The sequence below is a fragment of the Bacillus atrophaeus genome, assembly GCF_001584335.1.
Classification (GTDB): Bacteria; Bacillota; Bacilli; order Bacillales; family Bacillaceae; genus Bacillus; species Bacillus atrophaeus.
In genome coordinates, this window is record NZ_LSBB01000003.1 from 57,672 (window position 1) to 115,342 (window position 57,671).

58 protein-coding genes, 3 pseudogenes and 1 riboswitch (2 of these 62 cut by a window edge) are annotated in these 57,671 nt (G+C 44.5%); of the genes and pseudogenes, 47 read left to right on the forward strand and 14 right to left on the reverse strand.

The window, feature by feature from the left end; all coding sequences use genetic code 11:
• Together AXI57_RS06260 and AXI57_RS06265 are read left to right on the forward strand one after the other, a co-directional pair.
• A protein-coding gene (locus tag AXI57_RS06260) for a PTS mannitol transporter subunit IIA (RefSeq protein WP_004430324.1) crosses the window boundary here: on the forward strand, positions 1–406 show its 3' portion. The gene continues 26 nt to the left of window position 1, outside the view; only the last 406 of its 432 coding nucleotides appear in the window; its start codon lies off the left edge, out of view; it ends in the stop codon at positions 404–406.
• 1 nt (position 407) lies between these two features.
• Positions 408–1,529, forward strand: coding sequence for a mannitol-1-phosphate 5-dehydrogenase (locus AXI57_RS06265; protein WP_061669580.1), 1,122 nt, complete (start codon positions 408–410; stop codon positions 1,527–1,529).
• A gap of 39 nt (positions 1,530–1,568) precedes the next feature.
• On the opposite strand, the gene AXI57_RS06270 is transcribed toward AXI57_RS06265, so the two are convergent.
• Positions 1,569–2,144, reverse strand: a complete 576-nt coding sequence (locus AXI57_RS06270; RefSeq protein WP_061669581.1) for a dienelactone hydrolase family protein — start codon at positions 2,142–2,144, stop codon at positions 1,569–1,571.
• Positions 2,145–2,232: 88 nt separating this feature from the next.
• Between AXI57_RS06270 and AXI57_RS06275 the strand changes: the two genes are divergently transcribed.
• On the forward strand, positions 2,233–2,628 hold the full coding sequence (locus AXI57_RS06275) for a 3-hydroxyacyl-ACP dehydratase FabZ family protein (RefSeq protein WP_061669582.1): 396 nt from the start codon (positions 2,233–2,235) through the stop codon (positions 2,626–2,628).
• A complete protein-coding gene (locus tag AXI57_RS06280) occupies positions 2,576–3,082 on the forward strand; it encodes an NUDIX domain-containing protein (protein ID WP_238380166.1) in 507 nt (168 codons plus the stop codon). The genes AXI57_RS06275 and AXI57_RS06280 overlap by 53 nt, the downstream gene beginning before the upstream one ends.
• A 9-nt stretch (positions 3,083–3,091) precedes the next feature.
• On the opposite strand, the gene AXI57_RS21295 is transcribed toward AXI57_RS06280, so the two are convergent.
• The gene (locus AXI57_RS21295) at positions 3,092–3,256 is read right to left on the reverse strand and encodes a hypothetical protein (protein ID WP_004430331.1); all 165 of its coding nucleotides are present in this window, start codon (positions 3,254–3,256) and stop codon (positions 3,092–3,094) included.
• A gap of 133 nt (positions 3,257–3,389) precedes the next feature.
• Between AXI57_RS21295 and AXI57_RS06285 the strand changes: the two genes are divergently transcribed.
• The 9 genes from AXI57_RS06285 (at position 3,390) to AXI57_RS06325 (ending at position 10,895) form a co-directional block, all read left to right on the forward strand.
• Positions 3,390–4,139: a phosphoglycolate phosphatase gene (locus AXI57_RS06285; RefSeq protein WP_004430332.1), complete on the forward strand. Its 750-nt coding sequence runs from the start codon at positions 3,390–3,392 to the stop codon at positions 4,137–4,139.
• Between the two features lie 255 nt (positions 4,140–4,394).
• A complete protein-coding gene (locus AXI57_RS06290) occupies positions 4,395–5,162 on the forward strand; it encodes a LamB/YcsF family protein (protein WP_061669583.1) in 768 nt (255 codons plus the stop codon).
• A gap of 21 nt (positions 5,163–5,183) precedes the next feature.
• Positions 5,184–6,398 carry an NRAMP family divalent metal transporter gene (locus AXI57_RS06295; protein WP_013390758.1) on the forward strand — a complete coding sequence of 405 codons (1,215 nt, stop codon included), beginning with the start codon at positions 5,184–5,186 and terminating at the stop codon, positions 6,396–6,398.
• Between the two features lie 4 nt (positions 6,399–6,402).
• Positions 6,403–7,197 (forward strand): putative hydro-lyase, encoded by a 795-nt coding sequence (locus tag AXI57_RS06300; RefSeq protein WP_061669584.1) that lies wholly within the window; start codon positions 6,403–6,405, stop codon positions 7,195–7,197.
• A gap of 65 nt (positions 7,198–7,262) precedes the next feature.
• Positions 7,263–7,967: a 5-oxoprolinase subunit PxpB gene (gene pxpB / locus AXI57_RS06305; RefSeq protein ID WP_061669683.1), complete on the forward strand. Its 705-nt coding sequence runs from the start codon at positions 7,263–7,265 to the stop codon at positions 7,965–7,967.
• 2 nt (positions 7,968–7,969) lie between these two features.
• On the forward strand, positions 7,970–8,977 hold the full coding sequence (locus AXI57_RS06310) for a 5-oxoprolinase subunit C family protein (RefSeq protein ID WP_141292198.1): 1,008 nt from the start codon (positions 7,970–7,972) through the stop codon (positions 8,975–8,977).
• A 16-nt stretch (positions 8,978–8,993) separates the two neighbouring features.
• A complete protein-coding gene (locus AXI57_RS06315; protein ID WP_004430351.1) occupies positions 8,994–9,761 on the forward strand; it encodes an IclR family transcriptional regulator in 768 nt (255 codons plus the stop codon).
• 60 nt (positions 9,762–9,821) lie between these two features.
• Positions 9,822–10,460, forward strand: a complete 639-nt coding sequence (lipC, locus tag AXI57_RS06320) for a spore germination lipase LipC (protein WP_004430358.1) — start codon at positions 9,822–9,824, stop codon at positions 10,458–10,460.
• A gap of 189 nt (positions 10,461–10,649) precedes the next feature.
• The gene (locus tag AXI57_RS06325) at positions 10,650–10,895 is read left to right on the forward strand and encodes a YczI family protein (protein WP_004430360.1); all 246 of its coding nucleotides are present in this window, start codon (positions 10,650–10,652) and stop codon (positions 10,893–10,895) included.
• A gap of 5 nt (positions 10,896–10,900) precedes the next feature.
• On the opposite strand, the gene AXI57_RS06330 is transcribed toward AXI57_RS06325, so the two are convergent.
• Entirely contained in the window at positions 10,901–11,188 is a 288-nt protein-coding gene (locus AXI57_RS06330) for an antibiotic biosynthesis monooxygenase family protein (protein ID WP_004430361.1), read from the reverse strand.
• Positions 11,189–11,338: 150 nt separating this feature from the next.
• On the opposite strand from AXI57_RS06330, the gene AXI57_RS06335 reads away from it, so the two are divergent.
• The 4 genes from AXI57_RS06335 to AXI57_RS06350 all read left to right on the forward strand — a co-directional run bounded on the left by AXI57_RS06335 (position 11,339) and on the right by AXI57_RS06350 (position 18,385).
• Entirely contained in the window at positions 11,339–13,330 is a 1,992-nt protein-coding gene (locus tag AXI57_RS06335) for a penicillin-binding transpeptidase domain-containing protein (protein WP_141292195.1), read from the forward strand.
• A gap of 110 nt (positions 13,331–13,440) precedes the next feature.
• Positions 13,441–14,343 (forward strand): aldo/keto reductase, encoded by a 903-nt coding sequence (locus AXI57_RS06340; protein WP_061572347.1) that lies wholly within the window; start codon positions 13,441–13,443, stop codon positions 14,341–14,343.
• Between the two features lie 205 nt (positions 14,344–14,548).
• The gene (locus tag AXI57_RS06345; RefSeq protein ID WP_061669587.1) at positions 14,549–16,636 is read left to right on the forward strand and encodes a BglG family transcription antiterminator; all 2,088 of its coding nucleotides are present in this window, start codon (positions 14,549–14,551) and stop codon (positions 16,634–16,636) included.
• A 237-nt stretch (positions 16,637–16,873) separates the two neighbouring features.
• Entirely contained in the window at positions 16,874–18,385 is a 1,512-nt protein-coding gene (locus AXI57_RS06350) for a class I adenylate-forming enzyme family protein (RefSeq protein ID WP_061669588.1), read from the forward strand.
• A 19-nt stretch (positions 18,386–18,404) separates the two neighbouring features.
• On the opposite strand, the gene AXI57_RS06355 is transcribed toward AXI57_RS06350, so the two are convergent.
• Complete coding sequence (locus AXI57_RS06355) at positions 18,405–19,001, reverse strand: class I SAM-dependent methyltransferase (protein ID WP_061669589.1); 597 nt, start codon at positions 18,999–19,001, stop codon at positions 18,405–18,407.
• Positions 19,002–19,156: 155 nt separating this feature from the next.
• On the opposite strand from AXI57_RS06355, the gene AXI57_RS06360 reads away from it, so the two are divergent.
• The 5 genes from AXI57_RS06360 to AXI57_RS06380 all read left to right on the forward strand — a co-directional run bounded on the left by AXI57_RS06360 (position 19,157) and on the right by AXI57_RS06380 (position 23,398).
• Complete coding sequence (locus AXI57_RS06360) at positions 19,157–20,017, forward strand: SDR family oxidoreductase (protein WP_061669590.1); 861 nt, start codon at positions 19,157–19,159, stop codon at positions 20,015–20,017.
• Between the two features lie 15 nt (positions 20,018–20,032).
• A complete protein-coding gene (gene lyxE / locus AXI57_RS06365; protein WP_061669591.1) occupies positions 20,033–20,536 on the forward strand; it encodes a D-lyxose ketol-isomerase in 504 nt (167 codons plus the stop codon).
• A 130-nt stretch (positions 20,537–20,666) separates the two neighbouring features.
• Entirely contained in the window at positions 20,667–21,095 is a 429-nt protein-coding gene (locus AXI57_RS06370; protein ID WP_004430373.1) for a pyridoxamine 5'-phosphate oxidase family protein, read from the forward strand.
• A 513-nt stretch (positions 21,096–21,608) separates the two neighbouring features.
• Positions 21,609–22,523 carry a phytanoyl-CoA dioxygenase family protein gene (locus tag AXI57_RS06375; protein ID WP_061669592.1) on the forward strand — a complete coding sequence of 305 codons (915 nt, stop codon included), beginning with the start codon at positions 21,609–21,611 and terminating at the stop codon, positions 22,521–22,523.
• A gap of 65 nt (positions 22,524–22,588) precedes the next feature.
• Positions 22,589–23,398 carry a lipid II flippase Amj family protein gene (locus AXI57_RS06380; protein ID WP_004430375.1) on the forward strand — a complete coding sequence of 270 codons (810 nt, stop codon included), beginning with the start codon at positions 22,589–22,591 and terminating at the stop codon, positions 23,396–23,398.
• 74 nt (positions 23,399–23,472) lie between these two features.
• On the opposite strand, the pseudogene AXI57_RS21925 reads toward AXI57_RS06380, so the two are convergent.
• From AXI57_RS21925 to AXI57_RS06395, 4 genes and pseudogenes are all read right to left on the reverse strand, one after another.
• Positions 23,473–23,592 (reverse strand): annotated as a pseudogene (locus AXI57_RS21925) (hypothetical protein); the annotation flags it as partial.
• Between the two features lie 199 nt (positions 23,593–23,791).
• Entirely contained in the window at positions 23,792–24,082 is a 291-nt protein-coding gene (locus tag AXI57_RS06385) for a DUF3817 domain-containing protein (protein ID WP_004430377.1), read from the reverse strand.
• A gap of 101 nt (positions 24,083–24,183) precedes the next feature.
• Positions 24,184–24,663, reverse strand: coding sequence for a DUF6773 family protein (locus tag AXI57_RS06390; protein WP_061669593.1), 480 nt, complete (start codon positions 24,661–24,663; stop codon positions 24,184–24,186).
• A gap of 17 nt (positions 24,664–24,680) precedes the next feature.
• Positions 24,681–24,863 carry a helix-turn-helix transcriptional regulator gene (locus tag AXI57_RS06395; RefSeq protein WP_061669594.1) on the reverse strand — a complete coding sequence of 61 codons (183 nt, stop codon included), beginning with the start codon at positions 24,861–24,863 and terminating at the stop codon, positions 24,681–24,683.
• A 146-nt stretch (positions 24,864–25,009) separates the two neighbouring features.
• Between AXI57_RS06395 and AXI57_RS06400 the strand changes: the two genes are divergently transcribed.
• The 13 genes and pseudogenes from AXI57_RS06400 to AXI57_RS21700 all read left to right on the forward strand — a co-directional run bounded on the left by AXI57_RS06400 (position 25,010) and on the right by AXI57_RS21700 (position 41,795).
• On the forward strand, positions 25,010–25,444 hold the full coding sequence (locus AXI57_RS06400) for a transcriptional regulator LrpC (protein WP_061669595.1): 435 nt from the start codon (positions 25,010–25,012) through the stop codon (positions 25,442–25,444).
• Between the two features lie 63 nt (positions 25,445–25,507).
• A complete protein-coding gene (locus AXI57_RS06405) occupies positions 25,508–27,694 on the forward strand; it encodes a DNA topoisomerase III (protein ID WP_004430385.1) in 2,187 nt (728 codons plus the stop codon).
• A gap of 241 nt (positions 27,695–27,935) precedes the next feature.
• On the forward strand, positions 27,936–29,021 hold the full coding sequence (locus AXI57_RS06410) for a hypothetical protein (RefSeq protein ID WP_061669596.1): 1,086 nt from the start codon (positions 27,936–27,938) through the stop codon (positions 29,019–29,021).
• A complete protein-coding gene (locus tag AXI57_RS06415) occupies positions 29,002–29,853 on the forward strand; it encodes a diguanylate cyclase domain-containing protein (protein WP_004430391.1) in 852 nt (283 codons plus the stop codon). The genes AXI57_RS06410 and AXI57_RS06415 overlap by 20 nt, the downstream gene beginning before the upstream one ends.
• Before the next feature lie 10 nt (positions 29,854–29,863).
• The gene (locus tag AXI57_RS06420; RefSeq protein ID WP_141292199.1) at positions 29,864–31,567 is read left to right on the forward strand and encodes a DUF2334 domain-containing protein; all 1,704 of its coding nucleotides are present in this window, start codon (positions 29,864–29,866) and stop codon (positions 31,565–31,567) included.
• Positions 31,560–32,822 carry a glycosyltransferase family 2 protein gene (locus AXI57_RS06425; protein WP_061669598.1) on the forward strand — a complete coding sequence of 421 codons (1,263 nt, stop codon included), beginning with the start codon at positions 31,560–31,562 and terminating at the stop codon, positions 32,820–32,822. The genes AXI57_RS06420 and AXI57_RS06425 overlap by 8 nt, the downstream gene beginning before the upstream one ends.
• A gap of 5 nt (positions 32,823–32,827) precedes the next feature.
• Positions 32,828–34,942 carry a cellulose biosynthesis cyclic di-GMP-binding regulatory protein BcsB gene (locus AXI57_RS06430; RefSeq protein ID WP_061669599.1) on the forward strand — a complete coding sequence of 705 codons (2,115 nt, stop codon included), beginning with the start codon at positions 32,828–32,830 and terminating at the stop codon, positions 34,940–34,942.
• Between the two features lie 185 nt (positions 34,943–35,127).
• Positions 35,128–35,273, forward strand: a riboswitch (cyclic di-AMP (ydaO/yuaA leader).
• 164 nt (positions 35,274–35,437) lie between these two features.
• On the forward strand, positions 35,438–37,258 hold the full coding sequence (locus AXI57_RS06435) for an APC family permease (protein ID WP_061669600.1): 1,821 nt from the start codon (positions 35,438–35,440) through the stop codon (positions 37,256–37,258).
• Between the two features lie 98 nt (positions 37,259–37,356).
• Positions 37,357–37,781 (forward strand): annotated as a pseudogene (locus AXI57_RS06440) (NUDIX hydrolase).
• A 44-nt stretch (positions 37,782–37,825) separates the two neighbouring features.
• Positions 37,826–39,547, forward strand: a complete 1,722-nt coding sequence (locus tag AXI57_RS06445) for a pyruvate oxidase (protein WP_061669601.1) — start codon at positions 37,826–37,828, stop codon at positions 39,545–39,547.
• A gap of 269 nt (positions 39,548–39,816) precedes the next feature.
• Positions 39,817–40,182 (forward strand): hypothetical protein, encoded by a 366-nt coding sequence (locus AXI57_RS06450; RefSeq protein ID WP_061669602.1) that lies wholly within the window; start codon positions 39,817–39,819, stop codon positions 40,180–40,182.
• 45 nt (positions 40,183–40,227) lie between these two features.
• Positions 40,228–40,824, forward strand: coding sequence for a DUF5819 family protein (locus AXI57_RS06455; protein ID WP_061669603.1), 597 nt, complete (start codon positions 40,228–40,230; stop codon positions 40,822–40,824).
• Positions 40,825–40,832: 8 nt separating this feature from the next.
• Positions 40,833–41,795 (forward strand): hypothetical protein, encoded by a 963-nt coding sequence (locus AXI57_RS21700; protein WP_061669604.1) that lies wholly within the window; start codon positions 40,833–40,835, stop codon positions 41,793–41,795.
• A 554-nt stretch (positions 41,796–42,349) separates the two neighbouring features.
• Here the strand turns inward: AXI57_RS21700 and AXI57_RS06470 are convergent.
• The 4 genes from AXI57_RS06470 to AXI57_RS06485 form a co-directional block, all read right to left on the reverse strand.
• The gene (locus AXI57_RS06470) at positions 42,350–42,622 is read right to left on the reverse strand and encodes a hypothetical protein (RefSeq protein WP_061669606.1); all 273 of its coding nucleotides are present in this window, start codon (positions 42,620–42,622) and stop codon (positions 42,350–42,352) included.
• Between the two features lie 106 nt (positions 42,623–42,728).
• Complete coding sequence (locus tag AXI57_RS06475; RefSeq protein ID WP_061669607.1) at positions 42,729–44,006, reverse strand: Nramp family divalent metal transporter; 1,278 nt, start codon at positions 44,004–44,006, stop codon at positions 42,729–42,731.
• Positions 44,007–44,246: 240 nt separating this feature from the next.
• On the reverse strand, positions 44,247–44,504 hold the full coding sequence (locus tag AXI57_RS06480) for a GlsB/YeaQ/YmgE family stress response membrane protein (RefSeq protein ID WP_004430429.1): 258 nt from the start codon (positions 44,502–44,504) through the stop codon (positions 44,247–44,249).
• A 99-nt stretch (positions 44,505–44,603) separates the two neighbouring features.
• Entirely contained in the window at positions 44,604–45,056 is a 453-nt protein-coding gene (locus AXI57_RS06485; protein ID WP_061669608.1) for a DUF2188 domain-containing protein, read from the reverse strand.
• 69 nt (positions 45,057–45,125) lie between these two features.
• Here AXI57_RS06485 and AXI57_RS06490 point away from each other — a divergent pair, with 69 nt between their 5' ends.
• From AXI57_RS06490 to AXI57_RS06505, 4 genes and pseudogenes are all read left to right on the forward strand, one after another.
• Positions 45,126–45,980: an EcsC family protein gene (locus AXI57_RS06490; RefSeq protein WP_061669609.1), complete on the forward strand. Its 855-nt coding sequence runs from the start codon at positions 45,126–45,128 to the stop codon at positions 45,978–45,980.
• Positions 45,981–46,236: 256 nt separating this feature from the next.
• Positions 46,237–46,611 (forward strand): glucose starvation-inducible protein GsiB, encoded by a 375-nt coding sequence (gsiB, locus tag AXI57_RS06495; RefSeq protein WP_061669610.1) that lies wholly within the window; start codon positions 46,237–46,239, stop codon positions 46,609–46,611.
• 165 nt (positions 46,612–46,776) lie between these two features.
• Positions 46,777–47,122: pseudogene (locus tag AXI57_RS06500) on the forward strand (cupin domain-containing protein).
• Entirely contained in the window at positions 47,112–47,474 is a 363-nt protein-coding gene (locus AXI57_RS06505) for a YdbC family protein (RefSeq protein WP_061669611.1), read from the forward strand. Before AXI57_RS06500 ends, AXI57_RS06505 begins: the two are co-directional and overlap by 11 nt.
• A gap of 27 nt (positions 47,475–47,501) precedes the next feature.
• Here the strand turns inward: AXI57_RS06505 and AXI57_RS06510 are convergent, their stop codons facing one another.
• Positions 47,502–48,323: a manganese catalase gene (locus tag AXI57_RS06510; protein ID WP_003328111.1), complete on the reverse strand. Its 822-nt coding sequence runs from the start codon at positions 48,321–48,323 to the stop codon at positions 47,502–47,504.
• A gap of 94 nt (positions 48,324–48,417) precedes the next feature.
• The gene (locus AXI57_RS06515; RefSeq protein WP_061669612.1) at positions 48,418–49,482 is read right to left on the reverse strand and encodes a TRAP transporter substrate-binding protein; all 1,065 of its coding nucleotides are present in this window, start codon (positions 49,480–49,482) and stop codon (positions 48,418–48,420) included.
• An 84-nt stretch (positions 49,483–49,566) separates the two neighbouring features.
• Between AXI57_RS06515 and AXI57_RS06520 the strand changes: the two genes are divergently transcribed.
• From AXI57_RS06520 to AXI57_RS06555, 8 genes are all read left to right on the forward strand, one after another.
• Positions 49,567–51,174 (forward strand): ATP-binding protein, encoded by a 1,608-nt coding sequence (locus tag AXI57_RS06520; protein WP_061669613.1) that lies wholly within the window; start codon positions 49,567–49,569, stop codon positions 51,172–51,174.
• Positions 51,164–51,847, forward strand: coding sequence for a response regulator (locus tag AXI57_RS06525; protein ID WP_003328115.1), 684 nt, complete (start codon positions 51,164–51,166; stop codon positions 51,845–51,847). Before AXI57_RS06520 ends, AXI57_RS06525 begins: the two co-directional genes overlap by 11 nt.
• A gap of 112 nt (positions 51,848–51,959) precedes the next feature.
• Positions 51,960–53,243 carry a C4-dicarboxylate transporter DctP gene (gene dctP / locus AXI57_RS06530; RefSeq protein ID WP_034718132.1) on the forward strand — a complete coding sequence of 428 codons (1,284 nt, stop codon included), beginning with the start codon at positions 51,960–51,962 and terminating at the stop codon, positions 53,241–53,243.
• A 279-nt stretch (positions 53,244–53,522) separates the two neighbouring features.
• Complete coding sequence (locus AXI57_RS06535) at positions 53,523–54,548, forward strand: AI-2E family transporter (protein WP_003328117.1); 1,026 nt, start codon at positions 53,523–53,525, stop codon at positions 54,546–54,548.
• A 155-nt stretch (positions 54,549–54,703) separates the two neighbouring features.
• On the forward strand, positions 54,704–55,630 hold the full coding sequence (locus AXI57_RS06540; RefSeq protein WP_010789643.1) for an ABC transporter ATP-binding protein: 927 nt from the start codon (positions 54,704–54,706) through the stop codon (positions 55,628–55,630).
• A complete protein-coding gene (locus AXI57_RS06545) occupies positions 55,623–56,390 on the forward strand; it encodes an ABC transporter permease (protein WP_061669614.1) in 768 nt (255 codons plus the stop codon). The genes AXI57_RS06540 and AXI57_RS06545 overlap by 8 nt, the downstream gene beginning before the upstream one ends.
• Positions 56,391–56,487: 97 nt before the next feature.
• Positions 56,488–56,823, forward strand: coding sequence for a hypothetical protein (locus AXI57_RS06550; protein ID WP_003328120.1), 336 nt, complete (start codon positions 56,488–56,490; stop codon positions 56,821–56,823).
• A 127-nt stretch (positions 56,824–56,950) separates the two neighbouring features.
• Positions 56,951–57,671, forward strand: partial view of an acyl-CoA dehydrogenase family protein gene (locus tag AXI57_RS06555; protein ID WP_061669615.1) — the 5' portion only. It continues 428 nt past the right edge of the window; the window shows 721 of its 1,149 coding nt (coding positions 1–721); its start codon is at positions 56,951–56,953; the stop codon falls past the right edge of the window.

The window sequence follows — 57,671 nt, forward strand, 5'->3', positions numbered from 1 at the left end:
TAAATTGAATCAGACAGTGAAGTCAAAAGAAGAAGCGATTCGCCTGGCGGGTCAGACGCTGATTGAAAATGGCTATGTGACAGATGACTATATTGCCAAAATGTTTGAACGGGAAGAAACATCATCAACGTTTATGGGGAACTTCATTGCCATTCCGCACGGCACGGAGGATGCGAAGGGAGAGGTCCTTCACTCAGGTATCTCCATCATTCACATTCCGGACGGAGTGGAGTACGGTGAGGGCAACACAGCCAAAGTGGTGTTCGGCATCGCCGGAAAAAATAACGAGCACCTTGATATTTTGTCAAACATTGCGATCATTTGTTCAGAAGAAGAAAATATTGAACGGTTAATAAACGCGAAAAGTGAAGAGGAACTGATCGCCATTTTCAACGAGGTGAACTAATATGATTGCCTTACATTTCGGTGCCGGAAATATTGGCCGCGGCTTTATCGGCGCATTGCTTCATCATTCCGGTTATGAAGTGGTGTTTGCAGATGTGAACGCTGAGATGGTTGATGCCCTCAATGAAAAGCGGAAATATACAGTGGAGCTTGCCGAAGCGGGACATTCGTCTGAGGTAATCGGGCCGGTCAGCGCGATCAACAGCGGCAGCCAGCCGGAGGAGCTGTATCGTTTGATCAACGATGCAACGCTTATCACAACAGCGGTCGGGCCTCATGTTTTGAAGCTGATTGCCCCCGCTATCGCCGAAGGATTGAGACGAAGAAGCTCAGCCAATCCATTAAATATCATCGCTTGTGAAAATATGATCGGCGGAAGCAGCTTTTTGAAAAAAGAAATCTATACCCATTTGACGGAAGCGGAGCAGGAAGCTGTCAGCCGCTCTGTCGGTTTCCCTGATTCCGCTGTAGACCGGATTGTGCCGATTCAGCATCATGAAGATCCGCTGAAAGTATCAGTTGAACCGTTTTTTGAATGGGTGATAGATGAATCAGGCTTTAAAGGGAAAACACCGGTGATTGAGGGAGCGCTATTTGTTGATGATTTAACCCCTTTCATTGAAAGAAAGCTGTTTACTGTCAATACAGGCCATGCGGTCACAGCCTATGTCGGCTATCAGCGCGGATTAAAAACGGTGAAAGAAGCCATTGACCATCCGGAAATCCGCCGTGTTGTTCATGCGGCGCTTTTAGAAACAGGCGAGTATCTAGTGAAAACGTACGGCTTTAAGCAAGCGGATCATGAGCAATATATTAAGAAAATCATCGGCCGCTTTGAAAATGAATTTATTTCCGATGATCTCACCCGGGTGGCAAGATCACCGCTCAGAAAGCTCGGAGCGAATGATAGACTGGTAGGCCCTGCCAAAAAAATAAAAGAGCCTAACGCATTGGCGGAAGGTATTGCCGCCGCGCTTCGATTTGACTTCAGCGGCGACCCGGAAGCTGTTGAACTGCAAGCGCTGATCGCTGAAAAAGGCTACAGCGGCGCACTTCAAGAGGTTTGCGGCATTCAGACTGATGAACAGCTGCATGCGATCGTCTTAAAGAAATTAAATCAATAATCGTCCGCGCCAAGAAAGGCGCGGGCTTTTTTTTGCCTTCTATAAGTCTGCTATAATAGAAAGAGAATTTAAAAAAACAGCTCTGTCAAAATAGGCTGAGTCAGGATTCGCAAACCCGTGGGGCGCATCGAATTGATAAAGGCTAATAAACCGGTTTTCTTTCTTTTTTATGCGAGTGATCACATCTGAAACGTCAAACGACGGTTCATACGCAGGGAAAAACAATAACACCGGACATGCTGGATGAATGTCAAGGTGATCACGGATTCGAGAGCCGTAATAACAAACGGCGCCGCTCAGCTCAGGCATGCTGCTGCATTTCCACGCAATGGTTGCCCCCGTGCTGAACCCTATGACATATATAATCCTACCGGCGTTTTTGTTACGCACAATCAACTTTCTGATGATTTTTTCCCCGGCTGTCAGACGATTATGCATTGAGAACTGCTCGTATGCCGCCTTTTCCTCTTTTAATGAATAAACCTCTTGATCTCCGAGAAGATTTGGCGTCACGACATCATAACCCGCCATTTTGATGAGCCGGGCCATCTTTTTTATATGCGAATTCACCCCGTATATTTCATGAATGAGAATGACGAGCGGCTTCTGCAACATGAAGATCTCCTTCCCGTTTTGTTTTCCATTATATCCTATCAGACGGCAGTCAGCTGAGGTATAATGAATCAAAAAGGATTGAAACTCAATGAATCAATTATCATTACCTCACCGCTACCCATTTTTATTCATTGACGGCGTAATGGAAAGCGAGCCAGGAAAACATGCCGCCGCTTATAAGCTCATTAGTGAAAACGACTGGTTTATCACAGATACACAAAGAGAAATGCCGTTTTCTCTCGTGATTGAAGCACTTGCCCAAACAGCAGCCTTCACGGGCATTACGGATGAGAACCGTCTGGGCTTGCTGTCATCGGTGAAAAAAGCGGAAAAAAACGGAGCAGCGATGCCTGGGGACCGTCTTGACCTGTTCTTTGAAGTCACCCGCAACAAACGGGGGTTTGTTTTTGGCCATGCCAAAGCGTCTGTAAATGGAACCTCCGTTGCAGAGGCGGAAATCGGCATTTATATCGAACAATCATGAAGGTATTCGGTTTAAAAAAGAAGAAGCGGTATACGAACCGAGAACAGGTGTGTATGCCGTCATCTTCCATCCTTCTTTGGATCAAGTCGGGCTCATCCGGACAGACTGCGGCAAATTGTTTTTGCCGGGAGGCGGCATTGAAGGTCAGGAAACACATGAACAATGTCTCGTGCGGGAGGCGAGAGAAGAAATGGGCTCCGCCATCTCGGTCGGTGCCTATATAGGAAGCGCCAAGAGATATTTTTATTCAACAAAAGAGCATAAGGATTCTTTAAGCATCGGACACTTTTATATATGTAAAAAGGGTGAAAAGATGTGCGAGCCGACGGAGGAAGACCATCATTATGAATGGGTGCCCTCAGAAGACGCAATCGGCGGGCTGTTTCATGAACACCAAAGCTGGGCTGTACGGGAAGCCGCTCTAAAGAAAAAAACCCTTCACAATAAACCGTGAGGGGTTGCGTTATTTTTTGTCATAGTCTTGTTCGCTTTGTGAGTCTTCTCTTTGATCGCGTTTGTGTTTTTCGTCATTCGCATTTTCCTTTAATTCTTCAAGCGGGATCGGATCGGTCAAGTCGTTATGTTCAGGATTCTCATTTTTATGGTTTTGCTGTTTTCTTTCTTTCATTTTTATCACCTCTCCAATTGTTTTCCTCTTATTTCTTATGACCAAACATGTGAAATCGCTTTTTTGTCCCGTTGGGTATAATGTATTAGAATAGACAAGAGACCGACTAAAATAGATAAAGTGAGGTACATATATGCCAATACAAAGAGAAGAAGTGGATATAAAATTAATCGCCATTGATATGGATGGCACCCTGCTGAATGATGAGCAGCTGATATCAGAAGGAAATCGCCAAGCGATACGCGAAGCGGAGGACAAAGGCGTTTACGTGGTAATCAGCACGGGGCGGACGCTGATGACATGCCGGGAGCTGGCAGAATCACTGAAGCTGTCATCCTATTTAATTACAGCAAACGGAAGCGAGATTTGGGATTCTGAGTTTAACTTGGTAGAGCGCCAGCTGCTTCATACGGATCACATTCAAATGATGTGGGATTTAAAAAATAAGCATAATACAAATTTCTGGGCTTCCACTGTGGATAAAGTGTGGAGAGGTGAATTTCCTGAATCCATCACTGACCATGAATGGCTCAAGTTCGGCTTCGATATAGAAGATGACGATATTAGAAACGAAGTGCTCACAGAGCTGAAGAAAAACAAAGAACTTGAAATCACGAATTCAAGTCCGACAAACATTGAAGTCAATGCACTCGGCATTAACAAAGCGGCCGCACTTGCGAAGGTGTCGGAGAAGCTTGGTTTCACGATGGAAAATGTCATGGCGATGGGCGACAGCCTGAATGATATCGCGATGATTGAAAAAGCGGGAGTCGGCATCGCTATGGGCAATGCGCAAGATATCGTAAAAGAAACCGCTGACTGGGTCACAGATACAAACATAGAAGACGGTGTCGCTAAAGCAATACGGCACTGGGTATTATAAGGATAAAGTGAAAGCTCCCTCGTTGTGAGGGAGCTTTTGTTATTTTAAAATATGTAAACGCTATCTTCAGGTGCTGGCGGCTTTTTCAGGACTTGCGTGTAATCTAATCGAGCAGTTTCTGGGTAAATGGTAGGTTTTCTGACAAAAGTATTTCGCAATCTGACAAAATTGATATAATCAAATAAAGTTCAAAAATTCGGAATAATGGTTCCGAATAATGGAACACTATAAATGAAGCGAATCAGGAGGGGTCTTATGTTTCAGATTGATTTGAATTGTGATTTAGGAGAAAGCTTCGGAGCCTATAGAATCGGGCTTGATGAAGATATTTTGGCATTTGTCACATCTGCGAACATTGCTTGCGGTTTTCATGCTGGGGATCCCGGTGTGATGCGCAAAACAGTTGCGCTTGCGGCTGACAACGGAGTGAAGATCGGCGCGCATCCCGGACTGCCGGATTTACAAGGCTTCGGCCGAAGAAATATCGCGATTACGCCTGAGGAAGCGTATGACCTTGTGATCTATCAGATCGGCGCGCTGTCGGGATTTTTGAAAGCCGAGGGGCTTGAGATGCAGCATGTGAAGCCGCACGGGGCACTTTATAATATGGCTGCAGGCAGCGAGGAGCTGTCACATGCAATTGCCAAAGCCGTGTATAACGTTAACCCGGAACTTATTCTTTTTGGGCTTGCCGGAAGCGAGCTGATCAAAACCGGAGAAAAAATCGGGCTTAAGACGGCTCAAGAAGTCTTTGCCGACCGAACCTATCAAGCAGACGGTACATTGACGCCGCGCTCGCAGCCGGATGCATTAATCCAAGATGATGCCGCGGCTGTCGGACAGGTGATCAAAATGGTGAAAGAAGGAGCCGTAAAATCCCAGCAAGGCCGGGATGTGCCGTTGAAGGCTGATACGGTATGCATTCACGGAGACGGCGCCCATGCGCTGACCTTTGCGAAAAATATCAGAAAAGAACTGAAACAGGCTGGAATTCAAGTAACCCCTATTTCAACCCAAGAGTAATCCGAAAAGGAGGAACAAAAGATGGAGCAGCAGAAAAAAGCAGCAGGAAAGAAGTCAGGCAGCTGGTCATTGCTCATGGGGGCGGCATTCTTAATGGCAACGTCCGCCATCGGCCCGGGTTTTCTGACACAAACGGCCACCTTTACCAATACATTGGCGGCAAGCTTCGGCTTTGTCATTTTAATCTCTATTATTTTGGACATTTTTGCCCAAACAAATGTATGGCGGATTATTGCGGTTTCCGGAAAACGCGGACAGGAAATCGCGAATATGGTATTACCGGGCTTAGGTTATGTGATCGCGTTCCTCGTCGTTATTGGGGGTCTTGCGTTTAATATCGGAAACATAGGCGGCGCGGGGCTCGGACTGCAGGTTTTATTCGGCATCACGCCTGAAATGGGCGCTTTGATCAGCGCAGTCATCGCCATTTTAATATTTGTTATTAAAGAAGCCGGTAAAGCAATGGACCGCTTTACGCAAATTGCAGGATTCGTCATGATTTTGTTGACGGTTTATGTTGCGGTGACAACTTCTCCGCCGGTCGGACAGGCTGTTGCTAAAACCTTTGTCCCGGAAGATATCAGCATTTTCGCTATCGTGACATTAGTCGGCGGAACCGTCGGCGGTTATATTACATTTGCCGGAGGCCACCGTTTGCTTGATGCCGGAATTAAAGGGAAGGAATCTATTCCCCAAGTGACAAAAAGCTCTGTTGTGGGAATTTTAATTACGTCTATTATGCGGATTGCCCTTTTCCTTGCGGTGCTTGGCGTCGTTTCCAGAGGCCTGCACATTGATGAAAGCAACCCTGCGGCATCTGTGTTTCAGCTTGCGGCTGGAAATGTCGGGTACAAAATATTCGGTTTGATTATGTGGAGTGCCGCTATCACCTCTGTGATCGGAGCCGCTTATACATCCGTTTCGTTTTTCAAAACCTTTTCACCGAAAATCGAGAAAAACTCACGGGGAATCATCATCGGTTTTATCGTGATATCGACATTAAGTTTTGTCACCATTGGCCAGCCCGCTAAAATCCTCGTGCTTGTCGGCTCTTTAAATGGATTGATTCTGCCGATCGCATTGGGAACCCTTCTTGTGGCTGCGTATAAGAAAAAGATCGTAGGCGATTATAAACATCCGCTCTGGCTGACGTGCGCAGGAATATTTGTTGTAGTCATTATGGCGATTATGGGGATTTACACATTGTTTACACAAATGCCTACTTTATGGAGCTGATAAAATGGAGTGTTCGTGGAACGAAATGGCGCCGAAGAATGTCCGTGCTTTGATACGGGAGGGGAAAATCAGCGGACCGACCGCCGGAATGTCCGCGGGCTATGCGCAGGCCAACCTCGTCATTTTAAAAAAAGAGCTTGCTTTTGACTTTCTATTATTTTGCCAGCGCAATCAAAAGCCGTGCCCGGTGCTGGATGTAACGGAAGCGGGCTCTCCCGTTCCGGCAATTATCGCCCCGCAGGCTGATATCAGAACTGATTTGCCTAAATACCGAATCTATCAACACGGTGTTTTGGCTGAGGAAGTGACGGATATTACACCATATTGGGAAGACAATTTTGTCGGGTTTTTAATCGGGTGCAGCTTTTCCTTTGAACAGGCGCTCATTAATAACGGAATAGGTGTCAGACATATTGAAGAAGGGACAAATGTTCCGATGTACAAAACCAATATAGATTGTGTTCCGGCGGGCCCGTTTCGTGGACAGATGGTTGTCAGTATGAGGCCTGTGCCGGAATGGCAGGCTGTCCGCGCAGCTCAAGTCACTTCACGATTCCCGGCTGTGCATGGCGGTCCGATTCAAATCGGCAATCCGCAAGCCATCGGCATTCATGACCTGAACAGGCCCGATTTCGGAGATGCGGTTACAGTTCGGGAAGGCGAGGTTCCGGTTTTTTGGGCATGCGGAGTGACGCCGCAAGCCGTCGCAATGCAGGTTAAACCTGAGATGATGATTACACATGCGCCCGGGCACATGCTGATAACTGATATTCGTGACGAAACGCTCGGCGTGCTGTGACACACAACAATGAACTAAACGAGGTGATCTAATTGAACCGACAGACGGCCAAAACGATAGTCAACATGCATCCGCACGGCGATTCTGCAATTGTGATTCAGTTCGGCGAAGATATTAATGAACAGGTAAACGGCCTTGTCCACGCGGCCGCTGCTTGTATTGAGGAACAGCCGTTTCCGGGATTCATTGAATGTATTCCGGCTTTTACGAGTGTGACGGTCTTTTATGATATATATGAAGTGTATCAGCACATGTCTCAAGGAGTAAGCTCTCCTTATGAACAAGTGAAGGCCTATGTGGCAGCGCGTCTAAACCGCCTGTCAGCAGGAGAAAGAAGCAGCCGCAGGGTTGTCGAGATACCCGTTTGCTATGGCGGCGAATTCGGACCTGATTTAGAAGAGGTTGCTCAGATGAATGAGCTGACATGTGAAGAAGTGATTTCCATACATACAGAAGGAGAATACATGGTTTATATGCTGGGCTTTGCGCCGGGCTTTCCGTTTTTAGGAGGCATGTCGGAACGCATCGCAGCTCCCCGGAAATCGTCGCCAAGACCGTCGATTCCCGCAGGCTCAGTAGGGATTGCCGGACGTCAGACAGGCGTTTATCCCATCTCTACTCCCGGCGGGTGGCAGCTGATCGGCAAAACGCCGCTTGCTCTTTTTCGTCCTGAAGAAAATCCGCCGAGTCTGCTGAGAGCAGGCGATACAGTCAAATTTGTACGAATATCGGAGGCTGAATACAGCGGCTATAAGGAGGGAGCCAATTGAGTATGAAAGTATTAAAACCCGGGCTGCTCACAACGGTCCAGGATACAGGCAGAACCGGCTATCAAAAATATGGCGTGCTGGCAAGCGGGGCTATGGACACCGTCTCGCTTCGCATCGCCAATATGCTGATCGGAAACAGCGAGACAGAAGCCGGGCTGGAGATCACCTTAATGGGCCCCGGCCCGTCGCTTTATTTTTCACAACCGGCGTTGATCGCCGTGACTGGAGCGGACTTTACTCTGCGCATTAATGAAGAAGAGGCTCCGCTGTGGAAGCCGGTATTCGTCCGGGAAAACAGCACAGTCACTTTCGGTCCTTGCAAGCTTGGCTGCCGTGCTTATTTGGCAGCTGCAGGAGGATTTGATGTTCCGGCTGTTATGGAAAGCAAAAGTACATACGTCAGAGCCGGAATCGGAGGATTTCACGGGAGAGCGCTGCAAAAGGAAGACGAACTTCCGATCGGAGAGATGACCGCGCTTTCAAAAAAAATCGCTGCTAAATTAAGCGCAGAACCGGATCAGAATGGTTTTTCAGCGCCGAATTGGAGCGTCAGCAAGTACAGATTTCTTCCGCTGAAGAAAAATCCCGTTATTCGAGTTGTGGAAGGAAAGCAATTTGCCGATTTTTCAGATGAAGCGAAAGACCGATTTTACGAAGAACCGTTTCGTGTAACACCGCAGTCCGACCGGATGGGCTACAGGCTCAAAGGAGAGCCGCTTAAACTAAAGCAGCCGCTCGAAATGGTTTCAGAAGCGGTATCCTTCGGCACGGTGCAGGTCCCGCCTGACGGAAATCCGATTATTCTTCTTGCGGACAGACAAACGACAGGGGGATATCCGAGAATCGCGCACATCATTGCAGCTGATCTTCCCGCTGCCTCTCAGATCATGCCGGGAGAGCAGATTCATTTTCAGGCTGTTCCCCTTCAGGAGGCGGAAGCGCTTGTCATCAAGAGAGAAAAGCACATGAAAGAATTACAGACGAGAATCAAGATGGAATGGCTCACTTAAAAAAGGGGATGGAATGATGCAGAACAAAAACAAAACGGTCGTAAAATCTATGGCGCTGCTCAATCTGTTTTTAACTGAACCGAAGCTCACGCTAAGCGAGCTGATTTCTCTATCAGGAATGCCGAAAACCTCTGTCCACCGAATGGTCAGCTCTTTGGAGGAAATGGGACTTCTCACTCGCGACCGCAATGGCGCCTATACATTGGGTCTTGTATTCCTGGAGTTTGGCCAGCTTGTGTCGGAACGTCTGGATATCAGACAAATCGCAAAACCGGTGATGGAAGAGCTTTGTCAAGAAGTGGACGAAGCCGTACATCTGATTATGAGGGACGGAAATGAAGCGATCTATGTCGAAAAAATCGAAGGTACACAGACCGTCCGCCTGTATACAGCCATCGGCCGCCGCTCTCCTCTGTATGCCGGTGCCTGCGCCCGAAGCATATTGTCCTTTCTGCCGCAGGAAGAAATTGAAACATATATCAGACAGACTGAGTTTGTCCCGATCGGCTCAGGAACCATTACAGACCCGGCAGAGCTGCTTCAAACCATCAGTTCGTCTTTAGAAAACGGCTATACCGTCAGCTATTCCGAACTTGAAAACTATACAGCGGCGATCGGCGCCCCGATATTCAGCCATAAAGGGCAAGTGGCGGCCGGCATCAGCATTGCGGGTTTTGAAGCAAGATTTACAAAAGAACGGCTGCCTTATTTAACCGAAAAGGTCAAAGGAGCTGCTTTACAGATTTCTGAAAAAATGGGGTATAAACTGCCGCACACACAGTAGCCAAATTTCCCTCCGCTGCGTACATTAGGATATCAACAATAACGTAGTGGAGGAAAGAATATGAGGATTGAATATACGGCGCTCGGCGATTCTTTGACCGTAGGGAGAGGATCGGGGCTGTTTTCCAGCGGATTCGTCCAGCGCTTCCGGCATATCATGCAAGCTGACTTAGAGGCAGAAGTCTCCGTATCGGTCTTCGCGAAATCCGGGCTTGAAACAGAAGAAATCCTGCACCTGCTGTCGCTGCCACATGTTCAAAAGCGGATACAAACCGCTGATATGATCACTATTACAGGATGCGGAAACGATCTCTTTGAGTCTGTCCGGGCGTTTCAAGAAAACCCGGACGAAACCATTTTTCGCCGCGCATCCGAGCACTGCCACGAAAATTTCGAAAAAATGATCACCCAGATTGCCCGCATCAAGTGGAAAAATGCGCCCCCTTATGCTATACGAGTCTTCAATTTATACAACCCTTTTCCGGACATCCCAATAGCGGATAAATGGATTACTTCCTATAATTCACACCTCAGCCAATTAGCTTCAGCGCCCCATGTGAAAATCGCTGATGTATACAGCGCTTTTAAAGGAAAGGAGAAAGAATACCTATCCTTTGACGGCGTCCACCCCAACAGTCAAGGCTATCAAGTCATGGCTGATACGCTGCAAAAGATCGGCTATGGAGAAATAGCTCATTGATATCAAAAGGCGCTCTTGTCCAGAGCGCTTTTTTAGGCGGCGGACAGAGCGTCTGTCCAAACATTAAAAGAAACTTAAAATTTACCATTCTCTGTTCTATAGACAAAAAAAGTGCGCTAGAATAATGGAGGACAAAGTCAGATATAGGTATTGCGCTCAATATTTCATTTATGAGAAAGGATGGTACTTTTGATTCGCATCATAAAAATGTCTCTTGCATTTATTATCGTTGTGCTTGCTATTTATGCATTTAATTATGCTGAACATACCTCTGTCATTCAGTCGGTTATGCTGGTATTTCTGGGGGCGGTGATGTTCATTCAAGGGGTTGAAGAACGGAAAAGGGAAAACGACAGCTCTGGAAGATTTAACTTCTACACCGCCGGTTTTGTATGGTCCGTCTCTCTTATCGGGTTTACGCTGAATGTCATTTGACTCTATTAAACATCTTGAAAATGCTCGACCACAGGAAACGGAGAATAAAAGCGATGCAGCAAGGCTTTCCATTCTTGATATTCAGCAGACCCGCGAAAGCCTTTTGTGTGATCCTCAAGTGTTTCCCATTCTACGAGCAGCAGATATTTATGAGTTTCTTCCATACATTTTGATAAAGAATGTGTCATATAACCCTTCATCCCGGATATAATCGGGACCGCCCGGCGGAACGCCTCTTCAAATTCATCCTCAAGCCCTTCTTTTACATACAGCATGGCTGCTTCTCTAATCATGTGATCGCTCCCTTTCTTATAGACAAAGTGTACCAGATACTTCCGCCGAAAAAAGGCTTATATTCTGTTTTTTAGATCTTTCTAGAAAAAAATCCTTGCACGGTTCCTTCATTTTAGGAGAAAATAACAATTGGAAGGCAGGGGGAAAACGTGTTGAAAAAGTGTATTTTATTACTATTATTTATAGGGCTTATCGGCTGTTCAAAAGTAGATTCGGCCGATGACAGAATGGAAGAGTTCGTTAAAGAATGGAACGGCCAACATTTTGAACAAATGTATCAAAGCCTGTCGAAAGATGCCAAAAAAGAGATATCAAAAAAAGACTTTGTGACTAGGTACAAAACCGTCTATGAACAGGCCGGTGTAAAAAACTTAAAAGTCACTGCAGGCAAACAGGATGAAGAAGATACGAAAAATAAGGACATGCAGCATATTCCATATAAAGTCAGCATGGAAACAAAAGCAGGAAAAGTAGCCTTTGAAAATACAGCGGTGCTCAAAAAAGAGAAAACGGACGACGGGGAATCTTGGAATATAGATTGGGACCCATCCTTTATCTTTAAGCAGCTGGCAGACGAAAAAACCGTGCAAATCGCCAGTGAAGAGCCAAAACGGGGACAAATTTACGATAAAAACGGCAAAGGCTTAGCCATCAATACAGAAGTGCCGGAAATCGGCATTATTCCAGGCCAGCTCGGTGACAAAAAAGCCAAGGTGCTGAAAAAGCTGTCTGAAAAACTGGAGATTTCTGAAGACGATATTGAGAAAAAGCTTTCACAAAACTGGGTGAAAGATGACTCCTACGTACCGCTTCAAAAGATAAGACCGGATGAAAAGGATTTAATATCAGAGCTGACATCGCTTGACGGTGTGACGAAAACGAGCGTACGCTCCCGCTATTATCCTTACGGCGAAAAAACGGCTCATCTTACAGGATATATCAAGGCGATAACAGCCGAAGAATTAAAGAAAAAGAAAGACGGCGAATACAGCGATACCTCCAAGATCGGAATCGCAGGCCTTGAAAATGTATATGAAGACAAGCTGAGAGGAACAACCGGCTGGAAAATATACGTGCCTGAAACAGGTGATGTCATCGCCGAAAAGAAAGCGAAAAACGGTGAGGATCTGAACCTTACAATTGATATGAAAACCCAAACGAAATTGTATGACGATTTGAAGGATGACAGCGGAGCGGCAGTCGCGCTTCAGCCGCAAACAGGAGAGACACTTGCTCTTGTCAGCGCTCCTTCCTACGATCCCAACGGATTTATTTTCGGGTGGAACGATAAAGAGTGGAAAAAATTAAACTCAAATAAACACCTGCCTTTCTCGGCCAAGTTTAAGAAAACATACGCACCCGGTTCTACAATTAAACCGATTACAGCCGCTATCGGACTGAAAAGCGGGACACTTGACGCCGCAGAAAAGAAAAAAATCACGGGAAAAGAATGGCAGAAGGATTCGAGCTGGGGCGGCTATTCCGTTACAAGGGTGTCAGAGCGCCTTGACGAAGTCAATCTGGAGAACGCGTTAATCACATCAGATAACATTTATTTTGCACAAAACGCGCTTGATATGGGTGCGGATACCTTTACAAAAGGTCTGAAAACTTTCGGATTTGCGGAAGATGTCCCATATGAATTTCCGGTTGAAACGTCATCCATTGCCAATGACAAGCTTGATTCCGACATTTTATTGGCGGATTCAGGTTACGGCCAAGGGCAGATGCAAATGTCTCCGCTTCACTTAGCGGCGGCTTATACGCCATTTGCAGCCGACGGCAATTTAGTGAAGCCGAGACTCGTAAAAAAAGGTTCAAAAACAGCTGACATCTGGCATAAACAGGTTGTTTCTAAAGCGGGCGCGGAAGAAATCACAAAAGGATTAAAAGGCGTTGTGGAAGACGAGCGCGGCTCAGCTTATCAGCCGATTGTGAAAGGGATAACCGTAGCCGGAAAAACAGGAACAGCCGAGCTGAAAAAATCTAAAGATGAAGACGGCGCAGAAAACGGCTGGTTTGTCGGATACGATTACAAGAACAAAGACTTGCTGGTGGCAATGATGATTGAAGACGTCAAGAAACGCGGCGGCAGCCATTATGTCGTCGAAAAGGCGAAAAATCAATTTCAGTCTAAATAAAAAACCATTTTCGTGAGGCGAAAGGAAAAAGGGCGGAAAAAGCCGAATAAAAAAGCATGAAGCACTTTCTATAAGCTTCTAAAGTCAGCTCAAAGAAAAGAGGGAGTTATATGCAGCGCGTACAGTTGGCGGAAGATCTTCAATTTTCCCGAGTGATACACGGGCTTTGGCGCCTCAATGAATGGAATTATTCAGACAGGGAGCTGCTTCAGTTCATCGAGTGGTGTACGGAACACGGCATCACCACGTTTGATCATGCTGATATTTATGGGGGGTACACATGCGAAAAGCTGTTTGGCAGAGCCCTCGCCCTTTCGCCTTCCATAAGAGAAAAAATAGAGCTGGTCACGAAGTGCGGGATTGTCATTGAATCACCGGAACGGCCGAGCCACAGATCGCATCATTATAATACAACCAAGTCCCACATCCTGGCATCCGCTGAGCAATCCTTGCTGAATCTGAACACAGACTATATTGACGTCCTGCTGATTCACAGACCGGACCCGCTCATGGACCCTGAGGGAGTGGCTGAAGCATTTCAGGCTCTGAAATGCTCAGGCAAGGTCAAGTACTTCGGAGTCTCTAACTTTAAAGATCATCAATACCGGATGCTTGAATCCTATTTGCCTGAGCCGCTTGTCACCAATCAAATTGAACTGTCCGCTTATGAATTGGAAAATATTCATGATGGCACTCTGGATTTTTGCCAAGAGAAGCGCATCGCTCCGATGGCTTGGTCACCGCTTGCGGGAGGCAAAGTCTTTTCCGGAGAAATGGACAAAGATTATCGAATACGCGCGGCGCTTGAAGCCGTCCAGTCAGAAATCGGCGCCGCTTCAATGGATGAAGTCATGTATGCTTGGCTGTTTACGCACCCTGCGGGCATTATGCCGATTGTCGGAAGCGGCAAGCGCGAACGGCTTTCTGCTGCGATAGATGCGCTAAAACACAAGCTAAGCCACGAACAATGGTTTCGGATTTACACAAGTGTGCAAGGGTATGATATTCCATAACGGAAAAGCATCAGCCATTATGGCTGATGCTTTTTTGTACACTGTTTTTCAATCCTGTCACACAGTCCAGTGCCAAATTGCCATTTAGTAGTTGTTGAATATATATTGAAAGCGTTTTATATTATAAGGAAAACCTCTTCAATTGCTCCTGTATACTCCCCTTTCATAACAAATACCGCATCACGAAAGTCTGGAGGCACTTTTCATGTATATGACTGCTAGAGAACAAAAGCTTATGAAACATCTTTTATCGCAAAGCCGGTATGTGACGGTTAATGAGATGGCTGAGGCGATGCAAGTCAGCACAAGGACCATTCACAGGGAATTAAAATCTATCAAGCCCATCATGCAGCGATATAACCTGACTCTCGACAAACAGCCCGGCAAGGGTTTAAAGATGGTCGGGAGTATGGAAGACAAACAAAAGCTCTTGACCGACTTGTCCCATGAACAGCATGAGTACAGCGCCGATGAACGGAAGCTTCTGATTCTCTGTTCGCTATTAGAGTCTCAGGAGCCGATTAAGCTGTATACCTTAGCAAAGGACTTACAGGTGACCAATGCGACCGTCAGCTATGATTTGGATGAGCTGGAGGAATGGATTTCGCCCTTCGGATTAACGCTGATCCGCAAAAGGGGATATGGCATTCAGCTTATGGGGCCTGAGGACGCAAAACGGAAAATCGTCGGAAACCTGATCGTCAACCGTTTAGATATTCAGATGTTTTTAGAAACTGTTGAATTAAATATTAAGGGCAAAACGGACACATCAGAAAAAATGTTCGGCGTCGTCAGCAAAGGAGAGCTTTTGAAAATGGAACGGGTTCTGTTCCGGCTGAAAGAAAAAACCGCATACGCTCTCTCTGACAGTTCGTATATCGCCCTTGTCGTTCATCTAACCTTTGCGATGGAGCGCATCCAGCTTGGCGAAACCATCAGTATGGAGGCTGAAGAGCTTCATACATTGAAAAATACGAAGGAATACAGCTCAGCCCTTGAGATTGCCGGTGAGCTAGAAAAGGCATTCGGCGTCACCATTCCCGAAGCGGAAGTCGGCTATATTACCATCCATTTGCGAAGCGCGAATCGTAAATATGAAACTGAATACAAAGCGCAGGAGATCGAACTGGAAATCGCGCTGCAAACGAAACGGCTGATCGCTTTTATTTCTGGGAAAATCAGGATGGATCTCACTGGAAACCGCTCCTTATACGAAGGACTCATTGCCCATCTGGAGCCGGCGATGAACAGGATAAAGGAAGGCATGGGCATCTACAATCCGATGAAGGAACAGATCAAACGCGACTACTTTCTCCTTTACATGGCGATCGAAGAAGGGATGGAAAAAAGTTTTCCGGACATGACTTTTTCTGATGATGAGATTGCTTATCTCGTGCTTCATTTCGGTTCCGCGCTGGAGATTAAGAAAGAAGAAGCAAAGATCAAAGCGCTGATCGTCTGTTCAAGCGGCATCGGTTCTTCGAAGATGCTCGCGTCAAGGCTGAAAAAAGAACTGCCCGAAATCCAATCATTCGACATGTCCTCGCTGATCGAGCTGAAGGACCGGGATATCGGGGCGTATGATATGATCGTCTCCACAGTGCCGATTCCTTATGAAAACATAGATTACATTGTGGTGAGCCCGCTGCTGAATGAAGAAGACGCCAATCAGGTCAAGCAGTACATTAAGCGAAAGATCCCGCTGATTCTGGAGAAAAAACGCAGACCGGATAATGGCCGATGTAAAGAAACGGACATCCCCGATACCCTGAAAACAGCGGAGAAAATGGGCCGATACTTGGACTCGATTCAACATGTCCTGAAGAATTTCACCGTCAATAACATAGACACGAAGCCCGATGATGAACCGCTGCCGCACCAGATGTTCCGTCTGCTGGAGGCGGAAGGCTTGATTCATGACGCCAAAAAGGCCGCTGTCTGCCTGCTGGAGCGGGAAAAGCAGGGGGGATTGGGCATCCCTGAAACAGGGATGGCGCTTTACCATCTCAAAAATGAAGAAATCGTCCTGCCTTTTTTCAAAATTTATGATCTCAGCAAGCCGTATGAAGTCAAAGGCATGGACGGAAAGCCCCTCAGCATGAGCCGTGTGCTTGTCATGATGGCGCCCGCTGATCTGCCGGCTGAGGGGTCGGAAATATTAAGCGCTATCAGTTCCGCTATTATCGAAAGCAAAGCGAGCATGAAAGCATTTCAGAATGAAGGAGAACAGGCGCTTTATCAGCGTTTGAACATGCTGTTCCATGCATGGATGAAAGAGAATTTATATCAGTGAAAAAGAAGCACACGCCGGAAAAACGGCGTGTGTTTTTGTATGTCATAAAGTGATGTATGCGAAAGATTCCTATTGCAGAAAATAACTGAAACTGGGACTATTTTATCATTCTCAAATAAAATCATTCCAAAACGAAATTGTTTTACAAGTTATCTTTTTTGGTTTAAAATGGATTCGGAAAAGGAAGATAATCTAACGAGACAATTGAATTTTGAACATCATATAGGAGATGAAAATATGAAGACACTACAGCATCTGATTCTGCATGACATGCCGAACAGTGAAGAGATAGAAGCTGTGAAAACCGGAGAGGATACACAGACATACGCCGTTTACCGCAAAAGAATTAACCAGCTTGCGAACACCCTGCTGCAAAAGGGCATCAAAAAAGGCGATCGGGTCGCAGTGCTTTGTAAAAACGGCAATGCTGCATCAACCGTTATGTTTGCCGCGCTTGAAATTGGCGCAGCGGTGGTCCCTGTCAGCTGGCAGCTGAAGCCATATGAGCTTAAAGGAATATTAAAAGCCTGTGAGCCAAAAGCCTTATTTTACGGCAGTGATTTTGAGGACACCATGAAAGAAGTGCTTCCGGAGATTTCATCACTGCATACAACAATCGTAACCGGGACCGCTTCGGAAACAACATCTGAATTTGAAGATCTTTTTGCAGGTCCCGGCCATTTGCCAGAAGCAGAAACGGTATCTGAAGATGATACGGCACTGCTTATGTTCACTTCAGGAACCACTGGCAACCCAAAAAGATGTATGCTGACGCACGGCGGAATTTACAATTATGTAACTGAAACCATTAAAAGCGGAGGCCGCATGAAAGATCTTCGTTTTCTTGCTTGCCATCCGATTTATCACACAAGTGCGATCATCTGTTTAATGCAGGGCACGATAACAGGCGCAACAATCATTTTTACAAATGATCAGGATCCCGCTCATATTCTTAACCTGATAGAGGAAGAAAAGATTCAGTGCGTGATGGCTCTCCCTGTTTTTTATACCTACCTTCTGGAGGAATGGGAAGCCCGCAAGACTGATCTATCCTCTGTCTTATACTTTATGACTGGCGGAACAAAGGTGCCGAGCAGCCTGATTCGCCGATATCATGAAATCGGAGTGCCTCTAGTACAAGGCTACGGCAGCACCGAGGCATGGGGTATCAGCACATGGAGCCCTGAAATGGGCTGGGACAAAGCCGCTTCAGCAGGAAAACCGATGTCCGTTGTTGATGTGAAAATCGAGGATCCTGAAACGGGAGAAGAGCTGCCTCAAGGATCTATCGGAGAAGTTGTCGTGCATAGTCCTTTTTTGTTTAAAGGCTACGAAGAAAACCCGGAAGCCACACAAAAAGTGCTGCAAAACGGCTGGTTCCGCACAGGTGATTCAGGTTATATAGATGAGGATGGATTCATCTTTATTACCGGACGCTATAAGGACGTCATTATTTACGGCGGCGATAACATCTATCCTGACCAGATTGAAGAGGTTGTTCAGCAAGTGCCTGGCATTCTTGAGGCCGCTGTTGTCGGCGTGCCTGACCCGCTCTACGGAGAAAAACCGAAAGCGTTTATTGTCACAAACGGCACTCAAGATCTGACGGAAGAAGATGTTACCCGCTTCTGTACAGAAAGACTGTCCGCTTACAAAATTCCGGAGATTGAATTTGTAGACGAACTTCCGAAAAACAATCTCGGCAAAGTGAAGAAAGATATCTTGCGCAATCAAGCCACTCACTCATAAGAAAGAAAACCCGGCTCTATTAGATGCCGGGTTTTTTTGCGGTTACGCAAACTGACAGTTCTGGTGTGATGTATTTAAATTGAATCTCTATGTCTTCAAAACCGGCCGCGTATAAATCGGCATATATCTGTTTGGCGAATGCTTTTGTTTTCTCCGGACTTGCGTCTGCTTCTCTGGGCTGCAACGAAATGGCCGTCTTGCCGCCGGGTTTTAAGGCTTGATATATATGGTTCACGCCTTTTTGCCGATCATTCCAGATGGTGTAGTTGTTAACCGAAAGCACCTTATCATAATAAGCGGAAGGGAGAGGGACTGTTTCAATGCCGCCTTTCATCAGCCGCACCGACTTCTGTTTGACCTTGCGCTCCGCCTGTTTTTTCATGACCCCCGAAGCATCAATCCCATCAATTTTTACCGTGGGCTCACGCTTCAGCATCTGCTTCAGGCTGTATCCGGGCCCGTAACCTACTTCAAGGACAACGTCATGACGTTTTAAGGTCAGCTGATCAATCGTCCATTTATTTAATGTTTTATTTTCAGCGGCCATGATGTATCCGGCAATTACGCCAATCAAACCTTTTGGCCGGCTGAACTTCTTTGAAATGGCATTAATCATCTTGTCACCGCCTTTTTGTATTATTAATCCCTCCAAACGTTTCATGTGAAACATTTTTCTGAAAAAGCATTTCCAAACTGCTCTTTTATGTTTAGACAAAGAATGCAGGAGGTAGACAGAAAAATAGCACATGAAAAAAGAGGAGGAGAAAACACATGGGAAACTATCCAAACGAATTACCGGCGCAATCACAAAATCGGCAGCCTGGAATTGAAAGCGAGATGAATCCAAGTCCCGTATATGAGTACGAAAATTATAAAGGGGCGGACAAATTAAAAGGAAAAGTCGCGCTAATTACAGGGGGCGACAGCGGAATCGGCCGCGCCGTATCTGTAGCCTATGCTAAAGAAGGCGCTGATATTGCGATCGTCTATCTTGATGAACACGGAGATGCGGAAGATACAAAAAAACGTGTAGAACAAGAAGGCGTAAAATGCCTGCTGATCCCGGGAGATGTAGGGGAAGAGGAGTTCTGTAATGAAGCTGTGGAAAAAACGGTGAATGAACTTGGGCGCCTTGACATCCTTGTAAATAACGCTGGAGAACAGCATCCGAAGCAAAACATTAAGGATATATCAAGCGAACAGCTGCACAGAACATTCAAAACCAATTTTTATTCACAATTTTATTTGACTAAAAAAGCAATCGACTACCTTAAACCGGGAAGTGCGATCATAAATACAACATCTATTAACCCATACAGAGGAAATCCGCAGCTTATTGATTACACGGCGACTAAAGGCGCAATCAATGCCTTTACAAGAACGATGGCTCAAGCGCTCGTTCAAGATGGAATCCGTGTAAACGCAGTAGCACCGGGTCCTATTTGGACACCGTTAATTCCGGCTACATTCCCGGATGAAACTGTCGCCAAATTCGGACAAAACACACCGATGGGCCGTCCTGGACAACCGGTTGAGCACGTGGGCTGCTATGTTCTGCTTGCTTCAGATGAATCTTCCTATATGACAGGTCAGACGCTCCATGTTAACGGCGGCGACTTTGTGACGACATAATAGGGAGTGATGAGTGTGAAGGTAACAAAGGAAGACGTAAACAGCTATTATAAAAAAGCGGGAATTATTTTGACAGATGATGAAGTTGACCAAATCCAAATCATGGACTACGGATTAGGAAAGCTTGATAAAGCCGGGCTGCAGCTTTTTATCTACGTCAATACGGACCGATACTGTTCAAAGGAACTGGTGCTGTTCCCGGGACAGACTTGCCCGGAACACCGCCATCCGCCTGTGAACGGCGAGGAAGGAAAACAAGAAACCTTCCGCTGCCGCTACGGTAAAGTTTACCTTTATGTTGAGGGAGAAAAAACGGAGCTTCCGAAGGTTCTTCCGCCCCATGAAGACAGAGAGTACTATACCGTCTGGCACGAAATCGAACTGGAGGCAGGGGGGCAATACACCATTCCGCCTAATACGAAACATTGGTTTCAAGCGGGAGAAGAAGGTGCGGTCATAACCGAAATGTCTTCAACAAGCACGGACGATTACGATATATTTACGGATTCAAGAATATAAGGATGGGGCTGAAATGCCCATCCTTTTTTTATGTTCATCACTGGCTTATAAAGATGCGCGCATTCAAAGGTTTAAATTTCTCCGGAATGTGGAAAAGTAACAGCGGAGATTAAAAAAGGAGTGATTCATAATGAATCAACAAGAAATTAAACAAAAAGTGCTGGATGTACTGGATAACCATAAAGTAGGTTCACTTGCCACCGTTGAACAGGGCAAACCGCATTCCCGTTATATGACTTTTTTCCATGACGGCTTGACCATTTATACGCCGACAAGCAAAGAGACACATAAAACAGAAGAAATTGAAAACAACCCGAATGTGCATGTTTTATTAGGATATGATTGTGAGGGTTTCGGTGATGCGTACGTAGAAGTATCCGGGAAAGCTAAGCTGAACAATTCAACTGAACTAAAAGATAAGCTCTGGAACAGCAAGCTTGAACGCTGGTTTGACGGCAAGGACGATCCGAATCTGGTCATTCTTGAAATTGAACCGGCCGACATCAGATTAATGAATGCAGGCGAAAAAACATCTGTTTCATTAAATTTATCTGAATAAAGTGTTGTACTATTCAGGGCGATGTAGTATAATAAGTTGTTAAGAAAGATAAATGTGCAAATAATAAAGAAAGTAAACTTCTTTTTTCTGTTTTAAGAGAGAAGCTTTACCGCTTCCATACAGCTATGGTACAAAAAAGCTGACCTTATTCTTTTCCCTCTGACACTCGCCCCTAACGATGAGATGGAAAAAAGACTTTTTGTTTTACAATTCACACCGGCGCGGCTTCGGAGCCGCAGTGACGATTGAGAGGTAGGGCTTTCGTTGTCTTGTTATCAAGAACTTCCATGGTGTTTACTTTCGAAGATGATTCTATCGGAACAATTTTAAAGACGAATCTAAACCGTCCGACTACGGCGGAATATATAACCTTTTATTTGCGTAAGAAAAGAATAAGACAAACCGCTCGGCAACCCCGGGCGGTTTTTTTGTATTGTCTATTGATGTGAAACGCGTTTCATCCCTTATTATAATAATGTAAGCGCTTCGCAAAATGGTGCGGGAGGTTTCTGTATGAACAAAAAGAATAATATTCTTACAATTGCCGAGTCATTAAACAAGCGGCTTCAACAAGAGCCTTTGAGAGTGCTGAGTGAAGAGGATTGGGCGTTTTGGAAGGAAAACGGATATGTCGTCATCCATGACGCTGTGCCGAAAGATTACATTGAGCGCACAGCCAATCTGATTTGGGAGTTTGAAGAAAAAGATCCGGAGAACCCTTCTGATTGGTACGCGCCAGCCCGCCGTGAGATTCAAATGAAAGAATTGAAAAACACAGGTATGGTAGAGCTTTATCATCATCAATATTTGTGGGATAACCGCACACATGAGAAGGTGTACAACGCTTTTGTGGATATTTGGGGCACTGACAGGCTATGGGCGACCATTGACAGATGCAATCTCAATCTGCCGATCAAACCGGGCTATGAGTATGAAGGCTTTATCCATTGGGATGTGGATACCTCATTAGACCCGCTTCCGGTCAATGTGCAAGGCGTCTTATCCTTAGTGGATACGGATATAGAAATGGGCGGATTCCAGTGCATCCCTGAATTGTACTGCAATTTTGAGGAATGGGTGCAAACACAGCCTGCGGATCGAAATCCTTATCGGCCTGATACAGCCGGGTTTACACCGACAAAAGTCGTTACAAAAGCCGGAGATCTGCTCATCTTTAACAGCATGCTGGCCCACGGCATTCGGGCGAATCACTCGACAAAGCCGCGGCTTGCCCAGTACATTTCCATGTTTCCTGCGCAAGAACATAATGAGGCGCTGCGCGAATCAAGAATTTCTCAATGGAGCGAGCGAATTCCGCCAGACGGCGAGGCATTTCCGGGAGATCCGCGAAACTGGGAACAAGCCAAATACAGCCGAGCCGTCTTAACTGAATTAGGTGAGAAATTGCTTGGGCTTAAAAAATGGTAATGTGGTTCGAAACCTCGGCCTTCCTCAATCAGTCTAATTTGTATTAATAAGTGGAGGAAGACATAGTGGAAGTTATCACATTACAGGTATTATTCATTTTTTGTTTTTTACTGCTGATTCACTCAATTGAAACACTGGCTTATGCGACAAGGCTTTCAGGAGCGCGGGTTGGGTTTATCGCGTCCGCTCTTTCACTCTTCAATGTCATGGTCATCGTATCCAGAATGTCGAACATGGTGCAGCAGCCCTTTACAGGACATTTAATTGACGACGCCGGAAAGCATGCGCTCACGATTGTAGGAGAGCAATTCAGATTTTTGATTTTCGGATCAACAGTCGGCACTATGCTTGGAATCATTCTGTTACCGACGTTTGTCGCTATATTTTCACGGGCGATCATCCATCTTGCTGGCGGGGGAGGGTCCGTTCTGCAAGTATTTAAAAAGGGTTTGTCGATAAACGGACTAAAAAACGCCCGTTACTATTTGAGAAAACCATCTGTTTCGTATTTCAAAGGTTTTCAATTTCGCTTTATTCCAAAGCGTCTCTTTGTCATCAACATGGTGATCACTTCAATATATACGATCGGCGTGCTCTCAGCACTCTATGCCGGACTGCTCGCGCCGGAACGAAGCACGACGGCAGTGATGGCCTCCGGGCTGATAAACGGCATTGCCACAATGCTCTTAGCCGTCTTTGTCGATCCGAAAATATCCGTGCTCGCTGATGACGTGGCAAAGGGAAAACGAAGTTACACCTATTTAAAGTGGACATCGGTAACGATGGTGACCTCAAGGGTGGCGGGCACGATTCTCGCCCAGCTCATGTTTATCCCCGGCGCCTATTATATTGCGTGGATGACAAAGTGGTTTTAAAGAAGCAGCCTATCGCCAAAAGCGAAATCATTACATGACAAATGATTTCACTTTTGGCATTTTGGTTGCACGCTTTAATGTTTTCCGGCAGCTATCCAACTGTTGATTTGATTAATGATATCTAAATCAACATATTCTCTTTCATCGTAAAATGCACGAGTGTCCTGATAGACTTCGTCAGGAACCTTTTTAGCAGAAATGATCATGAGAAAAAAAGAAAAAAAGAAAAACCCTGCATTTTTAATACAGGATTTTACTCAAACTCTTAAATTTACACCTTTTAGTCTAAAAAAGATATGACATTGGATCAGACTTGCACAGAATCGGTGAAAGGGGCATTCGAAAAGGCGCCCGACGGACTCGCGGCATGCCTGACAGCCAATGCACAATCATTTATTTATAATTTCTCAATCCCCGGTCATACAAAAAGTTTCCGAATGGAACAAAAGCGGCGACGAATCCGGCGGCAGACCATTTTAATGACCATTTGACAGACAGCGTCACATAAGCCAGCACAAGCAAATACAAAACGAACAATCCGCCATGCACGGAACCGACAATCGTAACGGCAAGCGGAAGATCAGCCCAGTATTTAAGAGGCATAGCGATAAACAGCAGGATTAAGAGAGACATTCCTTCAATAAAACCCATCGTACGAAGCCTTCCGATCGGTGTTTGCAGCATAAATCGCCCTCCTTATGTACACGTTTTCACCTATACTATATACGATCAAGGGGACAAATATGACAAGTTCGGCTAATGTTCAAAAAACCTTCAATTTTAACTTACTCATCATCGAAAATATCTTTATTTTTGCGGTAGGATATGCTCAGGCTTATGAAATGAACCATGAAGTAAAAGATCGTAAACAATATGGCCAGTACAAGGGCATCAAACCAATCCTCGGAGTTCTGCGGGAATCCGGTAAAAAGGAAACTGACCGCAAGAAAAATAAGGCCGGTACAGGCGCTGACGGCGGTTATTTCCTTTCTTTTTTTCCGATAGACTCTTTTATTCGATATGTCCGGATGCTCCATGCCTGATAATAGGTAGCGAAGTAAGATATATCCTGCATATACGATAAAACCAATACCGCTCACTATATATTCAGAAGGTTCTTTGTGCAGAATTCCGCCTCTGATGATGAGATCCAAAAGCATGAGAGCAGCCACAATTAAACCAGCTTCCCCGTAGAATTGATTCATCTTCTTTTCAACGTATTCATCGGTCCGCCCGGAGGAGGCTTGTAAAAACGGAAGCTTCATTTTGTTTCAATCCCTTCTCAAAATAATTGATCCAACGTTTGATCCAAGGCTTTTGCTATTGCGATGCAAAGCTGCAATGTCGGATTATATTTGCCTTTTTCAATCAGCCCGATCGTCTGCCTGGTGACACTGACGTGAGCCGCATGCTGAGATTGGGTCCATCCTTTTTCAATCCGAGCCATTTTAACCCGATTAACCATTTACTCACTCCAATGCAATTTATATGTTGCTTTATGTAATGTATATATTATTTCGTAAAGTCAATTAATGGGAAGCGGCCTCCTTGTCTTTTTTTCAAAATCCCGCGATAATATGAACAAAAGAGCAGAAGGAAGTATGAGGCCAAATGAAACTCGACAAACTCGATCTCAGCATAATCAGAGAACTTAAAGAAGACAGCCGCCTGTCAATGAGGGAATTAGGCAGGAAAATCAAGCTGTCTCCGCCGTCGGTCACAGAGCGGGTCAGACAGCTTGAGTCCTTCGGCATCATTAAACGATATACATTGGAAGTTGATCAGAAAAAAATAGGACTTCCCATTTCCTGCATGATAGAAGCAACCGTCAAAAACGGAGATTACGAACGATTTAAAACATATATTCAATCGTTTCCGAATATAGAATTTTGCTACCGCATCGCCGGGTCTGCCTGCTATATGCTAAAAATCAACGCCGAAAGCCTTGAAGCCATTGAAGAATTCATCAATCAAACCTCACCGTACGCTCAAACCGTTACTCATGTCATTTTTTCAGAAGTTGAGATGAAAAACGAGCGCGGTTAGAGAGAGGCTGTTCCGTCTGTTATAATAAAAGGATGAGCGAGAAAGAAAGAGAAGTGATAAAGCATGTCAAAAACAGTTGTATTAGCTGAAAAACCTTCAGTCGGCCGGGATTTGGCCCGGGTGCTGAAGTGTCATAAAAAGGGAAACGGATATTTAGAAGGAGACCGATATATCGTCACTTGGGCGCTTGGCCATTTGGTGACGCTCGCTGATCCTGAGGGCTACGGCAAGGAATTTCAATCATGGCGGCTGGAAGATCTGCCGATTATTCCAGAGCCTTTAAAGCTCGTCGTGATTAAAAAAACCGGAAAACAGTTCAATGCGGTGAAAGCCCAGCTCACCCGCAAGGATGTAAGCGGCATTGTCATTGCGACAGACGCCGGACGTGAAGGAGAGCTTGTCGCCCGCTGGATCATTGAAAAAGCGCACGTTAATAAACCGATCAAACGTCTGTGGATTTCCTCAGTAACTGATAAAGCGATCAAGGACGGCTTTCAAAAACTGCGCAGCGGCAAAGAATATGAAAATCTGTATCACTCAGCCGTCGCCAGAGCGGAAGCGGATTGGATTGTCGGAATCAACGCGACCCGCGCGCTGACCACAAAATTCAACGCGCAGCTGTCATGCGGACGGGTGCAAACGCCGACACTGGCGATGATTGCGAAACGGGAAGCCGATATTCAAGCATTTACGCCGGTACCGTATTTCGGTATTCGTGCAGCGGTTGAAGGGATGACCTTAACCTGGCAGGACAAAAAAACGAAGCAAAGCAGAACATTTGACCAAGCCGTTACTAGCCGATTGCTGGACAAGCTGGAAGGTAAATCTGCAACAATTGCTGATCTGAAAAAAACAGCGAAGAAAAGTTTTGCGCCGGGTCTTTATGATTTAACTGAATTGCAAAGAGACGCGCACAAACGGTTCGGTTTTTCTGCAAAAGAGACGCTGTCGGTTTTACAAAAATTGTACGAACAGCATAAGCTTGTCACGTACCCGCGTACGGATTCACGATTTATTTCAAACGACATCGTGCCGACATTAAAGGACCGGTTGGAAGGCATGGAAGTTAAACCATATGCCCTGTACGTCACGAAAATTTTAAAACGCGGCGTCAAAGCGCATAAAGGCTTTGTGAATGATGCGAAGGTATCAGATCACCATGCCATCATTCCGACTGAAGAACCGCTTATCCCCAGCAGTCTGAGCGATAAAGAACGCAAGCTGTATGATCTGATCGCGAAGCGTTTTCTTGCCGTATTGATGCCGGCATTTGAGTATGAGGAAACAAAGGTCATTGCCGACATCGGGGGAGAAACGTTTACCGCTAAAGGAAAAACCGTTCAGTCTCAAGGCTGGAAGGCTGTTTACGATGCTTATGACGAGGAAGACGATCAAGACGAAGACAGAGACCAAACACTGCCGGCTCTTCAAAAAGGCGATAGTTTGCCAGTGCGCGCCTTGAAGGAAACAAGCGGCCAAACAAAGCCGCCTGCGCGTTTCAATGAAGGAACTCTCCTGTCCGCCATGGAAAATCCAAGCGCTTTTATGCGGGGAGATGAGAAGAATCTTGTTAAAACATTGGGCGAGACCGGCGGGTTAGGCACAGTCGCAACCCGCGCCGATATCATTGAAAAACTGTTTAACAGCTTTTTAATTGAGAAAAAGGATAAAGATATTTTCATCACCTCAAAAGGAAAACAGCTGTTACAGCTCGTTCCTGAGGATCTAAAATCACCGGCTCTTACAGGAGAGTGGGAGCAAAAACTCTCTGCCATTGCGGCAGGGAAATTGAAATCATCCGTCTTTATTAAAGAAATGAAGGCCTACGCGAACGAAACAGTGAAAGACATAAAAAACAGCAGCCAAACCTTCAGGCACGATAATGTGACGGGAACAGCCTGTCCGGAGTGCGGCAAAATGATGCTGAAAGTAAACGGCAAACGCGGCACAATGCTTGTATGCCAGGATCGGGAGTGCGGAAGCAGAAAAACAATCGCCAGAAAAACAAATGCCCGCTGTCCGAACTGCCACAAGAAGCTGGAGCTGCGCGGGCAGGGAGAAGGACAAATCTTCGCGTGCGTCTGCGGCCACCGCGAAAAACTGTCCGTTTTTGAAAAACGCAAATCTAAAGAAAAAACAGGACGCGCCTCTAAACGGGATGTATCCTCATATCTGAAACAACAAAACAAAGACGAGCCGATTAATAACGCGCTGGCGGAACAGCTGAAAAAGCTCGGTCTGGATAAATAATAAAAAAGAAACCTGCGATTGATCAGCAGGTTTCTTTTTTTAATGGTCTAAAGGCATGTTTTTCCTGTTGATCAAAAGGAAAAAAAAGCTAGTAATCTGCATTTTTTTCTTTTATAGTAAATATAATTTGCATTTTAGGTGTAAATACCCATTATTATAATAATTTGATTCTTACATTTTATTTCTCAGCCATATATAATAATCGTCTGACTGAGTTTCAGATGAAAAGGGAGATTTGCCAGTGAAGAACGTGAGCATTTTTGTCATGATCCTGTTGATTTCAATCGGACTTTCAGCGGGATGCATGAAAGCTGACCACAAGGAATCGGCGGATGTACCAAACAGCGTTCCGCTTCAGCCTGCGGAACACTTTGTCTATCAAAATCTGATGAACGAAAAGGGCTGGATTCAAACAAATTTAAAAGATCATCCCGCCTATTTATCCGAATCACTCGGCCTCTGGATGGAATTTTTACTCAGCAAAAAGGACGCCTCTCATTTTCAGGAACAATATCAGCACCTTGCCGAATCCTTTCTGATGAAAAACAATCTGATTACGTGGAAGATTGAAGACAATATACCCGCTAAGTCCAACGCTCTGATAGATGATCTCAGAATCATGCTGTGTCTGGACCAGGCGGCGGCTCTTTGGAATCACAATGAATATGCTCAAACGGCCCGGCAGATCGGCGCCGCTTTGAAAAAGCACAATATGAACAACGGCGTGTTTACTGATTTTTACGATTCCGGCTCTCAAGCAGCGGGAAAAGACGTCACCCTTTCCTATATCATGCCGGATGCGTTAGCGGTGTTAAAGAAGAACGGACTGATAGATGAAGAAACTGAACAGCGGAATCTGAACGTTCTTTATCATGCACCTCTTAAGAACGGCTTTCTGCCGAAAACGTACAACACAGAGACGGGAGAATATAAGTACGACAGTGAAGTCAATGTCATCGACCAGCTGTATGCCGCGCTGCACTTGAAAAAGGGAGATGAAAAAGCGGCAGCTGCAGCAAACTGGGTTAAGCAGGAGTTTGAAGCAAACGGAAAGCTGTACGGACGGTATTCAGCGGAAACAAAAAAGCCGGCGGTTCAATATGAATCACCGTCTGTTTACGCCTTGGCTATCCTATTTTTGGCTGAACAAAAAGAAGACACCGCCGTTATCAAGGCGTTATATGAAAAAATGACCGGGTTTGAAACCCTTGATCCGCTGAAGACACATTATGGAGGATATATGAGCGGCAATGACACGCACTCTTTCGACAATTTGCTGCCGCTTTTGGCTGAAAGGAAGCTTTTTAATGAAAATATCATTCAATGACACTCAAAAAATCTTTAGTTATATTGTTTTGCTGGCTGCGGCCCTATCCATCTTTATTTATTACGTATCGCCGCAGCAACCAGAAAGCATTCTCATCATCTGCATCACCCTGCTCGTCATTGGCGCCGGGGTATGGTTCGGCCCGGTGTACTCGCTTGTGATCACTCTCATCGTTTTGTTTATTCTCGGGAGCTTAATACTATGGTTTCAGTCCGTACAAGTCGCGATCTTTTCCGCGGCTGAAGGGCTTAAAACACTTGTGATATGGGGTGCCGCACTGCTCCTGTTTTCCTTTATTTCTGGAAGAATTCACGATCTGGCCGGAGGGCTGGGCAAGTCGGTCAAGCATCTGCAAGCCGAGATCAAGAGTTTTGTAGCGGTAGACAGAGTGACAGGCTTCGATAACAAACAGAGAATGAAGCTTGAATTATCAGAGGAAATGAAGCGCGCAGAGCGATACGGCAATTCCTTCGTCTTTTTGCTGCTACACATGCACTACTTTAAGGAATTTAAATCCTTATACGGAGAAAAAGAAACAGACCGCCTGTTTACATTCGTCAGCCGGCAAATCAGATCAAGTGTGCGGGAAACGGATAAAAAATTCCGTCCCTCTGAGGAACGGTTCGGTATTGTGCTCACGCATACGCCGGCAGAACACATGCCGGCCGTTTTGAAAAAATTAAAAACACAATTGGACACTTATCGGCTGCAAAACGGAAAATACGTATCATTAACCTTTCATGTGTGCTTCTTGCCTTATCGAGAAGACTTAAAAACCGTTGAACAATTTTTAGAAGAACTGGAAAACGAGATGATGATGAATGAACTATAACGTAATACGACTGCTGTGTGCCGCGGCGCTTCTGGTATCGTCTGCTTATTTTCCAAGCCGGGCTGAGGCGAAGCAACAAAACGGGATTCTGATCATCTACTCAAGTGTAGACGGAAAAGAGTCAGCAAATGTCAAAAAACTCGATTTGCTGGCCGGGCATTTTTCCTCCCATGTCACTGTGCGCAAGGATACAGATGTCAAAGCATCGGACATGGCAGATAAAGACCGTGTGATCTATTACGGACAAACAAAAAGAAAGCTTAATCAAAAGCTTGTTGCTCTTATCAATGATAGGAAAGAGCCGCTGATCAGCCTCGGTTATAACGCGGAGCAGTTCAGCCGATTTGCTCATCTGAGTCTGAAACGCAAGGAAAACGTATATCAGATTCACAGCAATCAAGAGAAAACCGGCCTCTCATTGGAGAACGGGCTTAACGTGCTGGATGTATCGGGTTTGAAAGGACAGGCGTTGGTTACCTATAAATCATCTGACGGACAGACACATCCTTTTATCTGGAAAACGAAAACGTCAGACTATTATATCGGCCTGACTGATTTATTAAACGACAATTTGATTACGGCGAAGCAGCTTAGAGAAGCCTTCGGTGAAACTCCGGGCAGCACCTTGCTCTACCTGCGGCTTGAGGATATCAGCCCGATGTCGGATGAAAAATTGCTGCTTCAGGCAGGTTCCTTTCTGTCTAAAAGAAACATCCCATTTGTTATGTCCGTTATTCCGGTATATCTGAATCCGGAAACAGGCGACAAGGTCTATCTGTCTGACAAGCCTAAGATGGTCAAAGTTTTAAAAAAACTGCAAAGTATGGGAGGCAGCGTGATCGTTCACGGATACACCCATGCCTATCGGTACAGTGAAACCGGGGAAGGCTTCGAATTTTGGGATGCTAAGGCAGATCAGCCGATTACAGAGGAAAACGCGGAAGACACGCCTGCCGTACTGGAAAAAGAGCAGAATTTCCCGAATGAAACGGCGTATCAAAGCTATCTCCGGCCGTACCGGGACAACGAAAACACATATACAAAAACAAAGCTGAAGCTTGCCATTGAGGATTTAACAGCGTCCGGCCTGTACCCATTGTCCTTTGAAGCGCCTCACTATACGATGTCTGAGCAAGGCTACAAGATTGCTTCAGACTATTTCTCGAGCATATTCGGACAGGTGCAGCTCAGCGATACGACGTGGAAAACATCCGGCACCGCTCCGTTTCTGACAACGCCGAGCATGCTTCACGGGATGACACTGTATCCTGAGACCATTGGATTTGTCGACACGTCTGACCAAAACCCCCTCGGTGATATAGAGGATCACATTTCCCGGATGATTAATTTTGAAGGCGGGGTTGCCGGAGGATTTTATCATCCGTATCTCGGCATGAAGTATCTGCCCGAGCTTGTGGATCAAATGGAGCGTATTCCGAACGGTGAATGGCTTGATTTAAAGAAAACAAAACAGACTGTTAAAACGGACAAAGTCAAGATCACCACAAACGGAGACGGCACCATCCATGTGGAAAACAAGCTTAACTTCTTTACGGAGTTCGTTAAACATCACCAGCAAAGCCCGCTGGAAAAGGCCTTGTGGATTCTCTCGGCCGTGGTGCTTTTATTTGTTGTCATGTTTGTCATGTATACCTTTTATTTAAGAGCCACATTGAAAAAACGAATCTTTAAGGAGAGAAGAAACCTTGGGTAATGTTCTGTTCTTTATCTCGCTAAGTTTAATATGGGTTATGCTTCTCTACCACATGTTTCTGATGCAGGGCGGATTTCGCCACTACATGACCTTTGAGCGGAATATCCCGAAGTGGAGAGAAAACATGAAGGAGCTTCCGAAGGTCAGCGTCCTGATACCCGCCCATAATGAAGAGGTTGTGATCAGGCAGACGCTAAAAGCCATGGTCAACCTCTATTATCCGAAGGACCGTCTGGAAATTATCGTGGTAAACGACAATTCATCGGACCGGACGGGTGATATCGTCAATGAATTTTCGAGACAATATGATTTTATCAAAATGGTCGTCACCAAACCCCCGAACGCCGGAAAGGGAAAATCCTCAGCGCTTAATTCCGGTTTTGCTGAATCAAACGGTGATGTGATCTGTGTATATGACGCTGATAATACGCCGGAAAAAATGGCGGTGTATTACCTTGTCCTCGGCTTAATGAATGATCAGCAGGCAGGAGCGGTTGTAGGGAAATTCCGCGTCATCAATGCGGCGAAAACACTGCTGACGAAGTTTATCAACATTGAGACCATTTGTTTTCAGTGGATGGCACAGGGCGGAAGATGGAAATGGTTTAAAATCGCGACAATACCGGGCACCAATTTTGCTATCAGAAGAAGCATTATCGAAAAGCTTGGCGGCTGGGATGACAAAGCGCTGGCGGAGGATACTGAACTCACTATCCGCGTCTATAACCTCGGCTATCATATTCGCTTTTTCCCTGCGGCGGTCACATGGGAGCAAGAACCGGAAACGTGGAAGGTCTGGTGGCGTCAGCGGACAAGATGGGCGCGCGGCAATCAGTATGTCGTACTGAAATTTTTGGCGCGATTTTTCAGGCTGAAACGAAAACGAATTATCTTTGATTTGTTTTATTTTTTCTTTACGTATTTCTTATTTTTCTTTGGCGTCATTATGTCAAATACGATTTTTGTTGTGAATTTATTTTATGATTTACACCTGTCAGTCGGATTGTTGGCGATGATTTTGTGGATACTTGCCTTTTTCTTATTTATGACGGAGGTTATGATCACGCTAAGCATCGAAAAAACAGAAATGAACAGGCAAAACGTGTTCATCGTGTTTCTGATGTATTTTACATACTCACAAGCATGGATTGTGCTCGTTATCTATTCATTATTTGTTGAGATTAAACATCGGCTGTTCAGACAGGAAGTAAAATGGTACAAAACCGAACGATATAACCAAAATAAAAGCGGGTGACCTTTTTGAAAAAAGCAATCGTATTATGTACAGCCTTTATGCTGATCGCAATGGAGGGCCGTGCGGCTGCCGCGTCCCAAGAGCTGCAGGTCGACAGTTCCATTTTAGGAAAAGGAGACCGTGCTGAGGCCAAGCAGCAGGCGCTCACAAGTGATCTGATTACACTGTACGGATCAAGAGACAGCTCCGAATTGACTTACCAAATTCCGGCGGGTGCGTCTTCTGAAAACCAGCAGCTGGTCATCGAGTATGAGACCTCTGACTTATTAATTTCCCCATCCTCTTTAACCGTTGCCATTGATAATGAACCGGTAAAAACCTTAAAGCTTGAGGGGGTTTCAAAGCACAAGTCATTGAAGCTTTCATTGAACAAAAGCCAATCTGCGCAAGGTTATCACAGCGTGTCATTGAATTTTTACGGCGTACTGAAAGAGGGCGTTTGTGTCAGGCAGGATACGTCGGGCAACTGGATCAAAATATATCCCGACAGCCGTCTGATGCTTGCTGAAAACAGTAAATCAAAGGGCGCGACACTTGATCATTTTCCTTATCCCTTTGCCCAATCAGGAAATACTGATGAAGAAACGGCGATTGTCATCCCGGACAAGCCGAGTTCTGCGGAGATTGAAGCAGCCGTCAAAACAGAGGGCTATCTCAAATCTACAGACAGCAAGATCAACATCACCTATCTCAATGAATCAGAAGCGAAACAAATAAATAAACCGACCATTTTCATAGGAACTGATCAACATTGGAACGGCAAGGTAAAACAGCTTCTTGAACAAGCCGGCTTGAAACCGGAAGGAAAAAAGCTTCTGCTGGCTGAAAGAATACTGAAAGCAAAGGATAAGCAGCAGCCTGTTCTGTTTGTAACGGCAAAATCAGATCATGTGATGGCTGATAAAATCAGTGTTATCACCGATCAAACATACACATCACAGCTGAGCGGCGAAACCTTAATGATAGACAAGCTGCAAAACAATAAACAAACAGCGGACAATGAGCTGACACTGGCGAATTTTGGCGCGGATGATATCACCATCGGATCTGCGAATACATCATCACCGCACTACTTTTACCCAACAACAGCCGTTTACGATAAAGATCAATCGGCAAAACTGTCGCTTAAGCTGAAAAAATCTGAAACCATTCAAAAAGCGGAAACAAGAAGCGGCACAGCCGAATTGAAAGTCATGATTAACGGACAGCCGCATTCTGTCAGACTTGATGAGTTAGGCAAAGAAGATAAAGCCGGCTATTATCACGTCTCACTGAAAGTCGATCCAAAGCTGGTGCAGAAGAACCGCTACATAGATATACAATTTGTGGCGACAGGATTAAAACAAAACAACCCGTGTATAGATACGGATGAAGAGAAATGGCTTTTTATTGATAAAAGCAGCACGCTGTCATTCCCTGTAAGCGAAACAGCGGCAACAGCCGATTTTCAAGCATGGCCGCTTCCTTACGCCGGAGACCGGAACAATCCGACGCTGATCATCCTTCCTGACGGCGTAAGTGTGTCAAAACTGAAAGAATTGTCGCTGCTTACAGACTCATTTGGCAGCGACGCCCAGCAAGCCTTCACGATAAAAACATCATCAGAAGTACAGGGGAAAGATGTAAAAGGCCGCCATCTCATTTTTGTCGGCGGCGTGAACCAATTCCCGCTTCTGAAGGGGCAAGCGTCAACCCTTACCGTTCCATCGGATAAAAACGGAACGTATGATGTATCGGGCTTCGATATGCTGAATGAAACGACAAAACAAGTCGCGTTTACACAAACATCTTTATGGGATTCAGGTTACAGCATGGCCGTTTTTGCCCCTTTATCGGGGAAAGGCGCATCAATCACAAAAGAAATGATCAGTTCTCTGGACAGCAACAATGACACAGCGACTGTTATCAATGAAACAAGCAGCCAGCAGATATTCACAAACCACCAGCAGCTGCAATCAAAAAATAATGATTCTGAAACAGAAAAAGCAGGCCAAGACAAACAGCCGGACCTTTTGTATATCAGCCTATTGGCTGCCATCATCGTCATAGCCGCAATCTTGATATGGTATACGGCACGGCGAAGAAAGAGAAAAAATGACAGAGGGCGGGACGAATCATAAAAAGAGGCGAATCAGCCTCTTTTTTTTATGACCATTCACGGCTTCTTATGGATTGCTGCCTGTATAATATGAAAATGTCACAAAAATGGATTAGTTATTCCAGTTTTGGTACAAGAAATTTTATTCTTCATTCTAGCCATTTTCCCTCTTTACAACCCGTCATAACGGGAGTATGATCTCTCTTATAAAACATATCGCTTAATCTGTTAAACAGAGCGGGGGACCCATTTCGGCGGCATTTTGCCGCTTGGGGTGAATCCTTTTTAGGTAGGGCTAACTCTCATAGGCCCGAATCCGACAGCTAACCTCGTAAGCGTTCATGAGAGGAGATGAATGAAACCTGTGTTCGATTTATAGCACAGGGGCATCCGTTTGCCTCTGTGTTTTTTGCTGTTTTCTTTTATCGAATGGTAAATAAGACAGAGATATGATTGCCAAAAGGGACTTAGAATGTGGGACTGTTCATTTTAAAAGGTAAAGGGGAAGAAGATACTCATGTTACATTCAATCAAACGATTTTTGATTGGAAAACCGTTAAAATCACAATCAGCCGGAGAACAAAAATTGACAAAGCTAAAAGCGCTGGCCATGCTCTCATCAGATGCTTTATCATCGGTTGCTTACGGAACGGAACAAATATTGATTATTTTGGCTGCGGTCAGTGCGGCCGCATTCTGGTACTCAGTGCCGATTGCCGCTGGTGTTCTTATTTTGCTTCTGGCGTTGATTCTTTCATACAGACAGATTATATACGCGTATCCGCAGGGCGGAGGCGCGTATATGGTCTCAAAAGAAAATCTCGGAGAAAAACCGGGCCTGATCGCAGGCGGATCACTGCTTGTCGATTACATTTTAACGGTTGCGGTCAGCATTTCCGCGGGAACAGACGCGATTACCTCGGCGTTTCCCGGATTGCATGATTATCATTTGCCGATTGCTGTTTTGCTTGTCATCGTTATCATGATTTTGAATTTGCGGGGCTTGTCCGAGTCGGCATCCATTCTGGCCTATCCAGTTTACCTGTTTGTAGTGGCACTCATCATCTTGATCGCGGTCGGCTCGTATAAGCTCGCGACCGGCCAAATCGACACTGCCCACCATACGCCGATCGGCACGCCGGTCGCCGGAATTACACTGTTCTTATTACTAAAAGCTTTTTCATCCGGCTGTTCGGCTCTTACAGGTGTGGAGGCCATTTCAAACGCGATTCCGGCATTTAAAAATCCGTCAGCTAAAAACGCGGCCAAAACGCTGGCAATGATGGGGATTTTGCTTGCTGTTCTGTTTACCGGCATTACGCTGCTCGCATTCGGATACGGAACAGCGCCGAAACCGAACGAAACGGTTATCTCTCAAATCGCCGCAGAAACATTTGGCCGAAACAGTTTTTATTATGTTATACAAGGCGTCACGTCGCTAATTTTAATTCTTGCGGCAAATACGGGTTTTTCCGCTTTTCCGCAGCTTGCCTTTAACTTGGCGAGAGATCAGTATATGCCGCGCATGTTTACGGTAAGAGGAGACCGTTTAGGATTTTCAAACGGCATTATCTTTCTCGGCGTTGCGTCGATCCTGCTCATTCTGTTATTTGGCGGACAGACCGAACATTTAATTCCTTTATACGCAGTGGGCGTATTTATTCCATTCACTTTGTCGCAAACGGGCATGTGCGTCAAATGGATCAGGCAAAAACCGAAAGGCTGGGCGGGTAAAATGATGATCAATGCCGCCGGCGCCGCGATTTCTTTTATGGTGCTGTCGATATTGTTCGTGACGAAGTTCTATCTTGTTTGGCCCGTGCTTATATTCATGCCGCCGGTTGTTCTGTTGTTTTTTGCGATCAAAAATCATTATACTTCTGTCGGCGAACAGCTGCGCATCGTCAATAAACCGGCAGAGGAAATTAAAGGAACGGTTGTTATCGTGCCGATCGCCGGTGTCACAACCGTAGTGGAAAAATCAATTCAATATGCGAAATCCTTATCAGACCAAGTGATCGCCGTGCACGTTTCATTCGATAAAGAACATGAGAAAAAAGTAGAAAAACGCTGGGAAGAGCTCAACAACGGAGTCCGCCTCGTCACGCTCCACTCTTCATACAGAAGTCTGGTGCATCCATTCGATAAGTTTCTGGAAACGGTAGAAGCCAAAGCGAGAAAGCGTCAATTTTCCGTTATGGTGCTGTTTCCGCAATTTATCACAAAAAAACGCTGGCATACGATTCTGCACAACCAATCAGCCTTCCTGCTGAGAGTCCGGCTGTTCTGGAAAAAAGATATCATCGTCGCTACATTGCCTTATCATTTTAAGAAATAAATGACGAAAGAGACCGGGGATCACTTGCCTCGGTCTTTTTTTCTGTGAAGCTTCACATTGGATTTTTTTATTAAAATGATAGTGAAAGGCGGATGCTCATGAAAACACAAGGAGCTTTTGTGGTCGTATGCAATAAAGAGCAAGGCATTTTACTTGTAAAACGAAAAGATGTACCGCTGTGGGATTTGCCCGGCGGAAGGGCTGAACAAGATGAAACGGTTGAAGAATGGAAACGGGGCACATCATTGACATTTCATACAAAATACATGATGTGCAGCATATTGTCAACGGCAGGATTACGGGCGGCAAAGCACTGAAACACGGTACAGAAACCGCAAACACAAAATGGTTTCATCCCCATCGATTGCCGGCTCTCATGATTCCGAACCGAAAAGAACAAATTAATGATTTTACAAGCAAGGCTATGAATCTGAAAAAAGTACTGCCGGATCACAGTGTCCTTGCGACTCTCGATCTGCTTAGAAAAAAATTCACCAGATCAAACGTATCCTCTAGGTTTTAACAAACTCTTCCTGTGGTATGCAATAGGTAAAAGGAGGATACGGCATGTCACACAAAACAGCAGGACAAGCAGTAACAGAATTGCTAGAACAATGGGGAGTCAATCATGTATACGGAATTCCCGGAGACAGCATTAACGAATTTATTGAAGAGTTAAGGCATGAAAGAAACAAATTGACATTCATTCAGACCCGCCACGAAGAGGTGGCTGCGCTTTCTGCCGCGGCTGAGGCTAAACTCACCGGCAAAATCGGCGTCTGCCTTTCCATCGCGGGGCCCGGAGCCGTACATTTACTGAACGGCCTGTACGATGCAAAAGCGGACGGTGTTCCGGTGCTTGCCATTGCGGGACAAGTATCATCCAATGAAATCGGACGGGATTATTTTCAAGAAATTAAATTGGAGCAGATGTTTGAAGATGTGGCGGTATTTAACCAGCAGGTACATACAGCAGAATCTCTGCCGGATCTTCTGAATCAGGCGATCCGCACCGCTTACAGCCAAAAAGGCGTTGCGGTCTTGACGGTATCGGACGATCTCTTTGCGGAAAAGATTAAACAAAAGCCGGTATATACATCACCGGCGTATATTGAAGGGAATATCGAGCCGAAAAAAGAACAGCTTGTCACTTGCGCCCAATATATTAATAACGCGAAAAAACCGATTATTTTAGCAGGGCAAGGGCTGAAATCAGCAAAACAGGAGCTGCTCACTTTCGCGGACAAAGCCGCCGCGCCAATCGTCGTCACTCTGCCGGCAAAAGGCGTTGTGCCTGACAGGCATCCGCACTTTCTCGGCAACCTCGGCCAGATCGGGACGAAACCGGCCTACGAGGCAATGGAGGAATGCGACCTGTTAATCATGCTCGGGACGTCGTTTCCTTATCGTGATTATTTGCCAGAGGACACACCGGCGATCCAGCTGGACTCTAATCCGGAGAAAATCGGAAAGCGTTATCCGGTTACCGCAGGAATCGTCAGTGACGCGGCTCTTGGATTGCGGGAATTAACAGAGTATATCGAACGCAAAGAGGACAGAAGATTCCTGAATGCGTGCACAGATCATATGAAGCATTGGTGGAATGAGATCGAAAAGGATGAAACAGAAGCCACTAACCCGCTTAAACCGCAGCAAGTCATCGCCAGACTGCAGGATGCGGCGGCTGATGATGCCGTATTATCGGTAGACGTGGGCACAGTGACCGTATGGATGGCGCGCCATTTTAAAATGACGAATCAGGATTTCATCGTTTCAAGCTGGCTCGCGACAATGGGCTGCGGCCTGCCGGGTGCCATCGCTGCAAGCTTGGCTGAACCGGAACGTCAGGCTATCGCCATATGCGGAGACGGCGGCTTTTCCATGGTAATGCAGGATCTGCCGACCGCCGTGAAATATAATTTGCCTATTACCGTCGTTATTTTAAATAACGAAAACTTAGGCATGATCGAATATGAACAGCAGGTGAAAGGCAATATTGACTACGGCACCACACTCCAGAATGTGGATTACGCCGCATTTGCAGAAAGCTGCGGGGCAAAAGGAATTAAAGTGACAAAGCATGAAGACTTGGCCCCAGCTTTCCATGAAGCGCTCAATTCCAATCAGCCGGTTGTCATTGACGCCATTATCGGAAATGAACCGCCGCTTCCAGGGAAAATCACATATGGACAAGCAAAAGGCTTCAGCAAATATATGCTGAAAAACTTCTTCGAAAATCAAAAAATAGAAATGCCTTCATTGAAGAAAAGTTTAAAACGATTATTCTAAAAAATAATATACTAAATTTAAAAGATTATTGAGAATTCTCTCAATAATCTTTTTTAATTAGATTAAATAATAAAGGGCGGAATTAAAATCTATATTTTAGGTTAAATTTTTGATTAATTTAGCTTGAAATATTATTCAATAAAATGGTTTACATGTAAAAAATTAGTATGTTATTATAGGCTTGTATTTTTAAAAAATTAAAGGGGTGAATTATAAGTAGATAGTTATTTTCACTGGGACATACATTAATTAAAAGAGGTGAATTGATTATGAAAAAAAAGTTGTTGAGTACGATTTCAATTGCTGTATTGGGAGTCACATTTTTTGTAAATTCTTATACAACACAAGCCGCACCAGAACAAATTAAACAAGTGAAAAATATTGAATTAAAAACTGATGAAGATGATTTCACAACAAAAAATGCTTTTGCTGCGGGAGTTGCTGCTGGTATAGTTAGTGCAGCAGTTTATGATGGTATTAAAGCTGCTGGAAATTGGGTAGGAAAACAAGCAAAAAAGGCCAAGGCACAATCTATATATAGTGCCGCCCCCGCTAGAAAATATGCTTGTTATATAGTCAATCCGAAGGATCACACAGATACAGATATTTCAGAAATTGCTGAATTTGGCAGGTGATAAGGAAGGGTTTTTCCCCTTCCCTTCTAGTTGGAGGTGCTGTAATTGAAAAAGAACGAGAAGAAGTATAACATCCTTGTGTTTATGCTTTCGCTAATTGTAATACTTCATACAATTATGATGGTAATGTATAACCTGCCATTAAATCCTGTAAACTTTAAGCATGAAAAATTAATTTCTTCATATATGAACCCGCTATTTACTCAAAATTGGCAGTTATTCGCTCCGGATCCTGTAAGCACAAATAACAATATAATTTGTAGAGGGACATATACAAATAACAAAGGGCAAAAAGAATATACAGAGTGGATTGATATTACAGAGAGTTATAATTTAGATATTAAGAATAATTTATTTTCTCCAAACAGACTAATGAAAACTGCACTTTCTGGTGCGGTCTTTGAAATACAACCGTATCTAAAATCCACTGATAAAAAGAAACATAAACAAATAGTTGAGAATGAGTACACACAAATTATATCTAATATAGCTGTGGAAAAAATTGAGAAAAGCAAGAAAGTAAAATTAGAGTCACTGGATATTAAATTATCTATAGAATCTTTTCCTGAGTACGGAAAGAATGGAAAGTCTAAATATAATGTGATGGAGTTTCCACATATCAATATATTAACAAAGGGGTGATGTTAAATTTGTCTAGTATATTAAATAAACTACAAAAATTTAGTTATTTAATGTCAAATGAAATGCAGTTTTTAATTGGTGCAAGTATTTTAAGAATATTTATTGGTTTACATATTATGTTTACTTATTTAATTCACTTTGCACAAAGATACGAAATATGGGGACCAAATGCTTTTTATTCTTTTGATAAGTGTCTCGAAAATTATGGTTATACTTCGCTTTACCTTTTCAATAATTCATTCGTATATTTTGAGTTGATTTTCGTAAGTGGAATAGTGATTAATACTTTGTATATTTTAGGATATAGAATGAGAATAGTTAGCATTATAAATTTTATTTGGGTGTGGTCTTTATACCAAAGGAATCCATATATCCATGATGGTGGTAATAATATTCTTATTCTTATTATGTTATATCTTATTTTTGCATCTTTAGGTGAATATTTCACTATCAATACTAAGTCGGATTTAAATGAAAAGCCTAAATTTTCAATTATTATTCATAATTTTTCAATAATGATTTCATTGATTCAAATATCTTTACTGTATTTTTTTGCAGGTTTTAATAAAGCGCAAGGGAAGATGTGGGTACATGGTACAGCACTCTATTACATATTGCAGGTTGATGAATATAGTATAAACAAGAGCTTTACAAATTTTATCATAGATAACCCTTATGTATTAGTATTTGGAACTTACTCTGCTTTGTTTCTTCAACTTATGTTTCCAATATTAATTTTGAATAAATATTTTAAAATCCCGCTGCTTATTGGTTCAATTCTATTTCATTTATCCATAATTATTTTCATGGGGCTCTTCCAATTTGGTTTTATAATGATAGCCCTTGACTTACTATTTATAACTGATAAAGAGTATAGAAAACTGTCTCAGTTCTTATTAAGGTTCAATAATAAAGTCAAATCACGCTTTGGAAAATCACTAAAACCAACCCTGAAAAATCCAAATGTGTAAAAAGATATTTAAACTTAAATGTGTGGTTGTTATAATTATTATGTCTTCTCAATCCACTTCAGGAGGAATTTTATGTTTGATTACATTAGGATTATTGTTTATTTATTAGGGTCAATCGGAATGATTTACGCTTGTTATCGTGATTTCAATTACGCAAGAAAAGAACAAAATGATAAATGCATTTTTTTTAAAAACAAAAAATTAAGCGGGACAGTTCTATTTTGTTACTTGTTTTTATTTTTTGCTAATCTTAGGGATTTTTTATTTTTAATAATTAACTCGAAATAAACCTAACTGTGAATTCCAAATACTGTTCGACTAATTGTCTACAGTGTTTAATTAGCTTTAAAATAATCGTTTTAGAACAGATAAGGAAGTATCTACCTAGTGAATCTTAAAGAAGGCTAGACGTCTCGTAGGTGGATTCTTAAACTTAACCATATGTCATCCATTTAGTGAAAAACATAAAAAATCATACTAGGTATGTTGTGTACAAAGATCGAAGAGGAAAAAAGTGGCTGTTTTCCTCTTTAAGCTGAAGTGTATAAACATGTTTATTTTGACCTTTGTTTTGAAATAGCAAAGAAAATAGGAAACCCAGAACCGACCAACAAGGTGCCGAATAAAAACATTCCGCCGATAAACACGTGATAATTGGCACTGCCGACCGTAAATGCGGTTATTAAGGAAATGATGCTGAGCACTACCATGGCGATGCCAGGCGCAATTCTCATTTTTTTACCCGTTGATTTATAAGCAATAACAGAACAAACAATTCCAATAACAATAGGGACAATCCATAAATAAAACAAAATAAACACTGACATAATCAAACTCCAATTTTTTCTTCTATCATAACAAATTCATGTAAAAAATGATACCAATGAGCTTTTAAACCAAGACAAAAACCGGCCCATCTTTGGCCGGTTTTTTCTATCGTAATGTATCCACAATCAAAAATATGTTTAAAGCAACAATCAGCACTGCGATCACCCAGGAAATCATGGTCACCCATTTCGCATTGATTAATGAGCCCATAATCCGCTTATTGCTCGTAAACATAATGAGCGGAACCAATGCGAATGCGATGCCGAAGGAAAGAACAACCTGGCTCAGCACAAGAGCCGAAGTCGGATTTACTCCTGATGCAATAATGATAATCGGCGGGATGATGGTGATGAACCGCCGTACATAAAGCGGGATGCGGTAGCGGATAAAGCCTTGCATGATCACATCGCCTGAAAGTGTGCCGACAGATGAGCTGGACAGCCCCGCAATCAGCAAACCGATACCGAATAACACGGCGGATATGGGACTGACAAGGCTTCCGAATTGGTCGAACGCAACATCAAGATCTTCTACATATAATCCGTTTTTAAAAAACAGTGCAGCGGCCACAATCAGCATGCTGGCATTAATCGCACCCGCGATTAACATGGCTATTAATATATCAATAAATTCAAACCTGAATATCTTTTTCCGTTCAGCATCCGTCGTGCCGACTACCCGCCGCTGGGTAAGGGCGGAGTGTAAGTAAATCGCGTGCGGCATAACGGTGGCTCCCAGGATTCCGGCGGCAAGCAGCACGCTGTCAGTGCCTTGGAACGTCGGGATGAAAAGCCCCTTCATCACTGAGCCGACATCCGGCTTTGCGAAAAAGGTTTGCAGGGCAAAAGCGATCACCACGACAAACAGCATGCCGGCGATGCCTGCTTCCAGCGAGCGGTAGCCGCGGCGCTGAAGCTCTAAAATCGCGAACGAACCGATAGCCGCGATAATAGAAGATTCAAGCAGCGGAATGCCAAACAGCAAATAAAGCCCAAGAGCTGCGCCGATGAATTCCGCAAGGTCGGTCGCTATAATCACGAGCTCCCCTTGAATCCATAAACCGATGGAAACCGGTTTTGGGAATTCCTCCCGCGCAACTTCCGGCAGGTTTTTGCCGGTTGCGATACCAAGCTTGGCTGAGAGAGACTGTATCAAAAGCGCCATAATATTAGAAAACAAAATAACCCATAACAGCATGTACCCGTACTTAGAGCCCGCTGATATATTTGTCGCGAAATTACCTGGATCAATATAAGCAATAGCCGCTATGAAAGCAGGGCCTAAGAAAGGGAGAAGCCCTCTGAATCCCCTGATTTTTCCGTCAAGGGCGTCCTGTACTGCTTTCGTGCGCGGAGATTGTGCTGAGATGTCTTTATCCATCATGTCATCACCTGAATTCTTATGTTTTTACCGTATAACAAATAGTTTCCTTAGTCCAAATTATTTTATCTACATCATATGACCATCAGGTTCTGTTGTCAACCAATGACTGTCAAAAACTGACCGTAAAATGTTTCCCTGATATGTAACATGATATGTAAAGTCTTTAAATAAAGGTCCATAAAATAAAGGCACCGTTCCATTGAAGAAACGGTGCCGGCTGTCAGTTTTCTGATAATGAATTTAAGCTTCCTTCCGCATTCCGCGGAACACAAGGCTTAATAAGAAAACAAAGATCACTGCGCCGATAATGGCGGGAATAATCGCAAATCCTGCGAGACTTGGACCCCAAGTTCCGAGAAGTCCGTGACCGATCCATGCCCCGATAAGTCCGGCAATCATAGATCCGATAATTCCTCCGGGCATCCGATTTCCGACAATCGCACTTCCGATTAAACCTATAACAATTGCAACAAGTAAAGATACTAAAAAGCCTAGCATGGTATTCACCTCTCCTTGGTTATTTACTGATCAATAGCCGTTCTGTTTATGTTCCAAACATTTGAAAGCATATTGCTGACATATTTGCGCTTTTCGTTGTTATTTCTCCATGTCCATCTTTTTTTGGACTCTGCCATCCGCTTTATGAACGATGACTTCAGTGCCTTTATTTTCAGCTATTTCTTTAGCGCGGCTGATGGCTTCCTGCTTCGTATCTTTGACTTCTGTCACCCGCTTCGCATCTTCCGTTTTAACGGCCCATCCCTCTTTATGCTTGATGACATGCTCGGCTTTGTCCATCAGCTCGGGTCTGGCCCCGCTGTCGCTGTCACGATCCCGTTTCGTTACATTATCATGTTTAACGAAATCATCAATCTCATCCTTCGATGCATGCTGCGCCCATTCCTTCGCCTGGCTTGTGGCGATCGGAATCGCGCGGCCTTCTTCATAGCCCTCATTAATCATGGCATTGGCGATTTCAATCGCTTTTTTCTTCACAGGCTTATCAAGATTTTTAAACGAATTCGGATAATCTTTCATTGACCAAGGCATGTCTGTCACTCCTTTAGCTTTTATAAAAATGATACCCAAAGGTGTAAAAAGAAAACGTTCCTGGGAAAAATGAAGGTATACTATATAGTAGAAAAAAAGAAGGGAAGTGCTGGTTGGGTGACTGAACATCAAGAAGATCTTCAAAAACAATTGAAGGAAATTGAAAAATGGGAAAAGGAACAGCAAAAAGTCTGGTTCTGGGATAAGCTCAGCCGTCTCCCATTTCAGCTGCTGGACAAGCTGACTCCTGATTTTATCCATAAAAAAATCGGCACACTGCTGGATGAAGTGGGGAGCTTTATTCAAACGGGCGGGCAGTACCTCACATCTGAGAAACAAATTATCAAGCATTTTCAAAAGAAGCTGCCTGATGAGCCGATTGAGTCGCTTCAAGATGTTCAAAAAGCTCCGCTTGCCATTATGGACGACATTGCGGAAAGCATGGGGCGGAACCGGGCCAATGCCGCAGCCGTTCAAGGAGCCACAACAGGCGTAGGCGGTGTATTTACACTGGCCGCTGATATTCCGGCAGTACTCGGATTATCATTAAAAACGCTGCAAGACATCGCGGTCGCTTATGGCTATGACCCTAAAGAAAAAAAAGAGCGGGTATTCATCGTGAAATGTTTGCAGCTCAGCTCAGCCGACATTGTCGGAAAAAAATCAATCCTGAAAGAATTAAAAGACTACGATCAAGACTCGCGTACATATAAAAGCGCCGCTTCCCAAATTCAAGGCTGGCGGGAAGTCGTATACAGCTACCGGGACTCCTTTGGCTGGAAGAAGTTCTTTCAAATGGTGCCGGTGGCGGGCATGGTCTTCGGGGCTTCTGCCAATCGGTCGGCATTACACAGCATCGCGGAAACAGGCATGATGCTTTACAAAAAACGGCGCATTCTGGAACGGCTGAAAGAAACAGAATAGAAGAAACCAAGCAGGCGGACGCCAAATTCCGGCTGCTTTTTTTTATAGATTTTTGCCGTACTTTCACCGCGAGTGAAACCTGAAATTACGGATAGCGAGCATTGGAGCAATCTGAATGTTTTCCTGCGTGAGCCCCGTCCTGACAACGATTCCGAGGTTACCGGACATGCCGAAACACATTCAATGTGTTTTCTTTGTTTAAAAGATATAAGAGCGGGAAATCAACAAGCAACACCAATTAAAGGAGGAATTCAAAATGGCACAAGATAACAAAATGAGTAGAGAAGAAGCAGGTAGAAAAGGCGGAGAAACTACTAGCAAAAACCATGACAAAGAATTCTATCAAGAGATTGGCGAAAAAGGCGGAGAAGCCACCAGCAAAAACCACGACAAAGAATTCTATCAAGAGATCGGTGAAAAAGGCGGAGAAGCCACCAGCAAAAATCATGACAAAGAATTCTATCAAGAGATTGGCGAAAAAGGCGGAGAAGCCACCAGCAAAAATCATGACAAAGAATTCTATCAAGGAATCGGACAAAAAGGCGGAGAAGCCACTAGCAAAAACCACGACAAAGAATTCTATCAAGAAATTGGCTCAAAAGGCGGAAACAACAACAATCGCAACGATTAATCAGCATTGTAAATACAACAGGCAGACAAACTGTACCCAAAAAGCGATCCAGGTCTAATCTGAGATCGCTTTTTGGTGTTTGAAAAAACCTTTTTTGTTGTCAGAAAATTCTTTGTGAAAACAACCGTCCCCGTTACAATAGATGAAAAAAGGGGATGCAAGTAAATGCCGGATATACAGAACTTGATCAGCATGGCAAATGAAATAAAAGGCAGGTACGCGAATTTTTCAGTCTCAGAGGTGAATGATCACTGCCTCCGTCTCGCAGTATTTACGGGAGAATATGACTGGCATGTCCATCCGGAGTCCGACGAATTATTCATCATTCTGGAAGGGGAATTTGTACATCGATTTTAAAGACAAAGAAACGGCGGTTTTGAGATCGAATGACTCACTACTGGTACCTAAAGGAACCGTTCACCGCACAAGGTCATATGTGAGAACCGTGAACCTATGTATTGAGCATAGTCACGCCGAAACGCTGATCACGGAGACAGAACATGCTGATTAAAGAAATGAAATGTGAAGTGGAAGCCGCATATAAGGAAGCATTTTCAAAAGCGCAGTCAAGGTGGGAAGAATTAAAGTACGTAAATGGATTTATTAAACAAGCCGGAGGATGGAGAAAAAATGAGAACGGCATGTTTACTGCAATAGTCGTTGGCGTGTGGGAAGATCAACAAACATACGAAGAATTCATGACCAATGAACATGACAGGATCTACGCTAACACTAAGCAGCAAGGCACATTTCGCTCCATACAAGTCAAACTGTATCAAGAAAAACCCCCAGTCGACACAGAGCGCTTTCTCATGACAAGCAACGTTCAACGCGAACCGGGCTGGACGATTCAAAGGCAATAAAAACAGCCCTATTACAGGGCTGTTTTTTTACTCCCGGCCAGGAAGCGTATTGTGCACATATGGCGGAACCGGATTTAATGTCTGCATCTCTCCGTACGCTTTCGGTTCCTTCACATATTCAAAAGACTCTCCGTCAGGCGCTGCTTCATTCAGCCAGTTTTGTTTGGCGCTTTCTTCGCCTTCTGAGAAATTAATTAGCTGATGGGAAAATTCCTGCTTTTCAAGAGCTTTAGGGAATGTGCCCGGAACAATAGGACCTTCCTGCGCTTCTAATTCTTTAATCGCCGCAAGCCATTGGTTTTGGTGCATCGTATCGCGTGCCAATAAGAAGGCCAGCATGTCTTTTACGCCTTTATCATCTGTCATCTCATAGAGACGCGCGACCTGCAATCTTCCCTGTGATTCGGCATTCAGATTAGCCCGGAAATCTGCCAAAAGGTTTCCGCTCGCTACGATATACCCTGCGCTCCAAGGAACGCCTGTACTGTTTTCCGGCATCGCGCCAAGTCCAGATACGATAGCGTGATGAGGATTCATGCCTCCCATGATGGAGCCGATTACCGGATCATCAGCAGCTTCTTCCTGCTCATGAAGCGGAGCGTCCTCAAGAAGTCTTGCGATCATTGTGGCGATCATTTCAACGTGGCCGATCTCTTCGGTAGCCGTATCCATGATTAAATCTTTATATTTTTCGTTACCTCGTGTATTCCATCCTTGAAATAAGTACTGCATGGCAACAGAAATTTCTCCGTATTGCCCGCCTAAAATTTCCTGCATTTTCTTAGCGAATAATGGATCTGGCCGGTCTGGTTTAGCCGGATGCTGAAGCATCTTTGTATGTTTGAACATGTATCCCCATCTCCTTTTTCGTTTTATCACTCTCTATATCCCCCTCGGATACATGCATCAAACGAAAAAGAGAGTATCGGGACGGCAAAACCTGCTACGAATCAGTTTCGTAAGACTTCCGCAATTCCAGCAGCTCGCGAATCAATTTACGGCCGATCACCGATTCATATTGCTGATACACCGGATCAAGGCGTTTCATCCACTCATCTTGCTCTGCCTTTGTCAGCTGATAGATGCTGATCGGGGAATTCTCTTTGATCTCTTTAAGCTGATCCTTATTCATTTGTTCGGCGTGTTTTTCATTCCACTCCGTCGTTTCCTTCATCGCTTCAGTCAGAATGCGCTTTGTTTCCTCTGTTTGTGAGTTCCAAAAATGCTCGTCCGTCATGACGGCATAGCCGAGATAGCCGTGATTGCTGATTGTCAAATAGTCCTGAACATTATAAAATTTTTTAGAATAGATGTTGGAGATTGTATTTTCTTCCCCGTCGACAAGGTTGTTTTCTAATAACTGAAAGGTAGAATTGAACGAATCCTGACGGGGCGCTGCGCCGAGCTGCCGGAATTGGTCTTCAATCACGTCGCTCTGCATAATGCGGAGCGCTTGGCCCTTTAAATCATCAGGCGTGCGAATCGGACCCTTATTGGATGTGATTTGCTTAAAGCCGTTTGTCCAATAAGCCAACCCTTTCATATTATTTTTCTTTAAAGAAGCAAACAGCTGCGTCCCGATTTCGCCGTTTAAGCCTTCCTGAACGGCATCGTAGCTCGTAAACGCATAAGGCAAGTCCAAAACGCCCCATTCCGGAGAAAGCATCCCGAGCTTTGAGGTGGAGGGAGCGATAAATTGCACATCGCCTTTTCGCAAAGCGTCAATTTCTTCAATATCAGAATAGAGACTCCCATTCGGAAAAACTTCAATCTTTATGTGTCCGCCTGACTTTTGACGGACCAACTCCGCAAATTTATTGGCAGCCAGCCCCTTTGGCGTATTTTCAGCAACCACATGGCTGAATCTGAAAACAATCTGGTCATTTAAGCCTTCCTGATCATCATCGTAATAGAGCTCCTCATGAGCTTCACGATCATGGAAGCCTATAAATAAAGCGATTACAATACCGAGTATCATCAATCCGAGGCATGTCATCAAACTCTTCATCTCAGGCCCTCCCGTCATCCCTTATGATTAAGCATAATAGGGGCGAAGCCATTCGTAAAGATGAAGAGGGGAAAGGAGAAGCCCATGAAAAAGAGGAAGCTTTCGATCCGGTGGAAAATTACCATCCTGTCATACATTGTTGTTACTTTTTCTTTACTTATCGGAGGCATTGTCCTCATTGGGAATATCCAGCATACAGAGGAGCGCGAGCTGAAAAAACGGCTGATGAACACAGCCAGAACCGTTTCGGAGCTTACAGACGTCAAACAGGCGTTAACAGAGCAACATCAAAACGAACAAGTGAGCAGTGCCGTTGAGCAAATCCGTATTATCAACGAAGCTGACTACATCGTGGTGATGGACATGGATCATATTCGCTATTCTCACCCCGTCAGCGCCATGATCGGTCAGCGATCCGAGGGGGCAGACGAAGAAGCCGCATTTGCAGAACATATTTATTTCTCAGAGGCAAAAGGCGAAATCGGGACAGCCGTCCGCGCTTTTTATCCGGTTAAGGATCAGGAATTAAATCAGATCGGAGTGGCGCTTGTCGGAAAAAAACTGCCGGGCATCGTCGATATTATCATAAACTTGAAGCGCGACATCCTTTTCATCGTGATGCTCACCCTCGGATTTGGGCTGGCGGGCTCCTTTTTGCTGGCGCGCCACATTAAAAAACAAATGTTTCAGCTCGAACCGTATGAGATTGTGAGAATGTTTGAGGAACGGACAGCTACTTTTCACTCCATCAATGAAGGTGTCATTGCCATTGATAATCAGCACATCATTACGATATTTAATGAAAAAGCAAAGCAGATTTTCGAAGTGAAGGGCGAACTGGTCGGAAAGCTGATTTGGGACGTACTCAAAGATTCGCGGCTGCCGGAAATCGTGGAACGGAACAAACCCGTTTACAACGAAGAAATACAGGTCAGCGGAAAAATCATTATGAGCAGCAGAATTCCGATTGTCATGAAGAAAAAAGTCATCGGCGCCGTCGCCATTTTTCAAGATCGCACCGAAGCGGCAAAAATGGCTGAGGAACTGACCGGCGTCAAAAACTTTGTAGACGCGCTTCGTGTCCAAAATCACGAACATATGAACAAGCTCCATACCATTGCGGGGCTGATACAGCTAGGGAAATCTGATAAAGCCATGCAATTGGCGTTTCAGGCTTCTTCAGAGCAGGAAAGCGTCAATGAATTTCTTCACCAATCCATCCGGAATGATGCCGCGGCCGGACTGCTTTTAAGTAAAATAAAAAGAGGAAAAGAGCTAGGCATTCACGTGTCTATTGACGAAAACAGCAGTCTCCGGGATTTCCCCGAACATATTGATCAGCATGATATCGTTGTGCTGCTCGGAAACTTGATCGAAAATGCATTCGGAGCATATGACACGGTCCATGCGGAAGACAAACGAATTGATATCAGCATAGAACAAACAGATGAAGTGCTTGCGATTTTAATAGAAGACAACGGATGCGGCATTTCAAAAGCGCACATTCCGTATCTTTATGATAAAGGATTTACAATGAATAAAACCGGCGGGACGGGCTATGGCCTCTATTTAGTCAAACAAATCACCGACAAAGGATTGGGCACGATAGAGGTCGCATCGCACGAGGGGCAGGGAACGTCCTTTTCAATCGTATTTCCAATGAAGGGGGAGGAAAGAATTCATGGCAGTTAAGGAGACAATAAAGGTTCTTTTGATAGAAGATGATCCAATGGTTCAGGAAGTGAACAAAGAATTCATCGCAAGTGTAAAAGGCTTTGAAGTATGCGGAACGGCGGGAAACGGGGAAGAAGGCATTAAGATGATCAAAGAAAACCGACCGGCCCTTGTCATACTTGACGTCTATATGCCTAAAAAAGATGGCGTCAAAACGTTACAAGAGATCAGAAAGCAAAAGCTCGAAGTCGATGTCATTGTCGTTTCCGCGGCAAAAGATAAAGAAACCATCAATCTGATGCTGCAAAACGGAGCAGCCGATTATATTCTGAAGCCTTTCAAAATCGAACGGATGAAGCAGTCGCTTGAAAAATACAAACAATATAAACGAAGAATAGAAGAAAACGAGACACTATCACAAATTCAGCTGGACATGATTCTCAATATGCCGCAGCAATCCGCCGAAGAATTGCCCAAGGGTTTAAATCATTTCACAATGAATGAGGTCATGACCTACTTGAAGCAGCAAAAAACATCCCTTTCCGCTGAACAGGTCGCAAACGCTCTGGGAATCGCCAGGGTCACCGCAAGACGCTATCTCGATTATTTAGAAAAGGATGGAAAGATTAAATTGGACGTACAGTACGGGGGAGTGGGCCGTCCGGTCAACCGCTATTTGTTTGTACCCTGACAAAAGACCAAAAAGACCAAAATGTCCGTTATGATCATAAGCTTCCCCCTCTTTAATGAAAACGCTATCATTCTAGTAAGAAAGACACATAAATGTATGACAAGACAGGGGGATGGACAAATTGAAGCTGTCTAAGCTATTCAAAAACTTAACCGTTCAAGTCATAACGGCGGTCATTATCGGGGTCATTGTCGGACTGGTGTGGCCTGATGTCGGCAAAGAAATGAAACCGCTCGGCGATACATTTATCAACGCTGTAAAAATGGTGATCGCGCCAATCATTTTCTTTACGATCGTCCTCGGGATTGCAAAAATGGGCGATATGAAAAAGGTTGGAAAAGTAGGGGGAAAAGCATTTATTTATTTTGAGGTTGTCACAACGCTCGCGCTCATCATCGGGCTGTTTGTCGTCAATATTATGAAACCGGGAGAAGGCTTGGATTACAGCAAGCTCGAAAAAGGAGACGTGTCACAGTACACGGCAAATGGCGGACAGGGGATTGATTGGATTGAGTTTATCACCCACATCGTTCCGTCCAATATGGTTGATGCCTTCGCTAAAGGGGATATTCTGCAGGTCTTATTCTTCTCTATTCTATTCGGAGTCGGTCTTGCGGCGTTAGGGGAAAAAGGAAAAAGTGTCATTGATTTCTTTGACAAAATCTCGCACGTATTTTTTAAGATCATCGGTTACATTATGCGCGCCGCTCCGCTCGGCGCATTCGGAGCCATGGCCTACACGATCGGACACTTCGGGCTCGACTCCATCAAGCCGCTCGCCAGTTTAATGTTGTCCGTTTATATCACGATGTTTTTGTTTGTATTTGTTGTGTTGAACATCATCTGCAAAATATTCGGCTTCAGCCTATGGAACTATTTGCGGTTTATAAAAGATGAACTGCTGATTGTACTCGGCACAAGCTCTTCAGAATCGGTTCTTCCGAGAATGATGGATAAAATGGAACGCTATGGCTGTTCGAAATCAGTCGTCGGCCTTGTCATTCCGACCGGCTATTCATTTAACCTTGACGGAACTTCGATCTATCTGTCAATGGCCACGGTCTTTCTCGCTCAAGTGTTCGGAGTCGACCTCAGCATCGGCCAGCAGATTACGATCATTCTCGTTTTGATGCTCACCTCCAAAGGCGCGGCAGGCGTGACGGGAAGCGGTTTTATCGTGCTCGCCTCAACCTTAGCCGCCCTTCAGGTCATTCCGCTTGAAGGTTTGGCGCTCCTTCTTGGAGTCGACCGCTTCATGAGTGAAGGCAGAGCCATCGTCAATTTGATCGGAAACGGAATCGCCACCATCATTGTCGCAAAAAGCGAAAATGAATTTGACGAAGCGAAAAGCGTAGAGGCAGTCGCAGATATGAAAAAAATGAAAACAGCAGTCTAAAGGGAAAGAACGGCACGTGTCATCGCGCCGTTCTTTTTTTATGTTCCCTCGGCCGATCCCTCAAACCTCCCCTCACAAAAGGCTGCCTCATGTCAGTATATTTTTCCAGAATTGTAAGGAATGGAAGGCATAATCGGCTGAATGGATAAATAATAATTCTTTTTGAAAATCTTAATGGATGGACAGAGACCTCAGCGTTTTTTTGTTATATAATTTACAAATGTAGATGAAAACTATGTTTATGAATACAAGGGCTTTTGTCCTAGCAGGGGTGTATAAATGACGGCTTTGATTAAATTTTTCCAGCACCCGGGAGTAAGACGTTTTCTCGTCTTTGTTGTATTGGCTGGTGTGTTATATCTCTTTAAAAGCATGATCAATCTGATTTTGCTTACATTTATCTTTACATTTTTGATGAACCGTTTAGAAAATGTCGTTCGCCATTTTTTGAATCGCTTTTTTCGTGTCAGTCAGCGCGGAATCATTACCTTACTCTATATAGCGCTCGCTGTCGGGCTTACAGTTGGCGGTTTTGTCTTTTATCCTGTAGTGGCCGCCCAAATTGAACAGCTTATTAAGCAAATCAAATATATCGCTTATCACCCGAACAGCATTCCTTTCTTCGATGAGGTGTCGAATGTCTTCGGAGATATCAATATCAGTTCGTATGTAAAAGAAGCCTTCAACGTGCTGTACACATATTTGGCCGATATCAGCACATTCGGATTGCAGATCGTGATGGCTCTTATTCTCAGCATGTTTTTCTTATTTGAAAAAAAGCGTCTTTCAGAATTTATGGAAAAATTCAAAACAAGCAAGCTGGCAGTGTTTTATAATGAATTTGCTTTTTTTGGAGGGAAATTTGCCAGAACGTTCGGCAAAGTGCTGGAAGCTCAATTTATTATTGCGCTGGTCAACTGCATCCTAACGTTTATCGCGCTATGGATTATGCATTTTCCGCAGCTGTTCGGCCTCTCCATTATGGTCTTCTTTCTCGGATTGATCCCGGTTGCGGGTGTAGTGATCTCGCTTGTCCCGCTGAGTATCATCGCCTATAGTACGGGCGGAGGGATGTATGTTCTTTACATCGTGCTGGTCATTATGGCGATTCACGCCATCGAAACCTATTTCCTGAACCCGAAGCTGATGTCCGCGAAGACAGAGCTGCCGATCTTTTTTACCTTTACCGTATTAATTTTTTCTGAGCATTTTCTCGGCATTTGGGGTTTGATTATCGGAATTCCGATCTTTGTATTCCTTCTCGATATTCTTGATGTGACGAATAAGGATAATGAACCCGGGTAATGGGGCCCCATTCGTCATCTCACAGAAACAAAAAAAGCCGCTCTATCAGTGTATATGGGCCATCCGTTCATTCACTGGCGACAAATGTTATAATACAAACAGTGCCTAATTGATAGGCGCTGTTTATTTTTTATGCGAAAAAGGAGGAAGACTTTATGGATGAGCCCATTTTACATATTGAAGGCCTCAATAAAAAGATTGGCGCAAAACACATTTTAAAACAGATCAGCATGGATGTCCGTCAAGGAGAAATCATCGGGCTTCTCGGTCCGAATGGTTCAGGAAAAACAACCTTAATCCGGATCATCGTCGGGCTGTTGAAGCAAAACAGCGGACGGATTACGATTAATGGATTCCAGCACGACACGGAGTTCGAAAAGGCGCTCGAAGCAGTCGGCGCAATCGTTGAAAACCCAGAATTCTATCCGTATTTAACAGGATGGGATAACTTGAAACATTTTGCCAACATGCACAAAAAAATAGATGAAGAAAGACTTGAAGAAGTCATAGAGCGGGTGGGATTAACCTCCGCGATCCATGATAAAGTGAAAACATATTCCCTCGGCATGCGGCAGCGGCTGGGTATTGCCCAAGCCATCCTGCACAAGCCGAAGCTGCTCATTCTGGACGAGCCGACAAACGGGCTTGACCCTGCAGGCATGAAAGATTTTCGGGAGCACCTGAAGGAGCTTGCCGAGCAGGAAGAGACGACGATTCTTTTTGCGACCCATTTATTGCGGGAGGTCGAGGATCTTTGCGACCGCGTCATCATCATTCAAAAAGGTGAAATCAAAGCAGAAGTGAATCTGAATGAGATAGATGAAAAAACAGAAAAAGCCGTGATCGAAGTGCAGCCGGCAGAAAAAGCGCTTGAATGGCTGGCTGCCAACCAGTTTGTCGCAGAAGTTTACGGGGATGCCATTGCGGTCAACGTCTCAAAACAGAACATTCCTCAACTGAATCGATCATTAATCGAACAAAATTTCAGCGTATATGCTATTACCCCTTATACGCAATCACTAGAAGATGAATTTATCAAGGCGACCACAGCATTTCAAGAGGAGGGAGAACAGAATGCCTAGATTAATCTGGAATGAACACATGAAGCTCTTCAATCGGAAAGTAACACTCGTGTCGCTCATTTTGATGGCTGTGTTTCACTTTTTTATGGCGCTGATTATTAAACGGATTGTTATCAGTGCGGGAACAGATGAAAATTTCATCGGCTATTTTTCATATACGCCGAGCCTGAATATCTTGCTGCAAGCCTTAACCATTGTGATCGCGGCAACTATTATCTCGCTTGAATTTGATAAGAAAACAATCAAATTTTTGCTCATCCGTCCGGTGAAACGCGAGCGGGTCTTTCTGTCTAAATTATTTACTGTCATTTTAGTCAGTATTTATCTGTATCTTGCGTATTACATCCTGTCACTTGTATTCGGCTTGGTCTTTTTTGGCACGTCGCTAAACTCAGAATCGGACACGCTCTTTTTCAATACATTAAAGCTGATCGGCACCAATTGGATTGAGGCTGTGGCGATGGCCTGCTTCGCCTTGTTATGCTCAGCTTTATTCCGCAACAGCTCCATGTCGGTCATTATTTCTTTTATCGTGTTATACGGAGCGAAATCACTTGTCTCGATTATGGCTTTATTTGAGAACAGGTGGGGAAGCTTTTTGCTCTTTGCGAATACAGACTTCACACAATACAGCAGCGGAGAAAAAACATGGTTTTCCGGAATGACGCCTTTATTTTCAATCGGGATTATTGTGATACATGTCGTATTCTTTTTAGCGGTCGCCTGGTGGAGCTTTTGTAAACGGGATGTTCGCGTCTAAAAGTAAAGGAATGACATTTTTGTGAAAATGCTCACGATAATCAATATTATTTGTCGTTTTGATTTATAATAAAGGTATTGACGGAGGTGCTCTACTATTGAGAAACTTTATTACCGCTTTACCAATTGTATTATTGCTGGGCTTCTCATTTGTGTCATTTATGTTTCAGTTTGAACATCTGGTCTACTTCAGGCTTGCACTGGGATTGTTTTCACTCGTGGGTCTGTTCCTTATATACAAAATGAAGAAAGGTTTCCGTTACTTCATCATTTATCTGTATGCCAGCTGGATTGTGCTTGCTGCAGTTACCGCCTTCGAAGAACCGATATTCTCAAGCTTTTTCTTTGGCGGATTGGTGATGACGATGGGCTACCTGACCTATATGCTGATCTATCTCGGGATGAAACAGGACCGGGATGCACGGATCGTTTAACACGCTGGTTCCTTTTGGAACGGCGTGTTTTTTTGTGCTGTCCGGAATGTTAACAGTTGCGGAATAACCGGTGAAAATCTATAATACTTATTAACTTTATCGGAATTAACTTTGGAGGGATTGCCTGATGTCATCTTTATTTATATACAATGAACAGCAGCGGCAATGGATAGAGAAAATAGGCCGGCTGGCAGATGAATTTGAAAAAACGGCAGCTTCTGATGACGAGCACGGACGATTTCCTATCGAAAAAATCCAAGTCTTGCGTGACTCGGGATACACGGCCTTGACGGTGCCAAAATCACACGGCGGAACAGGAATATCGGTCTATGATATGCTGCTTTTCCAAGAACGGCTTGCACGTGGGGATGCTCCTTGCGCCCTCAGCATCGGCTGGCATGTTAGCGTGATGGGAGAGCTTGGCGAGGGAAACAGCTGGGACGAAGGCGTGTTTGCCTCTATCACGGAAGAAGTGAAACAGGGAGCAGTCATCAACAGAGCAGCGACAGAGGCAAAAACGGGCAGCCCGACTAGAGGCGGACGGCCCGGCACAAATGCGGTGAAAAGAAATGGGAAATGGATTGTAAACGGAAGAAAGACCTTCACCACGATGTCTCAGGCTTTGGATTACTTCTTAGTCACGGCTTGGGTGGAGGAAAAAGAAACGGTCGGTGTCTTTCTGATTCATAAGGATGAAGCAGGCGTGTCTATTGAAGAGACATGGGATATGGCTGCGATGCGGGCGACAGGGAGCCATGACCTTGTCCTGAAACAAGTCACCCTTGATGAAAATAAGCTGGTGGAATCACTTTCGGGACCGCGGGGCAAAAAGCCGAACGGCTGGCTGC

Excerpts from the sequence above, each read along its gene's own strand:
- AXI57_RS06490 (WP_061669609.1), top strand. The coding sequence starts at position 45,126 with ATGAAGGTATACTATATAGTAGAAAAAAAGAAGGGAAGTGCTGGTTGG.
- pxpB (WP_061669683.1), top strand. The coding sequence starts at position 7,263 with ATGCATCCGCACGGCGATTCTGCAATTGTGATTCAGTTCGGCGAAGAT.
- AXI57_RS06295 (WP_013390758.1), top strand. The coding sequence starts at position 5,184 with ATGGAGCAGCAGAAAAAAGCAGCAGGAAAGAAGTCAGGCAGCTGGTCA.
- AXI57_RS06480 (WP_004430429.1), bottom strand. The coding sequence starts at position 44,504 with ATGCTAGGCTTTTTAGTATCTTTACTTGTTGCAATTGTTATAGGTTTA.
- AXI57_RS06310 (WP_141292198.1), top strand. The coding sequence starts at position 7,970 with ATGAAAGTATTAAAACCCGGGCTGCTCACAACGGTCCAGGATACAGGC.
- AXI57_RS06275 (WP_061669582.1), top strand. The coding sequence starts at position 2,233 with ATGAATCAATTATCATTACCTCACCGCTACCCATTTTTATTCATTGAC.
- AXI57_RS06265 (WP_061669580.1), top strand. The coding sequence starts at position 408 with ATGATTGCCTTACATTTCGGTGCCGGAAATATTGGCCGCGGCTTTATC.
- AXI57_RS06515 (WP_061669612.1), bottom strand. The coding sequence starts at position 49,482 with ATGAAGAGTTTGATGACATGCCTCGGATTGATGATACTCGGTATTGTA.
- AXI57_RS06445 (WP_061669601.1), top strand. The coding sequence starts at position 37,826 with ATGTCACACAAAACAGCAGGACAAGCAGTAACAGAATTGCTAGAACAA.
- AXI57_RS06370 (WP_004430373.1), top strand. The coding sequence starts at position 20,667 with ATGAATCAACAAGAAATTAAACAAAAAGTGCTGGATGTACTGGATAAC.
- AXI57_RS06525 (WP_003328115.1), top strand. The coding sequence starts at position 51,164 with ATGGCAGTTAAGGAGACAATAAAGGTTCTTTTGATAGAAGATGATCCA.
- AXI57_RS06405 (WP_004430385.1), top strand. The coding sequence starts at position 25,508 with ATGTCAAAAACAGTTGTATTAGCTGAAAAACCTTCAGTCGGCCGGGAT.
- AXI57_RS06290 (WP_061669583.1), top strand. The coding sequence starts at position 4,395 with ATGTTTCAGATTGATTTGAATTGTGATTTAGGAGAAAGCTTCGGAGCC.
- AXI57_RS06385 (WP_004430377.1), bottom strand. The coding sequence starts at position 24,082 with ATGCTGCAAACACCGATCGGAAGGCTTCGTACGATGGGTTTTATTGAA.
- AXI57_RS06355 (WP_061669589.1), bottom strand. The coding sequence starts at position 19,001 with ATGATTAATGCCATTTCAAAGAAGTTCAGCCGGCCAAAAGGTTTGATT.
- gsiB (WP_061669610.1), top strand. The coding sequence starts at position 46,237 with ATGGCACAAGATAACAAAATGAGTAGAGAAGAAGCAGGTAGAAAAGGC.
- AXI57_RS06330 (WP_004430361.1), bottom strand. The coding sequence starts at position 11,188 with ATGATTAGAGAAGCAGCCATGCTGTATGTAAAAGAAGGGCTTGAGGAT.
- AXI57_RS06510 (WP_003328111.1), bottom strand. The coding sequence starts at position 48,323 with ATGTTCAAACATACAAAGATGCTTCAGCATCCGGCTAAACCAGACCGG.
- AXI57_RS06345 (WP_061669587.1), top strand. The coding sequence starts at position 14,549 with ATGTATATGACTGCTAGAGAACAAAAGCTTATGAAACATCTTTTATCG.
- AXI57_RS06270 (WP_061669581.1), bottom strand. The coding sequence starts at position 2,144 with ATGTTGCAGAAGCCGCTCGTCATTCTCATTCATGAAATATACGGGGTG.
- dctP (WP_034718132.1), top strand. The coding sequence starts at position 51,960 with ATGGACAAATTGAAGCTGTCTAAGCTATTCAAAAACTTAACCGTTCAA.
- AXI57_RS06435 (WP_061669600.1), top strand. The coding sequence starts at position 35,438 with ATGTTACATTCAATCAAACGATTTTTGATTGGAAAACCGTTAAAATCA.
- AXI57_RS06450 (WP_061669602.1), top strand. The coding sequence starts at position 39,817 with ATGAAAAAAAAGTTGTTGAGTACGATTTCAATTGCTGTATTGGGAGTC.
- AXI57_RS06535 (WP_003328117.1), top strand. The coding sequence starts at position 53,523 with ATGACGGCTTTGATTAAATTTTTCCAGCACCCGGGAGTAAGACGTTTT.
- AXI57_RS06505 (WP_061669611.1), top strand. The coding sequence starts at position 47,112 with ATGCTGATTAAAGAAATGAAATGTGAAGTGGAAGCCGCATATAAGGAA.
- AXI57_RS06390 (WP_061669593.1), bottom strand. The coding sequence starts at position 24,663 with ATGAAGCTTCCGTTTTTACAAGCCTCCTCCGGGCGGACCGATGAATAC.
- AXI57_RS06470 (WP_061669606.1), bottom strand. The coding sequence starts at position 42,622 with ATGTCAGTGTTTATTTTGTTTTATTTATGGATTGTCCCTATTGTTATT.
- AXI57_RS06280 (WP_238380166.1), top strand. The coding sequence starts at position 2,576 with ATGGAACCTCCGTTGCAGAGGCGGAAATCGGCATTTATATCGAACAAT.
- AXI57_RS06340 (WP_061572347.1), top strand. The coding sequence starts at position 13,441 with ATGCAGCGCGTACAGTTGGCGGAAGATCTTCAATTTTCCCGAGTGATA.
- AXI57_RS06520 (WP_061669613.1), top strand. The coding sequence starts at position 49,567 with ATGAAAAAGAGGAAGCTTTCGATCCGGTGGAAAATTACCATCCTGTCA.
- AXI57_RS06545 (WP_061669614.1), top strand. The coding sequence starts at position 55,623 with ATGCCTAGATTAATCTGGAATGAACACATGAAGCTCTTCAATCGGAAA.
- AXI57_RS06285 (WP_004430332.1), top strand. The coding sequence starts at position 3,390 with ATGCCAATACAAAGAGAAGAAGTGGATATAAAATTAATCGCCATTGAT.
- AXI57_RS21295 (WP_004430331.1), bottom strand. The coding sequence starts at position 3,256 with ATGAAAGAAAGAAAACAGCAAAACCATAAAAATGAGAATCCTGAACAT.
- AXI57_RS06375 (WP_061669592.1), top strand. The coding sequence starts at position 21,609 with ATGAACAAAAAGAATAATATTCTTACAATTGCCGAGTCATTAAACAAG.
- AXI57_RS06300 (WP_061669584.1), top strand. The coding sequence starts at position 6,403 with ATGGAGTGTTCGTGGAACGAAATGGCGCCGAAGAATGTCCGTGCTTTG.
- AXI57_RS06485 (WP_061669608.1), bottom strand. The coding sequence starts at position 45,056 with ATGCCTTGGTCAATGAAAGATTATCCGAATTCGTTTAAAAATCTTGAT.
- AXI57_RS06315 (WP_004430351.1), top strand. The coding sequence starts at position 8,994 with ATGCAGAACAAAAACAAAACGGTCGTAAAATCTATGGCGCTGCTCAAT.
- AXI57_RS06395 (WP_061669594.1), bottom strand. The coding sequence starts at position 24,863 with ATGGTTAATCGGGTTAAAATGGCTCGGATTGAAAAAGGATGGACCCAA.
- AXI57_RS06350 (WP_061669588.1), top strand. The coding sequence starts at position 16,874 with ATGAAGACACTACAGCATCTGATTCTGCATGACATGCCGAACAGTGAA.
- AXI57_RS06415 (WP_004430391.1), top strand. The coding sequence starts at position 29,002 with ATGAAAATATCATTCAATGACACTCAAAAAATCTTTAGTTATATTGTT.
- lipC (WP_004430358.1), top strand. The coding sequence starts at position 9,822 with ATGAGGATTGAATATACGGCGCTCGGCGATTCTTTGACCGTAGGGAGA.
- AXI57_RS06400 (WP_061669595.1), top strand. The coding sequence starts at position 25,010 with ATGAAACTCGACAAACTCGATCTCAGCATAATCAGAGAACTTAAAGAA.
- AXI57_RS06540 (WP_010789643.1), top strand. The coding sequence starts at position 54,704 with ATGGATGAGCCCATTTTACATATTGAAGGCCTCAATAAAAAGATTGGC.
- AXI57_RS06360 (WP_061669590.1), top strand. The coding sequence starts at position 19,157 with ATGGGAAACTATCCAAACGAATTACCGGCGCAATCACAAAATCGGCAG.
- AXI57_RS06475 (WP_061669607.1), bottom strand. The coding sequence starts at position 44,006 with ATGATGGATAAAGACATCTCAGCACAATCTCCGCGCACGAAAGCAGTA.